This is a genomic window from Haloleucobacter albus (assembly GCF_052492075.1).
In genome coordinates this window covers 57439-107291 of the sequence record NZ_JBQWAS010000020.1, presented here as the reverse complement: position 1 = coordinate 107291, position 49853 = coordinate 57439, and the positions used below count along the sequence as shown (strand labels likewise).

General features: G+C 58.6%; 44 protein-coding genes and 3 pseudogenes (1 of these 47 running past the window's edge). 23 read left to right on the top strand and 24 right to left on the bottom strand.

Annotation, left to right across the window (positions count from 1 at the left end; translation table 11 throughout):
- On the bottom strand, window positions 1-128 hold a 128-nt coding region (locus tag ACT6QH_RS04555; RefSeq protein WP_444973630.1), incomplete at its 3' end, for a transposase.
- Between the two features lie 60 nt (window positions 129-188).
- Here ACT6QH_RS04555 and ACT6QH_RS04550 point away from each other — a divergent pair.
- Window positions 189-611, top strand: a pseudogene (locus ACT6QH_RS04550) (transposase); the annotation flags it as partial.
- Window positions 612-753: 142 nt separating this feature from the next.
- On the opposite strand, the gene ACT6QH_RS04545 reads toward ACT6QH_RS04550, so the two are convergent.
- Window positions 754-1866 carry a polysaccharide pyruvyl transferase family protein gene (locus ACT6QH_RS04545; protein ID WP_444973624.1) on the bottom strand — a complete coding sequence of 371 codons (1113 nt, stop codon included), beginning with the start codon at window positions 1864-1866 and terminating at the stop codon, window positions 754-756.
- A 357-nt stretch (window positions 1867-2223) separates the two neighbouring features.
- Between ACT6QH_RS04545 and ACT6QH_RS04540 the strand changes: the two are divergent.
- Window positions 2224-2482, top strand: a pseudogene (locus ACT6QH_RS04540) (IS3 family transposase); the annotation flags it as partial.
- Between the two features lie 457 nt (window positions 2483-2939).
- Window positions 2940-3362 (top strand): hypothetical protein, encoded by a 423-nt coding sequence (locus ACT6QH_RS04535; RefSeq protein ID WP_444973623.1) that lies wholly within the window; start codon window positions 2940-2942, stop codon window positions 3360-3362.
- A gap of 128 nt (window positions 3363-3490) precedes the next feature.
- On the opposite strand, the pseudogene ACT6QH_RS04530 reads toward ACT6QH_RS04535, so the two are convergent.
- The 4 genes and pseudogenes from ACT6QH_RS04530 to ACT6QH_RS04515 all read right to left on the bottom strand — a co-directional run bounded on the left by ACT6QH_RS04530 (window position 3491) and on the right by ACT6QH_RS04515 (window position 8005).
- Window positions 3491-4254, bottom strand: a pseudogene (locus ACT6QH_RS04530) (IS5 family transposase).
- A 373-nt stretch (window positions 4255-4627) separates the two neighbouring features.
- Entirely contained in the window at window positions 4628-4798 is a 171-nt protein-coding gene (locus tag ACT6QH_RS04525) for a hypothetical protein (protein ID WP_444973622.1), read from the bottom strand.
- A 188-nt stretch (window positions 4799-4986) separates the two neighbouring features.
- Window positions 4987-5340, bottom strand: a complete 354-nt coding sequence (locus ACT6QH_RS04520; protein ID WP_444973621.1) for a hypothetical protein — start codon at window positions 5338-5340, stop codon at window positions 4987-4989.
- 898 nt (window positions 5341-6238) lie between these two features.
- Complete coding sequence (locus tag ACT6QH_RS04515) at window positions 6239-8005, bottom strand: extracellular solute-binding protein (protein ID WP_444973620.1); 1767 nt, start codon at window positions 8003-8005, stop codon at window positions 6239-6241.
- A 317-nt stretch (window positions 8006-8322) separates the two neighbouring features.
- Here ACT6QH_RS04515 and ACT6QH_RS04510 point away from each other — a divergent pair, with 317 nt between their 5' ends.
- Window positions 8323-9024 carry an invasion associated locus B family protein gene (locus tag ACT6QH_RS04510; RefSeq protein ID WP_444973619.1) on the top strand — a complete coding sequence of 234 codons (702 nt, stop codon included), beginning with the start codon at window positions 8323-8325 and terminating at the stop codon, window positions 9022-9024.
- 147 nt (window positions 9025-9171) lie between these two features.
- On the opposite strand, the gene hspQ is transcribed toward ACT6QH_RS04510, so the two are convergent.
- The 3 genes from hspQ to ACT6QH_RS04495 all read right to left on the bottom strand — a co-directional run bounded on the left by hspQ (window position 9172) and on the right by ACT6QH_RS04495 (window position 12436).
- Window positions 9172-9540, bottom strand: a complete 369-nt coding sequence (gene hspQ / locus ACT6QH_RS04505) for a heat shock protein HspQ (RefSeq protein WP_444973618.1) — start codon at window positions 9538-9540, stop codon at window positions 9172-9174.
- 441 nt (window positions 9541-9981) lie between these two features.
- Window positions 9982-11022: an HpcH/HpaI aldolase/citrate lyase family protein gene (locus tag ACT6QH_RS04500; protein WP_444973617.1), complete on the bottom strand. Its 1041-nt coding sequence runs from the start codon at window positions 11020-11022 to the stop codon at window positions 9982-9984.
- Between the two features lie 208 nt (window positions 11023-11230).
- The gene (locus ACT6QH_RS04495) at window positions 11231-12436 is read right to left on the bottom strand and encodes a UbiH/UbiF family hydroxylase (RefSeq protein ID WP_444973616.1); all 1206 of its coding nucleotides are present in this window, start codon (window positions 12434-12436) and stop codon (window positions 11231-11233) included.
- Window positions 12437-12670: 234 nt separating this feature from the next.
- Here ACT6QH_RS04495 and ACT6QH_RS04490 point away from each other — a divergent pair, with 234 nt between their 5' ends.
- The 10 genes from ACT6QH_RS04490 (at window position 12671) to recO (ending at window position 22143) form a co-directional block, all read left to right on the top strand.
- Window positions 12671-13429 (top strand): TerC family protein, encoded by a 759-nt coding sequence (locus ACT6QH_RS04490; RefSeq protein WP_444973615.1) that lies wholly within the window; start codon window positions 12671-12673, stop codon window positions 13427-13429.
- A gap of 137 nt (window positions 13430-13566) precedes the next feature.
- Window positions 13567-14541 (top strand): quinone oxidoreductase family protein, encoded by a 975-nt coding sequence (locus ACT6QH_RS04485; protein ID WP_444973614.1) that lies wholly within the window; start codon window positions 13567-13569, stop codon window positions 14539-14541.
- A gap of 145 nt (window positions 14542-14686) precedes the next feature.
- Window positions 14687-16939 carry a RelA/SpoT family protein gene (locus tag ACT6QH_RS04480; RefSeq protein ID WP_444973613.1) on the top strand — a complete coding sequence of 751 codons (2253 nt, stop codon included), beginning with the start codon at window positions 14687-14689 and terminating at the stop codon, window positions 16937-16939.
- A gap of 40 nt (window positions 16940-16979) precedes the next feature.
- The gene (locus tag ACT6QH_RS04475; RefSeq protein ID WP_444973612.1) at window positions 16980-17753 is read left to right on the top strand and encodes a pyridoxine 5'-phosphate synthase; all 774 of its coding nucleotides are present in this window, start codon (window positions 16980-16982) and stop codon (window positions 17751-17753) included.
- Between the two features lie 4 nt (window positions 17754-17757).
- Window positions 17758-18159, top strand: coding sequence for a holo-ACP synthase (acpS, locus tag ACT6QH_RS04470; RefSeq protein ID WP_444973611.1), 402 nt, complete (start codon window positions 17758-17760; stop codon window positions 18157-18159).
- Window positions 18160-18186: 27 nt separating this feature from the next.
- Entirely contained in the window at window positions 18187-18570 is a 384-nt protein-coding gene (locus ACT6QH_RS04465) for a DUF1622 domain-containing protein (RefSeq protein WP_444973610.1), read from the top strand.
- A 156-nt stretch (window positions 18571-18726) separates the two neighbouring features.
- Window positions 18727-19482, top strand: coding sequence for a signal peptidase I (lepB, locus tag ACT6QH_RS04460; protein WP_444973609.1), 756 nt, complete (start codon window positions 18727-18729; stop codon window positions 19480-19482).
- Complete coding sequence (gene rnc, locus ACT6QH_RS04455; protein WP_444973608.1) at window positions 19452-20189, top strand: ribonuclease III; 738 nt, start codon at window positions 19452-19454, stop codon at window positions 20187-20189. Before lepB ends, rnc begins: the two co-directional genes overlap by 31 nt.
- Window positions 20186-21340 carry a GTPase Era gene (gene era, locus ACT6QH_RS04450; RefSeq protein WP_444973607.1) on the top strand — a complete coding sequence of 385 codons (1155 nt, stop codon included), beginning with the start codon at window positions 20186-20188 and terminating at the stop codon, window positions 21338-21340. The genes rnc and era overlap by 4 nt, the downstream gene beginning before the upstream one ends.
- A 35-nt stretch (window positions 21341-21375) precedes the next feature.
- Window positions 21376-22143, top strand: coding sequence for a DNA repair protein RecO (gene recO / locus ACT6QH_RS04445; RefSeq protein WP_444973606.1), 768 nt, complete (start codon window positions 21376-21378; stop codon window positions 22141-22143).
- A 3-nt stretch (window positions 22144-22146) separates the two neighbouring features.
- On the opposite strand, the gene ACT6QH_RS04440 is transcribed toward recO, so the two are convergent.
- On the bottom strand, window positions 22147-23157 hold the full coding sequence (locus tag ACT6QH_RS04440) for a hypothetical protein (RefSeq protein ID WP_444973605.1): 1011 nt from the start codon (window positions 23155-23157) through the stop codon (window positions 22147-22149).
- 69 nt (window positions 23158-23226) lie between these two features.
- Window positions 23227-23679 carry a preQ(1) synthase gene (gene queF, locus ACT6QH_RS04435; RefSeq protein WP_444973604.1) on the bottom strand — a complete coding sequence of 151 codons (453 nt, stop codon included), beginning with the start codon at window positions 23677-23679 and terminating at the stop codon, window positions 23227-23229.
- A gap of 315 nt (window positions 23680-23994) precedes the next feature.
- Here queF and eno point away from each other — a divergent pair, with 315 nt between their 5' ends.
- On the top strand, window positions 23995-25278 hold the full coding sequence (gene eno / locus ACT6QH_RS04430; RefSeq protein WP_444973603.1) for a phosphopyruvate hydratase: 1284 nt from the start codon (window positions 23995-23997) through the stop codon (window positions 25276-25278).
- Window positions 25279-25462: 184 nt separating this feature from the next.
- Here the strand turns inward: eno and ACT6QH_RS04425 are convergent, their stop codons facing one another.
- The 6 genes from ACT6QH_RS04425 to topA all read right to left on the bottom strand — a co-directional run bounded on the left by ACT6QH_RS04425 (window position 25463) and on the right by topA (window position 33222).
- Window positions 25463-26155 carry a MarC family protein gene (locus ACT6QH_RS04425; protein ID WP_444973602.1) on the bottom strand — a complete coding sequence of 231 codons (693 nt, stop codon included), beginning with the start codon at window positions 26153-26155 and terminating at the stop codon, window positions 25463-25465.
- Between the two features lie 162 nt (window positions 26156-26317).
- Window positions 26318-27112, bottom strand: coding sequence for an arginyltransferase (locus ACT6QH_RS04420; protein ID WP_444973601.1), 795 nt, complete (start codon window positions 27110-27112; stop codon window positions 26318-26320).
- 82 nt (window positions 27113-27194) lie between these two features.
- Window positions 27195-27725 carry an RDD family protein gene (locus ACT6QH_RS04415; protein WP_444973600.1) on the bottom strand — a complete coding sequence of 177 codons (531 nt, stop codon included), beginning with the start codon at window positions 27723-27725 and terminating at the stop codon, window positions 27195-27197.
- A 178-nt stretch (window positions 27726-27903) separates the two neighbouring features.
- Window positions 27904-29151 (bottom strand): threonine ammonia-lyase, encoded by a 1248-nt coding sequence (locus ACT6QH_RS04410; protein WP_444973599.1) that lies wholly within the window; start codon window positions 29149-29151, stop codon window positions 27904-27906.
- 37 nt (window positions 29152-29188) lie between these two features.
- On the bottom strand, window positions 29189-30214 hold the full coding sequence (hemB, locus tag ACT6QH_RS04405) for a porphobilinogen synthase (RefSeq protein ID WP_444973598.1): 1026 nt from the start codon (window positions 30212-30214) through the stop codon (window positions 29189-29191).
- 218 nt (window positions 30215-30432) lie between these two features.
- Window positions 30433-33222: a type I DNA topoisomerase gene (gene topA / locus ACT6QH_RS04400; protein WP_444973597.1), complete on the bottom strand. Its 2790-nt coding sequence runs from the start codon at window positions 33220-33222 to the stop codon at window positions 30433-30435.
- A gap of 350 nt (window positions 33223-33572) precedes the next feature.
- Between topA and ACT6QH_RS04395 the strand changes: the two genes are divergently transcribed.
- Window positions 33573-33788, top strand: a complete 216-nt coding sequence (locus ACT6QH_RS04395; RefSeq protein ID WP_444973596.1) for a hypothetical protein — start codon at window positions 33573-33575, stop codon at window positions 33786-33788.
- A 67-nt stretch (window positions 33789-33855) separates the two neighbouring features.
- On the opposite strand, the gene dprA is transcribed toward ACT6QH_RS04395, so the two are convergent.
- The 7 genes from dprA to ACT6QH_RS04360 all read right to left on the bottom strand — a co-directional run bounded on the left by dprA (window position 33856) and on the right by ACT6QH_RS04360 (window position 40729).
- Window positions 33856-34956, bottom strand: a complete 1101-nt coding sequence (dprA, locus tag ACT6QH_RS04390; protein WP_444973595.1) for a DNA-processing protein DprA — start codon at window positions 34954-34956, stop codon at window positions 33856-33858.
- A gap of 47 nt (window positions 34957-35003) precedes the next feature.
- Window positions 35004-35612: a glycerol-3-phosphate 1-O-acyltransferase PlsY gene (plsY, locus tag ACT6QH_RS04385; protein ID WP_444973594.1), complete on the bottom strand. Its 609-nt coding sequence runs from the start codon at window positions 35610-35612 to the stop codon at window positions 35004-35006.
- A 29-nt stretch (window positions 35613-35641) separates the two neighbouring features.
- Window positions 35642-36955, bottom strand: a complete 1314-nt coding sequence (locus ACT6QH_RS04380; RefSeq protein ID WP_444973593.1) for a dihydroorotase — start codon at window positions 36953-36955, stop codon at window positions 35642-35644.
- On the bottom strand, window positions 36948-37895 hold the full coding sequence (locus ACT6QH_RS04375; RefSeq protein ID WP_444973592.1) for an aspartate carbamoyltransferase catalytic subunit: 948 nt from the start codon (window positions 37893-37895) through the stop codon (window positions 36948-36950). The genes ACT6QH_RS04380 and ACT6QH_RS04375 overlap by 8 nt, the downstream gene beginning before the upstream one ends.
- A gap of 592 nt (window positions 37896-38487) precedes the next feature.
- Complete coding sequence (gene ruvX, locus ACT6QH_RS04370; protein ID WP_444973591.1) at window positions 38488-39006, bottom strand: Holliday junction resolvase RuvX; 519 nt, start codon at window positions 39004-39006, stop codon at window positions 38488-38490.
- Window positions 39007-39026: 20 nt separating this feature from the next.
- Entirely contained in the window at window positions 39027-39521 is a 495-nt protein-coding gene (locus ACT6QH_RS04365) for a CinA family protein (RefSeq protein ID WP_444973590.1), read from the bottom strand.
- A complete protein-coding gene (locus ACT6QH_RS04360; RefSeq protein WP_444973589.1) occupies window positions 39518-40729 on the bottom strand; it encodes a bifunctional 2-C-methyl-D-erythritol 4-phosphate cytidylyltransferase/2-C-methyl-D-erythritol 2,4-cyclodiphosphate synthase in 1212 nt (403 codons plus the stop codon). The genes ACT6QH_RS04365 and ACT6QH_RS04360 overlap by 4 nt, the downstream gene beginning before the upstream one ends.
- 294 nt (window positions 40730-41023) lie before the next feature.
- On the opposite strand from ACT6QH_RS04360, the gene dusB reads away from it, so the two are divergent.
- The 7 genes from dusB to trkA form a co-directional block, all read left to right on the top strand.
- The gene (dusB, locus tag ACT6QH_RS04355) at window positions 41024-41998 is read left to right on the top strand and encodes a tRNA dihydrouridine synthase DusB (protein ID WP_444973588.1); all 975 of its coding nucleotides are present in this window, start codon (window positions 41024-41026) and stop codon (window positions 41996-41998) included.
- Entirely contained in the window at window positions 41995-43224 is a 1230-nt protein-coding gene (locus ACT6QH_RS04350) for a two-component system sensor histidine kinase NtrB (protein ID WP_444973587.1), read from the top strand. The genes dusB and ACT6QH_RS04350 overlap by 4 nt, the downstream gene beginning before the upstream one ends.
- A gap of 9 nt (window positions 43225-43233) precedes the next feature.
- On the top strand, window positions 43234-44676 hold the full coding sequence (ntrC, locus tag ACT6QH_RS04345) for a nitrogen regulation protein NR(I) (protein ID WP_444973586.1): 1443 nt from the start codon (window positions 43234-43236) through the stop codon (window positions 44674-44676).
- Between the two features lie 278 nt (window positions 44677-44954).
- Window positions 44955-47192 (top strand): sensor histidine kinase NtrY-like, encoded by a 2238-nt coding sequence (locus ACT6QH_RS04340; RefSeq protein ID WP_444973585.1) that lies wholly within the window; start codon window positions 44955-44957, stop codon window positions 47190-47192.
- A gap of 2 nt (window positions 47193-47194) precedes the next feature.
- Window positions 47195-48565 (top strand): nitrogen assimilation response regulator NtrX, encoded by a 1371-nt coding sequence (gene ntrX, locus ACT6QH_RS04335; RefSeq protein WP_444973584.1) that lies wholly within the window; start codon window positions 47195-47197, stop codon window positions 48563-48565.
- 43 nt (window positions 48566-48608) lie between these two features.
- Window positions 48609-49154: a hypothetical protein gene (locus ACT6QH_RS04330; protein ID WP_444973583.1), complete on the top strand. Its 546-nt coding sequence runs from the start codon at window positions 48609-48611 to the stop codon at window positions 49152-49154.
- A gap of 156 nt (window positions 49155-49310) precedes the next feature.
- On the top strand, window positions 49311-49853 hold the 5' portion of the coding sequence (gene trkA / locus ACT6QH_RS04325; protein ID WP_444973582.1) for a Trk system potassium transporter TrkA. 834 nt of this gene lie beyond the right edge of the window; 543 of the gene's 1377 nt are visible here — the first part of the coding sequence; the start codon lies at window positions 49311-49313; the stop codon falls past the right edge of the window.

The following is a 49853-nucleotide window of genomic DNA, read 5'->3' as shown; positions in this document are numbered from 1 at the left end:
ACCCAGCGGCGCAGAACGCTTTCTCCAACGTCCAGATCACGACTGGCCTGGGCAACACCAACGCCACGTTCCGTGAGCAGCTTCACCGCCTCGGTTTTGAACTCACGGCTATAGGTCCGTCTTGTCATTTTCTGCTCTCCGGTTCCAGGACACGATCTTATCGAGGTGTCCACCAAACCGGCAGCAGCTCAGACCGCAAGGTGCTGGCCTGGCGCATCTCGAACACGCTCAAAGCCGACTTCTGCGTCGCGGCGCTGAACGAGGAGGTCCACCGCTTCGGCCCGCCCGAGATCATGAATACCGATCAGGGGTCGCAGTTCACGTCCTTCGCCTGGACCGACCGGATGAAACGGATCGGCACCCGGATCTCTATGGACGGCAAGGGCCGGTGTCTCGACAACATCTTCATCGAACAGCTCTGGCGGTCCCTGAAGTATGAGTGCGTCTACCTCCACGCTTGGGAAACCGGTTCGCAGGCCAAGGCCGGCGTTGGCCGATGGATCACCTTCTACAACCACCAGCGGCCCCACGCCACCCATGGCGGACAGCCGCCCGCCGTGGTCTACTTCAACCAGATCGAAACCGACCAGCAGGGGCAGAGAGTAGCTTAAATTATCCCGGAAACTGTCCAAGGATCGGGGAGTAGCTCAGTCAGTGAGTTCGTAGCGGCGGCGCGTCATTCAAGGCTCCCTCGTTTCCAAGCCTTGAATCACCCCCGCTGAAAATCGCCAAGAAAATTTATGAGTTTACGCCTTAAGACAAATATAATCCATCTTTATTCAATATTCCATAAATGGAATCTATGTTTCTCTGGCGTGCAGAGTCAAATTTATTGGCGTCAAATATTACATTGCTTAGAATTTCATTCAATGAATGATGTTTACTGATGCAATCAACAGGCAAATAAGGATAGCCCATCGTTTCCGCTAGCTCCTTTGTGCGGCTATCAAAGGCCACACACACTCCCAACTTTCCAGACTGAATTGCAGCGATTGCACCATGTATACGCATTCCAATTACCAAATCGTAGCGGCGCATACTATCTATCCATGTCCGTGCATCAGAATAGAAAACCGCATGCTCCATAAAATATTCATCAAATTTATCTTGATTTAGGTCAGGGCGCATAACGCTCCTAACCCAGTTAAAATATGACATGATATCTGGAATTACATTCTGATCATAGATCACACGCAATAAGCGAGGATCTGTCTGGAGAATCAGCTGATGTCTAAATGCCCCAATTTTCTGGGCTAAAATACGTTCTGCTTGACGCGTAGAACTTTCAAGGGTGCCTAACACATAACCAACAGTTGGGCTGCCCATTTCCTTGGCCGCATCTAACTGGGACTGAATTTGAGCACCTGTTAGCCGGGGATTGATCGTCTGCGAAGGGCAGCCTGTAACAATCGTATTGAATACCCCAAAATGCTCTAATACTTGTTGAGTGAAAGGACCCCTTAGGCCAATCAAGCTTGTTTTCTCAGATAAAATCTTAATATATCTAATGGTTCCGGGTTTGAGATCCAAACGCGGATCGCCGCCTATCTCAGCTTGAGCGCCCAATCCAATGCAAGTTACAGGCAAATCACAGCGATCAAGCAAATCAGCAAGCCAACTCATATCCCATGCTGCATTAACTTGGTTCGCGGCTGGAATAAGGATATGTTGCGCTTCATTTTTAATGCGATCGGCTGAAACATTGGTATCGAATGCCAGCTTAGGGTTTGCAATTAGATTCCAGAGAGCAAATTGGAATAGTGAATTTCCGGTATTCATCCCAATTCGAGCCAAAGCTCCATCGAATCCATATGCAGCAAATGAAGTGCCGCCATTGGTCCCTAAAACGGCAATTGTTGGAGCCATGACGTTATCTCCCGCTGAATTTATCAGCAGCCTTGTTATGAAGCCACTATCAAACTGTCAATATAGAATGGATTAAATCAGATATACCCACACCAAATCTGAATAAGGAGGTCACAATAGCGATATATAATAAAAATATTATTAAACTTTAAAATTTTATGTTATTTAATATAAAAAATTTACCAATAAAATATTTCTGCCTATTTAATTAAGTAAAATGATTTTTTGTATTATTTTTTATTCATTTAAAAATAAGTTTTCAAATATATATTAAGGTGATCTGGAGAATCTGCATACTGAGATAATTGGTTTTTCTGCCTGATGGCAGCCAAGAAGGCTGCGAGACAGGAGCAGAGAATGAGCAGACGACCTCGGCGCAACCACAGCCCGACATTCAAGGCGGAGCTGGCGCATGCAGTTGCTCGAAGGGGCGGCGCGTGTTCGGGTCGGAGAAGGCTTCGGACGAACCGGCCGTCGACGTGAAGACACTTCACGCCAAGATCGGTGAGTTGACGCTGGCGAATGATTTTTTGGAAGGCGTGCTCGGCAAGGCAGGTCTGTTGCCGAGCGCAAAGGGATGATCGACCGCTCGCATACTTTGCCCGTGAAGCGGCAGCAGCTCAGTGGGCGTACGCCCATCAAACCTACTTTGACAATCTGCCGCAGGCCGTGGCAGCGTGAATTGGCCGGGATTTGCGGGGCTCAGCTTGAACAACCAAACCGCAGACGATCCACTTATCAAACGTCAAAGGCTGTTCAGACAAACCGGGCCACTTCTCTTATCCTTCGCCAAGGTCGTGTTCGCGGTATAAAATTCAACCCAAGGTCGATTTGCCGGACAGACCTCCATAACTTGGCGCAGTCGATAACGACACAGCGTTATGGAGGTCGGGGTGACAGTCTTTTTCTGTAACATTGCGTGGATGGAGCATTACGCAGGCCGCTCAGACCGGGACCCGCCACTCGGAGGCGGTAGTTTCCCGGTTACAGAGGGGTATTGTGGGGAAGAGTGCAACTTCGTGCCGTGCGAGGACGGCTTCGTCTACGGGCACTTCGAGACCATACAGGGAGATATGGATCGTAATGTCCTGATCCAACGGATTGGTGCTGGTCGTCACGATGACTTTGTGGATGGTATTGACGTCATATGGACCGCACCGACGCTAGGTCATGACCCGAGAACAGTTGTGGGCTGGTATAGAAATGCGCGAGTCTATCGCAAGAGGCAGAAATTCTCTACACTCCCTCGTCCCGTATCCGAACCGCACCGTATTGGTCGGATGGATTCATATATGGTCCGTGCACGCAACGAGAATGTGTTCCTTCTGCCCGTCAAACAGCGGACACTGAATTTGGGACGCGGCCGTTCCGGGTGGAGCGGTCAGACCAGCTGGTGGTATGCAGAGGTGACGCCTAACCCTGAGGCCGCCGAGTTTGTTGAGATCGTGAAGGCCATGATGGATTCCGGTAAGGTACAACCCATCACCAGCTCCTGATAAGTCTCCTTTCGATTCCTCTTCAAGCGAGTATGGGGAGTAGCTCCCCGGAAATCGGACAGTGACGGAAGCTACGATTTGACGTCTGCTGGTCTCCATGAACGAGGAGATCGGACTAGGCGGTAGACTCATAAGCTCTGACACCAGATCCTGGCGGAGATGAGCTTGACGGCAGCGAGAAAGTTCTCCGGTCGCTTGTCGCATCGGGTTGCGATGCCTCTGAAGTGTTTGATCCTATTGAAGAACCGTTCGACGAGATTGCGCTGCCGATAGACCCGCCGGGAGAAAGCGAAGCTGCCCTTGCGATTGACCTTCGGCGGGATGTTGGCCCAGGCTTTCCGTTCGGCCGCCTTGGCGCGGATGGCATCGCTATCGTAGCCCTTGTCGGCCAGCAGGATGTCGCCTTCGCCGATGTTCTCGATCAGCGCTTCGGCCTGGGTGCAGTCAGCGACCTGACCGGCCGTCAGGCGGAGAGTGACGGGACGGCCTTCGGCGTCGACGAGCGCGTGGATCTTGCTCGTGAGCCCGTCGCGGGAACGTCCCATGCCGCCATCACCTGCGGCCCCTTTTTTCCCGTGGCCGCGTGCTGGTGGACACGGACACAGGTCGAGTCGATCATGACGATGTCTCCGTCATAAGCCTTTGATACAGCCTCGAGGAGACGATCCCAGACGCCGGCCTTTCGCCACCTGACGAAGCGGTTGTAGCTGGTGGTCGACGGACCGTAGCGTTCGGGGATCTCTGCCCAGGGCGAGCCCGTCCGGAAGCGCCAGAGGATCCCGTTCAGCACACGGCGATCGTCGACCCGGGGAACACCGCGCGGCTTGTTTCGCAAAAAGGGTTCAATGATCGACCACTCTTGGTCAGTGAGTTCGTAGCGGCGGTGCGTCATTCAAGGCTCTCTCGTTTCCAAGCCTTGAAATACCCCCGCTGAAAATCGCCAAGAAAATTTATGAGTTTATGCCCTAGGAAAATCAGCCTCCGGCAAACCCCGCGCGGTTCAGTGCGGCGCACCCCACCTCTTGCCCGTGAAGGGGCGGGAGAGGGCGAGTGGGGATGACTTTGTGAGGATTGCCGCTGAAGCCGGTGTTGTATGAGCCCTGAAAAATTACATGCCGAATGAATGCGCCAGAATGCACAATGGGTGAAATCATCCGCTTATTAAGGGGGCCGCAGGGGCTTCAGAAAAGTAGATCTTCGAAGTGATGCGCTGGAAAATCGAGGCCGCGTCAACACTCCGGCTCAGTCACGTGCCGGTTTGGAAATCAGCGTTCTGGAACACTGCGGGCTTCAACAACTGCCATGGCAATATTGAGGGTGCCAAGGCCAAATGCCATCGCACACCATAAATACATTCCGCGTTCAAGGCCCCAGCCTGCAAGGGCCAGAATGAAAAACGCGCAAATGGACAAGCTGATGACGTGCAGCCATTTCATGCCTGCCCCCTTTGATATGTAACCAAGGGGAAGTTTATGCTGTCATTTCGGTTTTCTCAAGCAAATGCGCGGCATTAACTTAATGAAATATTGAGAAGATAAGGCATTCGCCAAACATAAAAAGCCCGCCCCAAACGGGGCGGGCTCAACACTGGGGGACGCCGCTTTTATGAGCTGACGTCAAAATCTCACTTCTTTTCGGAATCGGCGCCGATAATGCCCTTCACAGTGCCGGTCACGCCGCCAACGGCGCCACCCACAACCGCGCCCACCGGGCCAGCCGCTTCATTGCCCTTCTTGGCACCTTCGGTCGCGCCATCGGTTGCGCCGGTCACGCCACCAACCACGCCGCCAGCAACGCCACCCACAGCGCCACCCACGGTGCCGCCCACGGCCTTGCCTACAGCGCCTGCGGGCTCACCAGCAGCTGCACCGCTGTTGGCACCCTGTTCGGCACCCTTGACGATGCCCTGCGCGGAAACGGCCACCGGGGCCATTGCGAGAGCGAGAAGCGCGGCACCTGCCATCATGGTCTTTTTCATGGCCGATCCTTTCCTCTTTCAAAACCCCTCATGCCCGCCCATCCAGGAGGCAATGGGGAGATTCAGCGCTATCCTTGCAGCGCCTCCGTACACATAGTGATACAGGGGCGGACTTGCTACCTCATATTATGAACTACACCCCAAAAGTGTAACTCATGCGCCATGAAAGAAGAGGCAAAAGCAAGTGCATTCAGGATGTTTCCTCTCTCACCCGGAGTTTGCTTCACAAATGACCTTGCGATTGTGATGGCTGCTTTGCTGGACGAGGAGAAATCGAGCCGGTTTCGATAGGAGCAGTTTCGACAAATGATGTGGTTCGGTTTGCCACAGCTTGGCGATCTTGAGGAGAAATGGAGGCAACAAGTTGTTCCGGGCCACTATATAGCGCCCCTATGGAGATTCCGGCTTTCTGCATATGCAGGCCAAGGAGAGCGCCTCCTCCGAGAACCATAACGGTGGCCGAGGTTGCCAGCGTCCGCCAGAAGGCGTTCCTGTCGAATGTTGTGACTTTCTGCTCCCTGCGCTCAGGGCGGGGCCCCATGCCAAAGCGTGGGCGAATGGCCTGCACCATGGGCGCTGCGTTGGAAAACCCTTCGGGAGCCCGTGAAATGCGCGCGCTTCCCCCAGCTGCATTGGCGGGATTGGTGGAGCGGAGGGGGGCCATGGCTCTTGCCTTCTACCTGAACGAACCGAAGCCAAACTATGTTCAGGCGGCGGTTGATGTTTGGTGAAGTCGATATCTCTCTTCGTGCAGCGAGAAGGGGCATATCAGGTTGAGAAACCAGGTAAGCTACTGAATCATATTGTTTCTCCACCTGTTTTTACAGGCGGCGGGATCAGCGGAAATCGACCGAATGGTTAGCCATCTGTAAAAGAGCAGTGGATGGCTGACACGGGCCTACTCGCCGGGCACGCGCCACCATGTCTCGCTCATCGTGCCATAGAGTGAGGGATGCTTCGGATGGGCAATCCGCTTCCAGCGGGCCAACCACTGTCCGGGCGTGTGGAACAAGGGGATGGCGTAAGCGCCAGAAATCAACGCCCGGTCCAGTGCCCGGGCTGCGGCGACGAAATGGCCCTCATCTTTTGCCTGAACAAGCGCCTTGATGGCTGCATCTGCCGCTGCGCTGCGCATGCCCATATAGTTGCGCGTTCCCGGCTGATCTGCGGCATCTGAACTGAAATAGAATGCCTGCTCATTGCCGGGAGAGAGAGATTGTTGCCAGGTGTTTGGCGCCATATCAAAATCGAAACTCTTCCGGCGCGCATTGAACTGCACACTATCAACATACCGCACCCGCGCTGAAATGCCGGCGCGGCTAAGCTGATTGGCATAGGCCAGTGCGAGGCGTTCTTGTTCTCGGGTCGCGACCATGATTTCAAAGACGAAGGGGTGGCCGCTTGTCGCATGGACCAGATGTTGGTCGCGCAATACCCAGCCGGCAGTTTCCAGCAATTGCAAGGCGGCCAGAAGCCGGGTGCGGTCACGACCTGAGCCATCGGAAATCGGCGGGTGGTATGTGCCTTCCAGAACATTGGGCACAATTTCCGCCTCAAAAGGCGCGAGCAGCTCCCGTTCCAGGGCATTGGCCGGTTGGTTTAGGGCAGACAGGTGGGAGCCCTGAAAGAAGCTGCCGGTGCGTGCATAGAGACCATAATAAAAATTACGGTTCAGCCATTCAAAATCGAACAGTTCGATAAGGGCCTGTCGCACGCGCATATCTGCGAAGAGCGGGCGTCTCGTATTGAAGACAAGAGCCGAATAGGGGCGGGGCGTGCCGATTGGAATGGTTTCCTGTACCACAGCACCGGCGCGTATGGCCGGAAAAACATAGCCCGTTTGCCAGCGTGTCGGATCTGTCTCAAAACGGGCATCAATGACGCCTTTCTTGAACGCCTCAAATTCGCTGTTGGCGTCGCGGAAATAGATGAAGTGCAGGGTATCGAAATTGTGCATCCCGCGGTTCACCGGGAGGTCACGTCCCCAATATTCTGGGTCGCGTTTCAGTGTGATGGATGCCCCCGCATCAATCTGATGAATGCGATAAGGGCCAGAGCCCAGAAGAGGAGTAAGTCCGCCTTCTTCAAACTCTTCTGGTGCCAGCCGGGAGGACAAAATGGGCATCAGACCCATAATCAACGCCAATTCAGGGTCTGGGCCGGAAAAGGTAAAGCGCACCGTGTGTGGGTCCGGCGCTTCAGCCGCGGCGACTTTCCCATAATAGAGGCGGTAGTTCGGGCGGCCCTTGGCCTTTAGAAGTTCAAAGGAAAACAACACATCTGCGCTGGTCAGCGCCGAGCCGTCAGAAAAGCGCGCCTTTGGGTGAAGGCTGAATTCCACGAAGCTGCGTGCACGATCTGTCGTGATGTTTCGTGCAATGAGGGGATACAGCGTGAAGGGCTCATCATAGGCCCGCACCATCAGGCTTTCATACACTTTGTTACGCAGGAAGCCGGGAGCTGCCCCCTTGATGATGAACGGGTTGAGGCTATCGAACGTGCCAAGTTCGGATGTGGTGAGCCGACCTCCCTTTGGCGCTTCAGGGTTGGCATAGGCAAAAGCCCTGAATTGCGATGGCATGGCAGGCTGGCCATACATGGCGATGGCGGGGGCCGTAATTCGTTCACCATACGCTTGAGCGACACCGGGGAGGGAAGCAATCATCGTTACGGCAAAAAAAGCCAGCGATTTGAGAGGTCGCATAAGGGCTGGTGCGTGGTGCGACATATCTCTCCTCCCGGCTTGTGGTATCCTGCGGATGCTCCGCCATAGACTTGTGATCTTATTCAAGCGAATCGTGTCTTTGTCGTGTATTGGCCTCATTCATCGGCCAGTTAGACCTTCAAGCGTAAGGCAGGGGTGATGGCATTGGCTTTTGCCGGCTTGTTGCCTTAATTGCCTCTGAAAGCCGAATTGAAAAAGGGCTGATGCTTCGCGCGCCAGGACATATGAGGACGACGAAGCGCACCACAGGAAAGGCCATGATGAACAAGACCCATTCCAACGCGAAGCTCAAGCTGGGGCTCGTCGCCACGCTTTTTACTGCAATGCTCGCGGGGCCGGCCTTTGCCCAGGCGCAGCCTGCTGCTGGTGACAAGGATAAGCAGGCCGAAGAGAAGGTGAACTTCTCCGCCTCGCCTTGGCAGAAGATTTGCCAGGAAAACCCGCAGAACAAGAAAAAGGTCTGCGTTATCAGCCAGATTCTCGGTGTCGAGAGCCAGGCCATCGCCAAGGTTGATATTGTTGAAATGGAAGGCGAGCCGAAAAAGCGCCTGAACGTTTCCGTGCCGCTGGGCATGCGGTTGCAGCCGGGCATGCGCATCACGCTCGACAAGGACCCGGTGGCCATTCCCTTTATCATCTGCCAGCCGATTCAGGGTGGCGGCGCGACCTGCGTTGGTGATGTGGAAGTGGACGCCAGCTTCATTGCCAAGCTGAAGAAGGCCAATGCGGTTTATCTGCAAATGGTGAATGGTCCGGGCCGCACGCTTTCTCTGCCCATCTCCAATGGTGATTTCAGCAAGGCCTATGATGGGCCGGGCGTGGACGCCAAGGTGGCCATGGAGCAGGAAAAGAAGCGCATGGAAGAAGCCATGGCTCAGCAGCAGAAGCTGGAAGAGCAGAACAAGGCTGCCCTGCTGAAGAAGGGTCAGGAGCTGGAAAAAGCAAATTCTGGCAAGTGATGAATTTGAACAGGTTGGCTCCTTCGGGACCAGCCTGTTTCATTGATGGAAAAGGGCGCGTCCCAGTGGGGGCGCGCCCTTTTATTGTGTCTGCCTGCCCTGAGACCCGGCAGAGTTACCTGCTTTCGCGCCGGGAGTGCCGATCCGTCAGTTCAACTGGCCGGGCGGCAAGCGCCAGCCTCCAGCCCCATCGGCAAGCAGAACTTCTGTCACCTTGGGGTGGCGCACAGCTTCCCCGGTGCTGTCCAGCTCCAGATTCTGTTCAGAGACATAGGCCACATATTCATGGTCCTCATTCTCTGCAAACAGATGATAGAAGGGCTGATCCTTGCGAGGACGGATATGTTCAGGAATGGATTGCCACCATTCTTCCGTGTTGCCGAACACCGGGTCCACATCAAACACCACGCCGCGGAAGGGAAAGTGCTTGTGCCGCACCACCTCTCCAATGCGGAACATGGCTTGCCGTATGATGGGCGCCTCGAAGTCTGCCGCTACACCGGGGGGAGGGGCCATGCCACCTGGCGCCTCATCAGAACTCGCGGCGGAATGGGAGCTGAATTTGTCGCTCATGGTCCGCTTTCTGTCATCCATCGCGCAGAGCCCGAGGAGCTTGCATGTGGAAATTGTGCATGGTGCAAAGCTAAATCATTTTTCGCCGGCGACAAAACGGGAAAATGAAACCGAATGGCCTTGTGTGGGAAACTCCCGTGAGGCTCGAGGCAATAGAAGCCATGGGGCAGGCTGGCGCCTCACAATGCAGCTATGTGCATTTGGCTTATAAGCCAAAGAGTTATGTGGCGCCGCAGTAAGCTGGTCTGCAACAACACTTGAGTATTTTATGTGCGGGATGAGATGTGCCTGTTCAGCTATCGGTAGTAGAAATAAAAAACCTCCCGGTGATCGGCCGGGAGGTTTCCTGAAATGGGCGGGGCCCGTTCAATTCAGCTGCTGACCTCAGAGGCCATACAGTTTCGCCATTTCCGGGTCTTTCGCCGCAACGATACGGGCGAGATCCACCATCACCTTGGCCTGTTTCCAGGTGGCGTCATCCTGCATTTTGCCATCAATCATCACGGCACCGGCGCCATCAGGCATGGCTTCCAGAATCTTGCGTGCAAAAGCCACTTCTTCAGGATCGGGAGAGAAGACGCGCTTGGCAATGTCGATCTGGGTGGGGTGGAGGGACCATGCACCGACGCAGCCCTGAAGGAAGGCATTGCGGAACTGGCTTTCGCAGGCGGCAAGGTCCGCAAAGTCACCGAAGGGGCCATAGAAGGGCTTGATGCCATTGGCCGCGCAGGCATCAACCATACGCGCGATGGTGTAGTGCCACAGATCCTGCTGGTAACCGATACGCGGTGCATCACCGTCGGGGTCTGCCAGCACCTTGTATTCCGGGTGGCCACCGCCGACGCGGGTGGTCTTCATGGCGCGCGAGGCGGCAAGGTCTGCCGGGCCCAGGCTCATGCCGTGCATGCGCGGGGAGGCGGCGGCGATCTCTTCCACATTCTTCACACCTTCCGCCGTTTCGAGAATGGCGTGGATGAGAATGGGCTTCTGAATGCCGTTACGCGCTTCAAGCTGGGCGAGAAGTTGATCCAGATAATGAATATCCCACGCGCCCTCGACCTTGGGCAGCATGATGACATCCAGCTTGTTGCCGATGGCGTTGACGATCTCGGTGATATCGTCAAGCACCCAGGGGCTGTTCAGGCAGTTGATGCGGGTCCAAAGGCCTGTGGAGCCGAAATCGGTCGCCTGCGCCATTTCGATGAAACCCTTGCGGGCCGCTTCCTTGGCGTCAGAAGGAATCGCGTCTTCAAGATTGCCGAGAACCACATCCACCTGCTTGGCGATGGAAGGCACCTTGGCGCGCATCTTTTCCAGATGCGGGGGCACAAAGTGAATCATGCGCTCCAGCTGCACCGGCAATTCGCGGTAAGGTTCCGGTGCTCCAATGGCGAGCGGCTTGAAGAACTGACGCGGAAGCTTCATCGTTAAACCCTCTTTCCGGGTGCGGGAAGGAAACCAGGCCGCAACGCCGGTGAAACTGGTGGCAATGCAGCATAGCTTTTCGTGCGACGCAACGCTTGCATCAAGGGCTTGGTACAAATGGTGCCTGCCAGAAGTTAGCCTTTTTCACTGCGGGCCCCACGGTACACAGAAAAGACCATAGCCTCAGCCCTTGAACTGGCGCAGCTTTTCAGGCCGCGTGATCGGCTGGCGTATTACCTGCTTTTCCTCCCACACCGGCCCGCATCAGGGCCCGGCGCAGCGGCCCGACACGATCCAGAAGATACATGCCGAATCCACGGGCCCCATGTACGGGCACCAGGCCAGTCAGCAGTGATCGGTTGAGCAAGTCGACCGCGCGCATGAGATTGTCGATATCGCTGCGCCGTGCCTTTTCATAGCGAGCCAGCAGCTCCGGTGCGCCTACATCCTGTCCATTGGCTGCGGCTCGCGCCACCAGATCAACCAGAGCTGCCGCATCGCGCAGGCCGAGATTGAGCCCCTGCGCGCCGATGGGGGGCATGATATGCGCGGCCTCCCCCAGCAGGGCGATGCGTGGGGCGACAAGAGAAACAGCCGTTTCGGCCGCAAGGGGAAAGCTGCCGCGCCCTTTGATGACCTTGAACTGCCCCAGAATGGAAGAGGCCCGGCGCTCCATTTCACGGGCCAGCGCCTCTTCATCCAGAGACATCAGATATTTGGCATCTTTCTCATCCACCACACAGACAATGCTGGAGCGATAGCCGCCGGGTAGCGGCACCAGTGTGAAGGGGCCTGTGGGGGTATGAAATTCGGTGGAAATATCCTCATGAGGGCGCGTATGGCTCACCGAGGTGGTGAAGGCGACCTGCGGATAGGCATGGCTGCGCAGGGAAATGCCGGCGGATTGCCGTACGAAGGAAGAGCGTCCGTCCGCCGCCGCCACCAGACGCGCCCGCACCGGCGCGCCTTCCGCAAGGCTCAGCGTCACCACATCCTCGCCAATCTCAAGCCCGGTGACAGAGGTGCGCAGCAATGTGAGATTGGGCTTTTCCTGCGCAATCTCCAGCAGGCCGTTGCGCAGAACATCATTTTCCAGATTGTAACCAAAGGCATCCAGACCGATTTCAGCCGAGCGGAAGGTGACTTCCGGTGCGCGGAACAGGCGACGCGAAGCATCTGCAATGCGCATGTCGCGCAGAGGGGCGGCGTTTTTCTCCAGCTGATCCCATACGCCGAATGCTTCCAGAATGCGGACGGAGCCATCCAGAAGTGCGGTTGTCCGGTGATCCGCCACGCGCTCCGGCCCAGTGATGAGAGCGGTGGAAATGCCACGCGACAGCAGGCCGAGAGCCGTCGCCAGACCTGCCGGCCCTGCGCCGATAACGGCCACATCGTGCATTTTCTGAGCGGGCATCTTTTCCTCCATCATGCCGGACAGGCTGGAACCGGGGGCGAAGTCTAGCGCAAGCCGGCCTCGGGCGCGCGTGGTGTGTTGCCCCAGCCCTCCACCTTCCTACCGGGCTGCCTAACCTATTGCCGCGTATCAATCCATCCTCTCGCATTGAGGGCCCGACCTCTTGCCATGCTCCCCATGGAGCAGGAGAAAGGGCAGCATGATGCAATCCGCCGGGCCGGCAGGGAGTGGCATATGCTGGAAATAATGACCTCGCCAGAAGCATGGGCGGCGCTGGTGACGCTCACCGTCATGGAAATCGTGCTGGGTATTGATAATGTGGTGTTCATCTCGCTGGTGGTGCAGCGTTTGCCCAAGCATCAGGCGCTGCGCGCGCGACAAATAGGGCTTTCCTTAGCCCTCGTGCTTCGCATCGGTTTGCTGGCTGCGCTGAGCTGGCTGATCGGGATGCATCAGACGCTGTTCTCTGCTTTCGGGCTCGATGTTTCGTGGCGCGATATCATTCTGGCTTGCGGCGGTCTCTTTCTCATCGCCAAGGCAACTCACGAAATGCATGTGACCATGGAGGAGGACGAGGCAGAAGAAGCCAGCCTTGCCAGCCACGCCCGGCGAGCCTTCGGACTGGTGGTTGGCCAAGTGGTGATCTTGGATCTGGTCTTTTCCATTGATTCCATCCTTACAGCCATCGGCATGGCGCAACATGTGGAAGTGATGATTGCCGCCGTCATCATCGCGGTAGGCATCATGTTTCTGGCCTCAGGGCCTCTCAGCGCCTTCATTGCCACGCACCCCACCACCAAAATGCTGGCTCTGGCCTTTTTGCTGCTCATAGGCGTTACGCTGGTGGCGGAAGCCTTCGGAGTCGTCATCCCCAAAGGCTACATTTATGCGGCTATGGCCTTTTCGGTGGGGGTGGAAATCCTGAATGTGAGAGCTGCGGGCAAGCGCCGGCAACGCGCCATATTCAAGCGGTCTGAAAGCCGCCCGCAATAGAGCCGTGCATGACTTGTCATGCTGCGCGCCCTATCATGATGTCGGGAGGTATCGTCATCCGCGCCAGTCCGCGCATATAGACGATGCACCTGCTTGAGAAACAGGGCGCGCAGCCCGAAAGGAAAAGGGCAGGGGTTATGGTTCATGCCATTCAAGTGCATACGCCGGGTGGGCCGGATGTGTTGCAGTGGGAAGAGGTGACGGTGCCGCCACCGGGCCCCGGTGAAGTGCAGGTGCGTCACACAGCCATTGGCGTCAATTTTATTGATGTGTATTTCCGCAACGGCCTTTACAAGGCTGGAACGTCGCCCTTTGTGCCGGGGAATGAGGGTGCGGGTATCGTCACGGCGGTGGGGCCGGGCGTGGAAGGCTTTCATGAGGGCGACAGGGTCGCCTATGGCGCGGCTCTGGGCTCTTACAGCGAGATACGCAACGCGCCTGCTGCCCAACTTGTACATCTGCCGGATGCGATTGATGACCGCACCGCCGCGGCCATGATGCTGAAGGGTCTCACTGCGCGCTATCTGGTGCGCCGCACACATCAGATCAAGCCGGGCGAAGTCATTCTGCTGCATGCTGCGGCCGGCGGTGTCGGGCAGATTCTCACCCAATGGGCCAAGCATCTGGGTGCGACCGTCATCGGTACGGTTGGCTCGCCGGAGAAAGCCGAAATGGCCCGCGCCAATGGGGCGGACCATGTCATTCTCTATCGTGAAGAGAATTTCGTGCAGCGCGTGAAAGAGATCACCTCCGGCAAGCTGTGCGATGTGGTGTATGACGGCATCGGCCAGGCGACCTATCCGGCCTCTCTGGACTGCCTTCGACCGCTGGGCCTGTTTGTGAGCTTCGGTAACGCCTCCGGGCCAATCCGTGATTTTGACCTTCTGACCCTGTCACAGAAGGGTTCCCTGTTCGCGACACGCCCGACCCTGAACACATTCGTTTCCAAGCGTGAAGAGCTTGTTGGCGGTGCCAATGAACTTTTCGAGGCCGTGCTGTCCGGTGCAGTGAAAATCCCCGTGCATCAGGTTTTCGCGCTCAAGGATGCTCGCCGGGCGCATGAGGAGCTGGAGGGCAGGGCGACTTCTGGTTCCACTCTTCTGATGCCATGAGAAGGGCCGGCCGCATGGTTTTGTCCACTGCAAGGGGCATTGCGGCCGGAGCATCTTGCACAAGCTGCTCTTACATATGATATTTCAGAAACATTGAAGGATGGGGCAAGCATGCCCCACCGTGCTGCGACGGATCGTTCCCGGCATGATGCGCCAATACGAACTCGTCGAGCGCGTTCGACGGTATAATCCCAACACCGACGAGGCGCTGCTCGACCGCGCCTATGTTTACGCCATGATGGCGCACGGTAATCAGGTCCGTGCGTCGGGCGACCCCTATTTTTCGCATCCGCTGGAAGTCGCGGCTATCCTCACGGATTTGCAGATGGATGACGCCACCATCGTGGCCGCGCTGCTGCATGACACAATTGAGGATACGGACGCGACGCAGGCCGAGATTGAGCGTCTGTTCGGTGCGCAGATCGCCACGCTGGTGGAGGGGCTGACCAAGATCAAGAAGCTTGATCTGGTCTCCAAACAGGCCAAGCAGGCGGAAAATCTGCGCAAGCTTCTTCTGGCCATCGCCGATGATGTGCGCGTGTTGCTGGTGAAGCTGGCGGACCGGCTGCACAATATGCGCACCCTGAAATGGGTGCCGCCGGAAAAGCGCAGCCGCATTGCTCAGGAAACACTGGATATCTACTCCCCGCTTGCCGCCCGTATGGGTATGCAGGACATGCGCGAGGAGCTGGAGGATCTCTCCTTCCGCCAGCTTTCACCGGATGCGTATGAATCCATCGTCGGGCGGGTGGCGGCGTTGCGCCAGTATAATGGCCCGCTGGTGGAGGATATTGAGCGCGAGCTTTCCGAGGAACTGACCTTGCGGGGCATCAAGGCTGAGGTGAAGGGGCGCGAGAAGCGGCCCTATTCCATCTGGCGCAAGATGGAACGCAAGGCCATCGGCTTTGAGCAGCTCTCGGATATTTACGGCTTCCGGCTCATCGTTGGCAGTGTGGATGAATGTTATCGCGCGCTGGGTGTGGTGCACACCAAGTGGCCCATCGTGCCGGGGCGCTTCAAGGACTATATCTCCACCCCGAAGCCGAACGATTATCGCTCCCTGCATACGACGGTGATCGGTCCTCGTCGGCAGCGCGTGGAACTTCAGATCCGCACCCGCGACATGGACGAGATCGCCGAATATGGTATCGCCGCCCATGCCCTTTACAAGGATGCCTCAGGCGCACCGGGAGAGATGCTCTCCAGCGAGAGCCGGGCCTATGCCTGGCTGCGCAAGACCATCGAAAATCTCTCCCAGGGCCTCTCGCCGGAGGAGTTTCTGGAACATACCAAGCTGGAGCTGTTTCAGGATCAGGTCTTCTGCTTCACGCCCAAGGGCCGGCTCATTTCCCTGCCGCGCAAGGCGACGCCTATTGATTTTGCCTATGCCGTGCATACCGATATCGGCAATACGGCTGTTGGCTGCAAGATCAACGGCTCCATCGCGCCATTGGTGTCGGAACTGAAGAATGGCGATGAAGTGGAGATCATCACCTCCAAGGCCCAGACGCCTCCGGGTGCGTGGGAGAGCATTGCTGTCACCGGCAAGGCGCGGGCGGCTGTGCGCCGGGCCACGCGGGCGGCTGTGCGTGCGCAATATGCCGGCCTTGGCCGGAAGATCACGGAACGCGCTTTCGCCAGGGCTGCCAAACCCTTCTCTGAAGAGGTGATGGCCCGCGCCACGCCGCGTCTGGCCCGTCCCACACCGGATGATGTGTTTGCGGCCATCGGGCGCGGCGAGATCAAGACGGATGACGTGATCCGCGCCGCTTATCCCGAATGGCTTCCGCCGCGGCCGGAAGACAGAACCGGCGGCCGTGCCCCCAAGGGGGAAGGCTGGTTCGAGCTCAAGCGTGGCCAGAACCTGAAATTCAAGGTTCCTGAAAGCTCCGCTGACAATGCAGGGGTTGAAGGGACGGAAGGTGAAAAACCAGATGTGAAGGTTGGGGCCATTCCCATCCGGGGCATCAACAGTGATTTGCCGGTCCGCTTTGCGCCTGATGGCGGTGCTGTGCCGGGAGACCGGATCGTGGGCATTCTCACACCAGGCGAGGGCATCACCATTTACCCCATCCAGTCGCATGCGTTGCAGAGTTTCGAGGATGCGCCGGAACGTTGGCTGGATGTACGGTGGGATCTGGATGAACTCTCCGATGTGCGATTCCCGGCCCGTATTGTCGTGACCGCCCGCAACGAGCCAGGCTCTCTGGCTCAGGTGGCGAGTGCTGTTGGCGGGCATGGTGGTAATATTGACGGGCTCATCATGCGCTCGCGCTCGGCTGATTTCACCGAGATGGAGATTGATCTGGAGGTGTTCGATCTGCGCCATCTCAACGCCATCATGACAGATCTGAAGGCGCGGGAAGTGGTCTCCAGTGTCGAACGGGTGAATGGCTGATACAGTCCGGCCCCTGAGTGGCCGGTTTCGGGAGAGAGCTATGGGTGGCGTCACGCCAGTCCGTCTGGGTGTCAATATTGACCATGTGGCCACGGTGCGAAATGCCCGCGGGGGGCAACTGCCCGATCCTGTGCGGGCAGCGCTTCTGGCGCAGGCTGCCGGAGCCGATGGTATTACCGCCCATTTGCGGGAGGACCGTCGCCATATTCGCGATGCGGATATGGCGCGGCTGAAAGCAGAAATCGGCATTCCGCTCAATTTTGAAATGGCGGCGACCGATGAGATGGTGTCCATCGCAATCCATACCCGTCCTCATGCCTGCTGTCTGGTGCCTGAAAAGCGCGAGGAACGCACGACGGAGGGAGGGCTGGATGTGGTAGGCCAGAAAGCGGATCTGTCGCCTCGAATTGCAGCCCTGAAGGCCGCCGATATTCGCGTGTCCCTCTTCATCGCCGCTGAAGCGGAGCAGATCGCAGCTGCCAGTGAACTGGGTGCGGCGGTGGTGGAACTGCACACCGGCGCATGGTGCGATGCGTTGGCTGAAGGACGCGATACAGAGGCTGAGGCTGAATTTGCCCGCCTTGCCGCAGGCGCACAACAGGCGGCAACACTAGGCCTTGAGGTTCATGGCGGCCATGGTCTGGATTATGCCACGGCTGAGCGCATGGCCGCACTGCCGCAGATAGCCGAACTGAATATCGGCCACTTCCTTATTGGTGAAGCAATTTTCCTGGGGCTTGAAGGCGCGATCGGTACGATGCGTAAGGCCATTATCCGGGGTGAGGCGCAGCGGCCGGATAGCCGGGCAGGGTGAGGGAATGATTATCGGCATTGGCTCGGATTTCAGCGATACACGGCGCATTGCGCGTTCCATTGAGCGCTATGGCGAACGCTTTCTGGAGCGGGTCTTCACCCCGGAGGAGCGTGCCAAGGCCGACGCACGTGCCCGTCGGGTAGAAACTTACACCAAGCGTTTCGCTGCAAAGGAAGCCTGCTCAAAGGCGCTGGGCACGGGCATAAGCCATGGTGTGTTCTGGCGAGACATGGGGGTGGTGAACCTGCCTTCCGGCGCGCCGACCCTGCATCTTACGGGAGGAGCGGCCGTGCGCCTTGCGCAGATGGTACCCGAAGGCTTCGAGCCTGTGATCCACCTGTCGCTGACAGATGAGGGGTCATTGTGCGCGGCTCATGTCATCATCTCAGCCATTCCCCGTTGCTGAGGGCCGCTACCTGGAAAGGGGGCTGTTGTGGAGTCATTGCTGAACGAGGCCCTGCATTGGGTCACTCGCGCCATCGAGGTGGCCGGCACAGTCGTGATTGTTGCAGGTATTCTGCGTGCCTTCATGGCCTATATGCGCGATGTGCGTGGCGGGCGCTCTGCGGAAGAGGCTTTCAAATCCTGCCGCTCCACTCTGGGCATGGGCATTCTTCTGGGATTGGAACTTCTGGTGGCGGCGGATATTATCAATACTGTCGCCATTGAGCCGACTTTGAACAGCCTTGCTGTTCTCGCTGGAATCGTGCTGATCCGAACTTTCCTCTCCTTCTCGCTGGAAGTGGAGATAGACGGGCGCTGGCCGTGGCAAAAGCCCCGCGGAGAAGAGGGAAAAAAGCTGGAAGAGCGCGTCTGAAGCTCTCTTTCCCACATCTTGACGGCTTGCGCGTTGCCGCCGGCCGGTTAAGTCTCTATTAGGGAGCACACGATGCCGAGGCTGGCCATATGGGCGGGCCTCAGTTTTGGCGCAGTTCAACACATGCTGTGCCATTCACATGATTCCGAGCCCTGAATGACCTCAACCAGTGATTCGAAGAAGAAGGATGGCGGTTTCCTTGAAACCGCTCAGGTGATCTTCCAGGCGCTGCTGATCGCTCTGGTGATCCGCACCTTCCTGTTTCAGCCTTTCAACATTCCTTCCGGTTCCATGAAGGATACGCTGTTGATCGGCGATTATCTCTTCGTCTCCAAATATAGCTATGGCTATTCCCGCTTCTCGTTCCCCTTCTCGCCAGATCTGTTCTCTGGCCGTGTTTTCGGTTCCCAGCCGACTCGGGGCGATGTTGTGGTGTTCAAGCTGCCGCGCGATCATGACGTGGATTACATCAAGCGCGTCATTGGTCTTCCGGGTGACAAGATCCAGATGATTGATGGCTGGCTGCACATCAATGGCCAGCCGGTGCAGCGCGAGCGTCTCTCCGATATCGAGCAGGATGACGGTACTGGCCGTCTGGTGCCTGTGAAGCGCTGGCGGGAAACCTTGCCCAATGGCGTTTCCTACACCATCCTCGATATGGTGGATAACGGCTTTTATGATAACACTCCGGTCTATGAAGTGCCGCTTGGCCATTACTTCATGATGGGTGATAACCGGGATAATTCGGCAGACAGCCGCGTGCTGAGCCAGGTTGGCTATGTGCCGTTTGAAAATCTCATTGGCAAGGCGCAGGTAATCTTCTTCTCCATCAAGGAGGGAGGCGCGGCTTGGCAGATTTGGAACTGGCCCTGGATGGTGAGATGGGATCGCTTGTTCACCACGGTAAACTGAAGGTGCGCGGGTCAGACCTCTCCGCGGTTGAAGCGCGCCTTGGCTATCGCTTTTCGGATCAGGCGCAGCTTGATCTTGCGCTATCGCATATCAGTGCGGTCAAGGGGGCATCTCCGCGCCTGCGCTCCTATCAGCGTCTGGAATTCCTGGGCGATCATGTGCTGGGGGCCGTGGTCTCCCACATGCTGTATGAGGCATTTCCCGGCGCGGAGGAGGGTGAACTTTCCCGTCGTCTGGCTGAGCTGGTGCGCGAGGAAGCCTGCGCTGAAGTAGCAGATGACATGGAGCTTGGCCCGCATATTCGCCTCGGGCCGGGTGAGGCGCAGGCCGGAACCAACAAGCGCCGGGCCATTCTGGCGGATGTGGCCGAATCCGTGGTTGCTGCTGTTTTTCTGGATGGCGGCTATGCGGCCGCGAATGATTTGGTCGAACGCTTCTGGCGCGCCCGGCTGGAGGCACCGCGTCGCCCCTTGCGGGATGCAAAGACGGTTCTTCAGGAATGGGCTCAGGCGCGAGGTTTGCCGCCGCCTGTCTATCGGGAAGTTTCGCGCAGCGGGCCAGACCATGCCCCGAATTTTGTGATGGCGGTTGACCTGCCCGGCCAGGTTTCTGCCGAGGCGCAGGGCTCTTCCAAACAGGCAGCCCAGAAAGCGGCTGCCGCAGCCTTTCTGCTGAGGGAAGGCGTGTGGAACGGAAACGAAGCATGAGCAAGAAGCGACAGGACGAAACCGCCGCGCCTGATTTGGCCGCGACGCCGGATGCCGGCGCTTCCCCGGCCACAATGCCTCAGGATGCAGACATTCCGGCAGAGGTGGAGGCTGGCGCAGACGAACAGCTTGATAATGAGTTCTTCGACGGCGAGCTGGAAGATGACCTCGACGCCATCTTTGACGATGAGCTGGACGAGGACGATATTGAGGGTGGCGAGACCACTGAAGGGACGACCGCCGCAGTTGAGGGGCCCACGCGTTGTGGCTTCGTCGCACTGTTGGGCGCCCCCAATGCTGGTAAGTCCACGCTGACGAATGCGCTGGTGGGTACCAAGGTTTCCATCGTCTCCCACAAGGTGCAGACGACCCGCGCCATCATGCGTGGCATTGTGATGGATGGGCCTTCACAGGTTATTCTTGTGGACACGCCCGGCATCTTCGCGCCACGTCGTCGGCTGGAACGGGCCATGGTGACAACCGCATGGACCCATGCGGCGGACGCTGACATTCTGGCGCTATTGGTGGATGCCAAGCGTGGGCTTGATCCGGATATCGAAGCCCTGCTGAGGCCCTTGGCTGATATTCGCCGGCCCCGCGCGCTCATTCTCACCAAGATTGACCTGATCCGACGCGATACGCTGCTGGCGCTCTCGGCGCAGTTGAATGAACGCCTGCCTTTTGACAAGGTCTTCATGATCTCTGCGCTCACGGGCGATGGCGTGGAGGATGTGCGCCGCTGGTTCTCGCAAAATGTGCAGGAAGGGCCGTGGCTGTACCCGGAAGATCAGGTTTCGGATGCCCCCATGCGCACTCTCGCGGCGGAAATCACCCGCGAGAAGATGTTTCTGCGTTTGCATGATGAGTTACCCTACCGTTCAACCGTGGAAACGGAGAGCTGGAAGGAGTTGCGCAATGGTGCTGTTCGCATTGAGCAGACCATTTATGTAGAGCGCGAAAGCCAGCGCAAGATTGTGCTTGGCAAGGGCGGGCAGGCCATCAAGGCCATCTCCTCCGAGGCCCGTGCCGAGCTCTCCGAAATTATTGAGGCTCCGGTCCATCTTTTCCTGTTTGTGAAAGTGCGCGAGAACTGGGCGAATGATCCGGCGCGTTATCGCGAGATGGGGCTGGAGTTCCCCCGCGGAGGCTGAGGGCTTGAGCCCTCGCCTAGATAGGGCCGGGTATCGTGGAATGGAGCGATGAAGGCATCGTGATTGGCGTGCGACGCCATGGGGAAAGCAGCGCCATTGTGGAGCTGCTCACCCGTCGGCGTGGTCGTCATCTGGGCATGGTGCGGGGCGGTGGCTCACGCCGTCTCGCGCCCTTGCTTCAACCTGGCAACACAGTGAATGCCGTGTGGCGCGCCCGGTTGGAAGAGCATATGGGCAATTACACGCTGGAGCCTTTGCTTCTGCGCGTTGAGATGCTGATGATTCAGCCCCATGCCACTTATGGCATCACCCATATGAGCCAGCTTCTGCGCCTGTTGCCGGAGCGTGATCCTCAATCCCGGCTTTATGCTACTTACACCGCTATTTTGAATGCATTCGGAGATGTTCGGGCTGCGGGTATTCTGCTTGCCCGTTTTGAGTTGGCTCTGTTGCGGGAACTGGGCTTTGGGCTGGAGCTTGAACGGTGTGCCGCGACCGGACAATGCGAAGACCTGATCTATGTTTCGCCGCGCAGTGGGCGCGCCGTTTCCCGCGCGGCTGGTGCGCCTTATGCGGAAAGGCTGTTTGGCCTTCCACCTTTTTTGGTCCACGCTTCAAGCCCATGTTCAGAGCTAGATGTGGAAGAGGCTTTTCGGCTGACAGGCTTTTTTCTGCAAAACAGGGTTCTGGAACCACGAGGCCTACATTTTTCAGAGGCGCGCAGCGGATTCATTGCGGCGTGGCGCAGGGCGAATGCGGTTGAAACATCCTGCAATTCGGTTGCGAGCACTCTGGCCAGCTGATGTCTAGTTGGGAGGCAGAAGCTCTGCTCGCTTGCGATCATAACGCCACATGGCGCCAGGCATCAGCCGAAACCCGCCAATATCCCGCACCACACCATTTTCACTGGCATGATCGAAATGGCCCTTCAATGCGGCCATGCCTGCGCGGGTCAGGGCAATTTCAGCGCCGGCATAGGCACGATAAGCTGTTTCGGCCGAACTGCCATCTCCCCGGACAAAGGAAAGGCTGCTGCAATCGCTGCTGCGAAAGGGCAGACCGGAGACAAGAGGTTCATGGGTGAAAGCGAGTTCATCCAGCCGCAGAAAAAAGGGCAGGTCGGCCAGAAATTGCGCTTCATCCATGGAGTTTACGGCCGCAAAAACACGGGCGACCTTTTCGGGGCCCTCAGCCAACTGTTCCAGTATCCGCTCTTCCGTCAGTGACAGGCCGCTATGAGGCGCAGGCAGCTCTGCCAAGAGGCGTTGCAAGGCCGCGGAAAGATGGGGCAATGCGCTACGGGGCTGGCGGGAGAATGTGGCAAGGCTGGTGGGCGTGGGGGCGGTAAATGCCTCCCAGGCTTCTCTCGCCGTTTCCATCTGTACCTGCGTGACGGGCTTGCGCCGGGTTTTCAGGGTTTTTAGTTCCTCATCGCTCATCAGGCCGAGATAATGATCGGCCTGCACTAGATAGAGGCCCATTCTCTCCGGCTCATGCGAGAAGAAATGGAGAATCTGGATGAGCTGGAGTTGATCGTAAAGATCATGCTCAAACCATAACTCCACTTCGTCATAAGCCGGGTGAACTTCCAGAATAGCATCGCGGCGGGCAAAATCGACCCGCAACTCATCTTGGGGTAGCCCAAGCGCTTCTGCGAGAAAGCTGGCGCGCACGTTAGAGACATCAGCCAGTGCCTGACCGGGGGGCACCGGGCCATCATGCAGCATATCCCGCCACGGCAGGATTTGCCCCCCGATATGCGCGCTCTTCAGGCGGTCAACTGCGACATCTCCGTTGGTGATGATCAGCTTGGGCATGTTCCTGTCTCCACCCGGTTTCACGCTCGCGCATGGCAGGCTGGGCAGAGGGTTCGGCAATGAAGCCCTTCACCCGCGGCCGCGATAGGGGGCCACACCCGTCTCTGGCAGCCAGACACCTGAAGGCAGCGTACCAGTTTGCCAGAAAACGTCGATGGGGATTCCCCCGCGTGGATACCAATATCCGGCAATCCGCAAGAAGCGCGGCTCCAGGCATTCCAGCAGCCGCTTGCCAATCGCCACCGTACAATCCTCATGGAAAGCGCCGTGGTTGCGAAAACTGGCGAGATAGAGCTTGAGCGATTTGGATTCGACCAGAAACTGATCTGGCACATAATCCATCACCAGATGGGCGAAATCCGGCTGGCCTGTCACCGGGCAAAGCGAGGTGAATTCCGGGCAGGTGAAACGCGCCACATAATCCACATCCGGGTGAGGGTTGGGCACCCGGTCCAGCACAGCTTCCTCGGGAGAGGAAGGCATGGGCGTGCTGGCACCAAGCTGAAGTGGCTGGTCAATCATGGGGGCATCCTGTTCGTGGGCAGTCTGTTCAGGCGGATATGAAACCTATTGCGCGGAAAACAGCAATAAGCGGCATGAAGGCGCGGTCTCCTGTGAAGGGGGCACGGCATTATCCTGCACAATCAATGAAGAGCGGGATGCCATGCTTTTGCGTTTCAAAGCATGGGCAAAATGGACTAAAAGCGGCTGGTCTCAACCTCGTTCGCAGAAATTCGGAGAACGGGGCGGGGAAATGAAACTGCGTTGGGGTAGGAGTGCGGAGAAAGCATCGCCCTCCCATATCCGGCGCAATCATGAGATGAGGAAAGAACCGTTATGACCGCCATCGTCGACATCATCGGCCGCGAGATTCTGGATAGCCGCGGCAACCCGACGGTCGAAGTGGATGTGGTGCTGGAAGATGGCTCTTTTGGCCGTGCAGCGGTTCCTTCGGGAGCTTCGACCGGCGCGCATGAGGCCGTTGAACTGCGCGACAATGACGCCGAGCGCTATCTCGGCAAGGGCGTAATCCGCGCTGTGGATGCGGTGAATGACGAAATTTTCGATGCCATTGGCGGCTTTGATGCCGAAGATCAGGTGGCCATCGACGAGGCTCTGATTGCGCTGGATGGCACCAGCAACAAGGCGCGTCTTGGTGCCAATGCCATTCTGGGCGTTTCCATGGCTGTAGCCAAGGCTGCCGCCAGCGCTGCCGGCTTGCCGCTGTATCGCTATGTGGGCGGCGTGAATGCCCGCGTTCTGCCGGTGCCGATGATGAATATTGTCAATGGCGGCGCACATGCTGACAACCCCATCGACTTTCAGGAATTCATGATCCTGCCGGCGGGTGCGGAGAGCTTCTCAGAGGGCCTGCGCTGGGGTGCCGAGATTTTCCACACGCTCAAGAAGTCTCTGCATGCGGCTGGCCACAATACCAATGTGGGCGATGAGGGCGGCTTCGCCCCCAACCTGCCTTCCGCAGACGCCGCGCTGGATTTCGTGATGACTGCCATTGAAAAGGCGGGCTTCAAGCCGGGCGAAGATGTGTATCTGGGGCTGGATTGCGCCTCCACCGAGTTCTTCAAGAACGGTGCTTATGTCTATGAGGGCGAGGGCAAGACCCGCGACATTGACGCGCAGGTGAAATATCTGGCTGATCTCGTGGCGCGCTATCCCATCGTCACCATTGAAGATGGTATGGCGGAAGATGACTGGGCCGGCTGGAAGCTGCTGACGGACACCATTGGCGACAAGTGCCAGTTGGTGGGTGACGATCTGTTCGTGACCAATGTGGAGCGTCTCTCCCGCGGCATTCGCGAAGGCGTGGGTAACGCCATTCTCGTGAAGGTGAACCAGATCGGCTCTCTGAGCGAAACGCTGGACGCCGTGGAAATGGCTCACAAGGCTGGTTATCGCGCTGTGATGTCTCATCGCTCTGGCGAGACCGAGGACGCCACCATTGCTGACCTGGCTGTGGCCACCAATTGCGGGCAGATCAAGACTGGCTCTTTGGCCCGTGCGGACCGCACTGCCAAGTACAATCAGCTGCTGCGCATTGAGCAGGAGCTGGGCGATCAGGCCCGATATGCTGGCAAGGCCGCGCTGAAGGCCCTTGCCTGAGCCATATTTTAAGCTGCCTTGTAGCTTGATGGATAAAGAAAACGCCCGGCTTCATGTCGGGCGTTTTTATGTGCTGGGGCTGCCAGAACTACGAGCAGATCCAAAGACACGCATTCTGCATCTTACAGGGTGCAGGTAGGTGAGGCCCCTTCAGGGCCAGACATAAAAGCCGCTCTGGCAGCCTTCAAATGTTGCGGGCGGCAAACACTTCACCCAAAAGCACCTGTAGACCAGACCACAACATCTGCAAGCCGATGGCGAGCAGAATGAAAGCGAACAGACGCACCAGCACATCCGTTCCGCGCCGACCCAGCACGCGCTCAATGGTACCCGCCTCGCGATAGGCGAAATAAATGGTCAGAGCGATCGCAACCAACGCACTGAGAGCTGCAATGGCTTCGACCATCACCTGCATCAGGCTATCTGGTGTGATCGGGGTATGTCCTGCGGAAATGGCGATTGCTGTCGCAATCACCCCAGGCCCCACGGTGAGCGGCAAGGTCAGCGGGTAGAAGGCATTCTCAAGGGCTGTTTCTTCATTGAGAGCAACCGCTTCAGAGTGCTTATTGGATTGGACGCCTTGATGCAGCAGGCTCCAGCCGATTGAGGCGACAACCAGACCGCCAGCCATGTGCAGAACTGGAAGAGAAACGCCAAAAAAGGTGAGAATGCGCGCACCAAACAACATGGCGCAAACCAGCAAAATAAAGCCATAGAGGGCTATTTTGCGAGCGAGATGTCTGCGTGTCGTGGGTGAGCAATGGCGCACGAACGACAGAAAAATGGGCGCACCCCCCAGCGGGTTAATGATGGGGAAGAGGGAGGCGTAGACGATAAGAAAAATATTCAGAAAGCTGCTGAAGACTTCAAACGTCATGTGGAAGCTCATGCGCTATCGGAAGCTTGCCGCTTCATATGGAGGGGTGTTTGGAATGTCGTGAAGGGGCAATGCCGGCATCTGCCCGGACTGTTCGCTACCAAGTGAACTTCTCAGCAGCGCACAGCAAGCCTATCCATGGCAATCAGGGCAGATTTTTGTTCAATCTTCCTTGTCCAGGCGCTCCCACCCCTGCGGGGTCAGGCGTTCCTGAGGCAGAAAGCGGCGCTTGTAATCCATCTTGTGGGAGCCTTTGACCCAATAGCCGAGATAGACATAGGGCAGGTTCAGCGCACGGGCTTTCTCAATATGGTCAAGGATGAGAAATGTCCCAAGAGAGCGGTGTTGCGCATTGGGATTGAAGAAAGAATACACCATGGACAAGCCGTCTGACAAAATATCCGTCAGCGCGACAGCAATCAGGTCACCGCGCCCCTTGCGTGATGAAACTTGAGAAGGGGCCTGGCTGGTGATGGCTTGTTGGCCTTCAGGGGAGGCCGCGCGCTTGCGATATTCAATCAGATAGGTTTTCACATGCGTGTCTTCCACCATCTGGGCGTAATCCAGCGCGCTCATATCAGCCATGCCGCCTGAACCGTGGCGGCTGTTCACATAGGCCTGAAACAAGGCGTACTGCTCGGATGACGGGGTCGGTGGTAGCAGAGCGCTGACCAGATCCTCGTTATGCTTGCGCACGCGCCGGAAGCTACGGCCTTCCTCAAAGTCGTTCACACACACGCGCACAGATACGCAGGCCCGGCACCCCTCACATGCCGGGCGATAGGCGATAGACTGGCTGCGCCGAAACCCACCTTGGCTCAGCACATCATTCAGCATGGCGGCGCGTTCACCAACGAGGTGGGTAAACACCTTCCGCTCCTCCCGCCCAGACAGGTATGGGCAGGGGGCGGGTGCCGTCAGGTAGAATTGGGGTGTGTCGCGCGGGTGTTCAGTCACTTCAGTCTAGCCTCAAACTTCCCCACCATCGCCGCAAGTTCAGGTTGCGTCAAAGGGGAAGTGACATAGGGCGTGAAAATCATCAGTTACGCAGCAGGGCTGCCCGATTTTCCGAATTAACCATAACAGTGCCCAGCAAATAATCGTGCAGCAAGCGGCGCCTGTTATTGAAGAGTGGCAACAGAAGCACAAGAGGCGTGAGAGCGCTGACGGAAACCCAGAAGCACACGGCATGTACAGCGCCGAGCAATGAATAACAGGGAGCACCATACCAGGTGCGCAGCTCAATATTCATCATCCGCATGCCGATGGTTGCGGAAGCGGGCGACCCAAGGGTGATCGCGCTATAAAGAATGGCCCATATGATAAGAGCCGGACCCAGCAGGGAAAAAAGCATCCATCCCAAGCTGAGAGTGAGAATGCCAAAGAGAAAGATGAAAATCGCCAGCCCGAAAATAGGACCGAGAATCAGCACCACATCCAGCAAGAAGGCGACGATTCTCCGTGAGAGTACGCCATCGAAATATTCCGGCTGCGTGACAGGATCATAGGCGTGCGCATAGACTGGACCGCTCTGCGCACCGCCATATGTGTTCCCTGAACCGTCGTTCATGTTATGTGCCAAACTTCATCCTCCGATAGGGTGGGAGGCGGACAAATGAAGCGACATCACGGTTTGAAGTCGCTATTTCTCCTGAAAAGGTAAGAAACCTGAGAGGTGACGCAAGGGCTCTGCCCCGTAAAGTGAAGGTTCCGGCAGCGGGCCAAATAGGGTGTCGACGCGAAACGCCTTACCAATCAACGGTTCCTGCACCAAGGCGCTGAACTGGCAGCCCCATTTCCTCAAGAGCCTTCTGGATAACATCCGCGTGAAGTTTATCGCGGGTTTCCAGCGTCAGATCCAGACGCGCGCCCTTGGCCGGCACATCCAGGAAGGTGCGGCTGTGGTGCACATCCAGAATATTCCCCCCGAGCTGGCCGATAAGCGTGGAAATGCGCCCCAACATGCCGGGCCTGTCCATGAGGGTGAGGCGGAAGGAAACGATACGGCACTCACGTTCCAGCTCCCGCAGCAGGATGCCGGCCAGAACACGCTCATCAATATTACCGCCGGAAACGACAAGGCCGACAGTCTTGCCCTTGAAGCGTTCCGGCTCAGTCAAAAGGGCGGCAAGGCCCGCAGCCCCGGCCCCCTCAGCCAAGGTCTTCTGGTGCATCAGCAGCGCATTGACAGAACGCTCCAGAGCGGATTCCTCGGCGAGAATAATGCTTGGAACGAGACGCCGTATGACGCGCTCAGTATTGCCGCCGGCTGTTGGCACGGCAATGCCTTCCGCCAAAGTGGGGCCCCCACAGGGGCGGGGCTGGCCGGTGAGCGCGCTCCACATGGCCGGGTAGAGTGCCGCTTCTACACCGATGATTTCCGTTTCCGGGGAATGGCCCGCAAAAGTTACGGCCATGCCGGAGATGAGGCCGCCGCCGCCAATAGGCACCACCACCATATCGAAACGGGGGCCATCCTCGATCATTTCCAGTGCGATGGACCCTTGGCCGGCGATTACATCCGGGTCGTCATAGGGGTGCACGAAAACGCGTCCGTCCACCTTGGCGATACGCTCCGCCTCGCGGAAGGCGTCCGATACGGTATCCCCATAAAGAATGACGCTCGCACCATGCGCCTCCGTCGCCATCACCTTCACCTGTGGGGTGGTTTCCGGCATGACGATGGTGGTGGAAATACCCAGTCGTCGCCCATGATAGGCGACAGCCTGGGCATGGTTTCCGGCAGACATGGCGACCACACCGCGCTGGGCCTCATCCGGGGCCAAGCGGGAGAGCTTCACCAAAGCACCGCGCTCCTTGAAAGAGGCAGTGACCTGGAAGTTCTCATATTTCACCCACACATCCGCCCCTGTCAGTCGTGACAAGCGTGGCGCGGGCAGGGTGGGGGTGCGCAGAATGGACCCGGCAAGCAGAGCGCGCGCCCCTTCCACATCGGCAAGGGTGACGGGCAGATCTTCAAGCGCGGTGTCTGTCATGTCGGGTCTTTCTACGGGAAGTGAGGCGGTGGCGCGGTCAGCGCCCTGCGGCCATCATTTCAGCCACGCGGGGGGCGAAATAGGTGAGAATGCCGTCTGCCCCCGCTCGTTTGAAGGCCATCAGGCTTTCCAGCATAATGCGCTCACCATCGACCCAGCCATTGCGGGCGGCACCCTCAAGCATCGCATATTCCCCAGAGACTTGATAGGCGAAGGTCGGCAGGCCAAATGCCTCTTTCACCCGCCAGACAATATCCAGATAAGGCAGGCCGGGCTTGATCATCAGCATGTCCGCACCTTCATTCACATCCAGCTCGGCTTCGCGCAGGGCCTCAAGGCCATTGGCGGGGTCCATCTGGTAGGTGCGTTTGTCGCCGGTCAGTGTCTTGGCTGTACCAATGGCATCGCGGAAGGGACCATAGAAAGCGGAGGCATATTTCGCGGCGTAGGACATGATCTGCACATCCTGATAGCCGGCTTCATCCAGCCCTTCGCGAATCGCGCCGATACGGCCATCCATCATGTCAGAAGGTGCAATCACATCGGCCCCGGATTGCGCCTGCACGACAGACTGACGTACCAGCACTTCCACCGTTTCATCATTCAGTATCCGCCCTTCTTCCATCAGGCCGTCATGGCCATGGCTGGTATAGGGGTCCAGGGCGACGTCGGTGATGAGGCCAAGTTCCGGCACTTCCGCCTTGATGGCGCGCAGGGCCTTGCAGATGAGATTGTCTTCGTTCAGGGCCTCATTGCCCATCTCGTCGCGCAATCCGGCATCGACATAGGGAAAGAGGGCCAACGCGGGAATGCCCAGCTTTGCGGCGTTTTCAGCGGCTCGCACCAGTTGGTCCACTGTATGGCGCTCCACTCCAGGCATGGAGGGAATGGCTTCGCGCTTGTTCTCTCCGGCCATGACGAAGACGGGCCAGATCAGATCATCCTGTGTCAGCGTGTTTTCGCGCACCAATCTGCGGGTCCAGTCGCTCTTGCGGTTCCGGCGCGGGCGATGAACCAGATCGAGAGACGTGGGGGAGGGGCGGGCGGAGGTGGTGTGCGGCATGACAAACTCGAATCACTGAGGCTGGCAGAGCCTGCCGGCCCATGCAGGAGAGAGCTTTTCTTATAGCGTGCCTTGCCCCGTGATGAGACGAAAATCTCGCCTCAATTCGTTTCTTTCAATCGAAATAACTCGAAAAATCAATGTACTGAGTTACCCTTGGGGCAGGGCTGCGGGGCTGATACAAAAAGGGCCGCAATTAAATGCGGCCCTTTCAGAACTCATTCCTCCCATGGCGGCGCATCGTCTGTCGCCGCGGGCTCCTGAGGTGCGGCTTTGGCCGGCGCCTTGCGGGTCGCCGCACGTTTGCGGGGGGCTGGCTTTTTCACCTCGGCCTCATCGCCACTTTCTTCCACAGGCGCACCTTCCTCCGCGACCTTTGCACGAGTGGCCTTCTTGGGGGCGGCCTTGGCCTTGGTTGTTTTTGTGGCGGCGGTCTTCTTCGTCGTGGTTTTGGTGGTGGTCTTGGTTGTCGCCTTCGTCGTCTTGCGCCCCTTGGCCGGAGATGCTGCCGCCTTGGCGTCAATCAACTGAACGGCCTCCTCAAGCGTGATAGCTTCGGGATCAACCGTTTTCGGCAAAGTGGCGTTGATCTTTCCATGGTTGGCATAGGGGCCGAAGCGCCCCGCCCGTACTGTCACGGAACCACCCAGAGTGGGGTGTTCTCCCAGTTCACGCCCAGCCGGTGCACCGCGCCCGCCGCGACCCTTACTGGCCTTTTCGGCAATCAACGCGACAGCGCGATTGAGGCCGAGGGTGAGCACATCATCCCCCTCCTCAAGATTGGCATAGATGCGACCATGCTGGACATAAGGCCCGTAGCGCCCGATGCCCGCCAGAATCGGCGCGCCGTCATCCGGATGAGCGCCAACTTCTCGCGGCAGAGCCAGCAGCTTGAGCGCCGTTTCAAGGTCCACATCCGCCGGCGCCAGCCCCTTGGGCAGAGAAGAGCGCTTGGGCTTCTCCTTGTCCTTGGCCTCTCCAAGCTGGAGATACGCGCCAAAACGGCCCACGCGGACGGTAACCTCTTCACCCGTTTCCGGGTCTTTCCCCAGTGGGCGGTTCCCATCTCCCTCCGGCTTTCCATCTCCGCCGGAAAGCGGTTGGGTGTAACGGCATTCGGGATAATTGGAACAGCCGATAAACGCACCATAGCGGCTCATCTTGAGAGAGAGCCGGCCGGCTCCGCAGGTGGGGCACAGGCGTGGATCAGAGCCGTCTTCCTTGGGAGGGAAGATGTGGGCTGTCAGCAACTCATCCAGCGCATCCAGAACCTCGGAAACGCGCAGTTCCTTGGTGGCATCAATCGCGGCGTGGAAATCCTGCCAGAAGTCCCGCAGCACCTGCTTCCAGTCAATTTCGGCGGCGGAAATCTTGTCGAGCTTCTCTTCAAGATCCGCCGTGAAATCATACTGCACATAGCGCTGGAAAAAGCTTTCAAGGAAGGCCACCACCAGCCGGCCCTTATCCTCCGGCATGAGGCGCTTCTTCTCCAGCTTCACATATTCGCGGTCCCGCAGCACAGCCAGAACGGCCGCATAGGTAGAGGGCCGGCCAATGCCCAGCTCTTCCATCCGCTTGACCAGAGACGCTTCGGAGAAGCGGGGCGGTGGTTCGGTGAAATGCTGGGTGGTTGTGATCTCGCGCTTGTCGAGGGGCTCGTCCGCGCTCATGGCGGGGAGGCGGCGGCCTTCCTCATCCTCATCCTCGTCATCCTTCCCCTCGCGATAGAGGGTCAGAAAGCCATCAAATTTCACCACTGTGCCTGTGGCTGTCAGGTCCAGCGTCCGCTCGCCAGCCTTGGCTTCGATATCAGCTGTCGTGCGTTCCAGCAGAGCTGATTCCATCTGGCTCGCGACCGTCCGGGTCCAGATCAGTTCATAAAGGCGCGCCTGTTCTGCATCCAGATAGCGGGCCATCTCGCGCGGGTGGCGGGCTGGGTCCGTGGGGCGAATGGCTTCATGCGCTTCCTGCGCATTCTTGGCCTTCACGGTATATTTGCGCGGCACACCGGGCAGGTAGCGCGGTCCGAACTTGCTGGAAATGGCATTGCGCGTGGCCGCAATGGCTTCAGGAGCCATATCCACACCATCGGTACGCATATAGGTGATGAGACCTTGCGTCTCACCGCCCAGATCCACGCCCTCATACAGGCGCTGAGCTATCTGCATGGTGCGGGCAGGGGCCAGCCCCAGCTTTCTGCTGGCTTCCTGTTGCAGGGTAGAGGTGGTGAAGGGTGGCTGGGGGTGGCGCTTGACCGGCTTGGCCTCCACCCCCCGCACGCGGAAGCTGGCAGTTTCCAGCGCAGCCCGGAAGCCTGCGGCCTCTTCACCGCTGCCCACGCTTAGACGGGTGATCTTTTTGCCATCAGCGCCGACAAGGCGGGTTTCGAATTCATCGCTGCGAGGCGTGGCCAGACGCGCAGCGATGGACCAGTATTCGCGCGCAACAAATGTCTCGATCTCCCGCTCGCGATCGCAGACAAGGCGCAGGGCAACGGATTGTACCCGCCCTGCGGAGCGCGCGCCGGGCAATTTGCGCCACAGCACAGGCGAGAGATTGAAGCCGACCAGATAATCCAGAGCGCGTCGGGCGAGATAGGCATCCACAAGCGCTACATCAATGGCGCGCGGAGCCTTCATGGCATCCAGAATGGCCTGTTTGGTGATGGCGTTGAACACCACCCGCTCGACCTTCTGGCCCTTCAACGCCTTCTTCTGCCGCAACACCTCCAGCACATGCCAGGAGATGGCTTCTCCTTCGCGATCCGGGTCAGTGGCGAGAATAAGGGTATCGGCCGCCTTTACGGCCGTGGCAATTTCATTGAGCCGCTTCTGAGCCTTGGGGTCGACCTCCCACAACATGTGGAAATCCGCATTCGGATCAACCGAACCATCCTTGGACGGCAAGTCCCGCACATGGCCGTAGGAGGCGATCACCTCATAGCCGGGGCCCAGATATTTATTGATCGTCTTTGCCTTAGCGGGCGATTCGACGATGACGACCTGCATGACGACCCAGTCTCTTGCATAACCGCCCATTCATTCGGAGCGGCCCGATTGATTAAGGCACTGGAGCGTTGCTTATGCCTGGCCTTGCGGCGCGGGAACATAGACAGCCATCCCAATGGCCCCGTGTCACCCCATAAGGCGTAACAGCACCCCAGATTCCCAAACAGAAGGGAGCACGCTGCCCCAGTGAAGCGGGCGCACCATGAGCAGGTGTGGGCCACCTGTCAAATTTCATCTTTCCACGAATTAATCGAGATGTTTTGATATATGCAACCGTAAGTATGTTTTGATATGCACATCAACCGACAATTGTTAGGATGTTACGCAACCTACCTTGGGAGAGGATCGGTTTGATGAACAAACCCACAGATCACGCCTTGCCAGATGATCCCGTCATGTTTGCGGCATATGTTGCCTCAATCAGCGGTGAACTTGCACGCATTTCACGGGAAAATGGCCTGTCGACTCTGGCTTACATTCTTGAGATGGCACGGCTGGAAGCACGCAATATCACCTTGACTGAACAGGATGCCAGCGCAGAGCAGCAAACAGCGCAGACCAATTGATGGAGAGAGCGGGGGCTCCTCCATCAAGAATGATTCTAATGTAGATTCATGCCAAGGGCTACTCAGTTCAACGAAGCGCGATAAGGCCCGTGCCGGGCCGATCAATCCGGCCAGCCAGCTCAAGTTCAAGCAATGCGGCCTGTATTTCAGGGGCGCCAAAACCTGACAGCCTCACCAGATCGTCGATCGAAACAGGGGCTGGGCCCAGAAGCATTGAGAGCCGAGAGCGCACATCATCATCTGGATTCGGAACAGGTGGGAAAAGCGCGGGCGCAGCTGACGCATCCGCAATGGATGGCACGTGCCCGTCGGCCATTGGCGACAGGACATCCAGAATGTCCTGAGCACAGCTAACAAGAGTCGCCCCTTGTCGGATCAGGCTGTTTGTTCCTTCCGCACGCGGATCAAGTGGTGAGCCGGGCACTGAAAAAACCTCGCGCCCTTGCTCATTCGCCAAACGCGCTGTGATGAGAGAGCCGGAGCGCAGAGCGGCTTCGACCACCACCACGCCATAAGACATGCCCGACACCAGTCTGTTCCGACGTGGAAAATCTCTGGCGCGCGCTTCCCAGTTGAGGGGCATTTCGGAGACCACAGCGCCTTCTTCGGCTATCCGCTCCATCAACGCCAGATTCTGGGGCGGGTAGGGGCGCGCCAAGCCTCCAGCCAGCACAGCAACAGTTGATGTGCCGAGGCTGGCTTCATGTGCAATGGTGTCTATGCCGCGAGCAAGGCCGGAAGCAATTGTCCAGCCGGCAAGGCCCAGATCACGGGCTAGACGACTGGCAATCGTGCGCCCAGCCGCAGAGGCATTTCGCGCGCCGACAATCGCGACCATATGGTTCCGCAAAATATCCGGGCGGCCTCGGACCGCAAGAAGCGGTGGCGCATCATCCAACATGCGTAGGGCTTTCGGATATTCCGCCTCCCCCAGCGCAACCAGACGGCCGCCCAACGCTTCCAGCGCTGCAATCTCATCCTCTGCTTCTGAGACCGAAGGGTTGCGAGGCGGGAGTAACCTGCCACCCCTGTGCGCCAGGGCTGGCAATGCCTCAAGGGCTGCGGCCGCCCCTCCAAACTGGTTCAGAAGCGCGCGAAATGTGCGAGGGCCGACATTCTCAGTTCGAATCAGACGCAGCCAATCCCGCCTTTGGGCGGGAGAAAGCATTGAATCTATGGGAAAAACGGCTGAGACGGGCTGCATTTTCAGGACAATCAGCCCTTCGCACCAATTTTGCCCTCAGTGCCATTCAGCAGGCGGGCAATATTCTGGTGATGTTTCAGCCAGAGCAGCACGGTGAGAGCCGCCAGAAGCCCGGCGATATGGAGGTCACCCAGCAGCCAGAGCGTAACAACCGTGGCAACCGAGGCTACCAAGGCTGCGAGAGACGAATAACGCGTGGTGAAGGCCACCAAAAGCCAAGCTATGGCAAAGGCGGCAGCACCTTGCCAAGCTAGGCCCAGCGTGATGCCCAGAAAAGTGGCTACGCCCTTGCCACCACGGAAGCGCAGCCAGACCGGGAAAATATGCCCAACGAAAGCACCAAAGCCGGCAGCCAGCGCAGCCGAATAACCCAGAAAGTGAGATGCGAGCAGAACAGCAGCTGTGCCCTTCAGGGCATCGCCCAGCAGGGTCAGCGCCGCCAGATCCTTCCGCCCGGTGCGCAGCACATTGGTGGCGCCGATATTGCCAGATCCAATCCCGCGAATATCGGCGGTGCCGGCAGAGCGAGTCAGAAGCAGCCCGAAGGGGATCGAGCCCAGCAGATAACCCAGAATCAGGGCGAGGGGATGCCCCATCGCTTGCGGCAGATCAGCGAGCATGAGAGGCCCTCTGCGCCGGCTGGGTGAACTCAAGCGTATTCATAGACAACATTCCCCGCAACAATGGTGCGCAGAACCCGCCCCATGAGACGAGCGCCATCAAACGGAGTGTTGCGGGAGCGGGACTTAAGCGAGGCCGGATCCAGCACAAAGGGCATATCCGGATCAAGAACCATGACATCCGCAGGCGCACCAGGACGCAATGTTCCAGCATCCAGGCCCAGAAGCTGAGCCGGACGGGTGGAGAGGGTCGCCAGCATGGTGCCAAGATCCACTGCGCCGGCATGCACGAGGCGCAGGGCCGCTGGAAGAAGGGTTTCAATGCCGGCTGCACCAGGCTCCGCCTCGGAGAAGGGCAGGCGTTTGCCTTCCACATCCTGCGGGGTGTGATCGGAAACCACCACGTCGATCAGGCCCGATCCAATGGCGCGGATCAGGGCCTGCCGATCATCTTCGGTCCTCAACGGCGGGCGCAGCTTGAAATAGGTGCGGTAGCCGGCAATATCCAGCTCATTGAAACACAGATGGTTGATTGAGGCCGAAGCCGTGATAGGTAGCCCAGCCTCTTTCGCCCGCGCCAGAACCTCCAGCGATTCGATGCAGGTGAGGGCGGCGGCGTGATAACGCCCGCGAGCATCGCCCACAAGGCGGACATCCCGTTCCAGAATGATGGTTTCAGCTGATTTGGGTACACCGGAGAGCCCCAGACGGGAAGCGAACTCGCCTTGGTTCATATCCCCGCCGGAGAGGGTTGAATCCTCTGTATGGTGCACGATCAGCGCATCAAAATCACGGGCATAGGTCAAAGCACGGCGCAGAACACGCGCGTTCATCACCGAGCGATGACCATCCGTGAAGGCGACCGCTCCTGCCGCCTTCAGCAGACCCATTTCCGTCATTTCCTCACCCTTGCGGGCCTTGGTGATGGCGGCCATGGGGTGAATATGCACCACGGCAGTATCCCGCGCACGGCGCAGGATGAAGTCCACGATGGCGGGTTCATCCACCATTGGGGCTGTATCCGGCTGGCAGACGAGGGTCGTTACCCCTCCTGCTGCCGCAGCATGGCTGGCGCTGGCCAGTGTCTCCAGATGCTCGAAACCGGGCTCACCCACAAAGGCGCGCATGTCGACCAGGCCGGGCGCGACGACGGCACCCTTGCAGTCAACCAGCTCGGCCCCATCGGGAATGCCGGCGCTGGCAATACCGGCTGCGGCATCTTTCACGACACCTTCGGCCAGAAAGACATCGCCGCGAAAATCCGCCCCACGGGAAGGGTCGATCACACGGGCATTGGCGAGCAGGAGCGGGCGCGGCTCCACAGAAGGGCGGGCATCACGCATTGGGCAACTTCCGGGCAAGGGTATCGAGCACGGCCATGCGCACGGCCACACCCATTTCCACCTGCTCGCGAATAAGCGAGCGCGGACCATCGGCAATGTTGGAACTGATTTCCACACCGCGATTCATGGGGCCGGGATGCATCACCAGCACATCCGGGCTGGCGCGCCGCAGCTTGGCTTCATCCAGCCCGTAATAATGAAAATATTCCCGCACAGAGGGTATGAAGGAGCCACTCATGCGTTCCCTCTGAAGGCGCAGCATCATCACGATATCCGCGCCATCCAGTCCCTGCTCCATGGAGTGGAACACCTCCACGCCGAAATTCTCGATGCCGGCGGGCAGAAGGGTCGATGGCGCGACAAGACGCACGCGGGCCCCCATCTTCGCGAGTAGCAGCATGTTGGAACGGGCCACGCGCGAGTGAAGAACATCCCCGCAAATGGCGACGACCAGATTTTCGAGCTGCCCTTTGTTTCGGCGAATGGTCAGCGCATCCAGAAGCGCCTGCGTGGGATGCTCGTGGGAGCCATCCCCGGCATTGACCACGCAGCAATCCACCTTGCGGGCCAGCAGCGCCACCGCACCGGATGACTGATGGCGCACCACCAGAATATCCGGATGCATGGCGTTGAGCGTGATGGCGGTATCCACCAGCGTCTCACCCTTCTTCACGGAAGATGAGCCGACGGACATGTTCATCACATCCGCCCCAAGCCGTTTCCCCGCTATTTCGAACGAGGATTGGGTGCGGGTGGAATTCTCGAAAAAGAGGTTGATCTGGGTGCGCCCGCGCAGCGTGGCGCGCTTCTTCTCAACCTGCCTGTTGAGTTCAACGAACTCTTCGGCAAGGTCGAGCAGACCCGTGATCTCACCGGCGGAAAGGGCCTGAATACCGAGAAGATCCCGGCCCGAGAGTGTGAATGCTGGAGCAGATGGCATGGCAGAGCGAGGCATATCCCCAGTGTGGCTCTGCGACAAGCCGCATGAGCCTGTTACAGGCCGGAATTCGTTCAGGTTGGATGTCTGCAAAAGTGCTGCGCAGCATCATGCCTTATTTTTGCTGGGTCGGATGCTGATATTTTCGTTATGGAGCAAATTTCAAAACCAGTGGAGAAAGGCCGATGCGGGGACTGAAGGCAGGATTGCGGAACACCGCTATGTTCCTCGTACTTTTCACGGGCTTTGCTTCTCCGGCTGTAGCCCAGGATGAGCCGGGAAGCACCTCTCAGAGCTGGTCCCGCACTTATGGAATCGGCGCTTGTGTGAACTGTGCCGGTGGTACCGGTATTGTCACGGGAGAAAAGGCCGGGCGCGAAGTGCTGGGCATTACGTCTGGTATCATGGGTGCTCTGAGCGCCCCCTTCATGCCCCAAGCTGAGGCGCCCCCTCCTGAGGTTTTTACCCAGAATCCGCCAGCGGGGAAAAATTGCTGGGTTGATCCCGGTGCAGGTCAAAAAGGCTATTGGGCGAGCTGTCCCACAATCCGGCACTGATGCTCTTTCATTACGAGCGAAAAAGCCAGCCACTCGAATCAAAAGGTGTCTTCTGATTCATCGCCATCAGGGCCGGCCTGATGCGCCAGAAAATCAATCGCCCCCTCCAGAATGAAGGCTGCGGCGTGCTGATCCACCACCGCTGCCCGTTTGGCGCGGCTGACATCGGCGGAAATCAGCGCCCGCTCTACCGCGACGGTTGAAAGGCGCTCATCCCAGAGCGCGATCGGGAGTGTGGTGAGCTTGGAGAAATTGCGCGCGAAAGTGCGGCTGGCCTGTGCCCGAGGCCCTTCCGAGCCGTCCATGTTCAGCGGCAGGCCCAAAACAAAACCGACAGCCCGCCGCTCTTCGGCAAGCACCAGAAGCCGCTGGGCATCCGCCGTGAATTTGGTGCGCCTCACGGTCTCCACAACAGTCGCCAGTCGCCGGTCTGGATCACAACTGGCGACGCCGATGGTTTTCGTGCCGAGATCCAGCCCCAGAAGCGCGCCGCGTGCCGGCAGGGCGGAGGCCAGTTCGGCCAATGGACCGACAAGAGCGGCGACGGGGCTATTCATGGGTTTTTCCTGGCTATCGTTCATACGCGTGCGGCTTCATCCAGCATGTCGAGCGCAACCAAAATTGCGGCCCGACGTACTTCATCGCGCCCCAACTCACCAAAGCACATTTTGCGATGGCTGATGTGCCCGTTTTTCAGGGCGCAGGCGAAATGCACAAGGCCAACAGGCTTTCCGGCAGAGCCTCCGCCTGGCCCGGCAATTCCGGTGATGGAAACGGCGACGTCCACGCCAGCCGCTTTGCAGGCCCCCCTGGCCATGGCCCGCGCGGTTTCCTCGCTCACCGCACCATGCGCCGCCAGCACGGTTTCAGGCACGTCCAGCATACTCATTTTGGCAGCATTGGAGTAGGTGACAAAACCCCGGTCGACGACATCCGAAGAACCCGGCAAAGCCGTCAGGGCACCGGCGACAAGGCCACCCGTACAGGATTCTGCTGTTGCCAGTGTCCAGCCGCAGGCGCGAAACGCCTTCAGAACCACATCGGCGCGGCCATAAATCTGCGCATCAATCATGCGTCACCTTCGGAAAAAGGCAGGCGAATGGTCGCGCTGGCCATGGCTGCAATGCCTTCCCGGCGGCCGGTGAAGCCCAGCTTTTCGCTTGTCGTGGCTTTCACGCTGATGCGGGCAGCCGGAATATCGCAAATGGCGGAGATGGATGCGCGCATGGCTTCACGATGCGGGCCGATTTTGGGGGCTTCGCAGATCAGCGTCAGATCGAGATGCGCAATGCGCCCGCCCAGCGACCGCACCTTGTCAACTGCATGGCGCAGGAAGCGATCCGATGACGTGCCCTTCCATTGCGGGTCCGATGGCGGAAAATGCGAGCCGATATCCCCGTCACATAACGCCCCCAGCAGGGCATCAGTCAGGGCGTGCAGGCCGACATCCGCATCTGAATGGCCGGAGAGGCCGGCGCTGTGGGTTATGGTGACGCCCCCCAGAATGACATGATCCCCCGGAGCAAAGGCGTGGACATCAAAGCCTGTTCCGGTGCGCACATCGCCAAGGCTGGCCCAGGAGGGAGTACTCTTCTGCTGAGCAACAGGGGCTGCCATACGGGCCTTCTCCATATCTTCCACGGATGTAAGCTTCATATTCGCAGCCTCACCCTCAAAGGTGAAAACGGGCTGTCCGGCCCATTCCATCACTGCGGCATCATCCGTAAGGTTGCGAATGCCGGCCTGTGCCGCAGCCTCATGGGCGGAGTGCAACAAATTGTAACGGAAGGATTGCGGCGTCTGAACGGTGCGCAGGGCATCTCTCTGGAGTGTGGCGACGACTTGGCCTTCGGCATCCACCTGCTTGATGGTATCTGTAACCGACAGCACGGGAATAGCCGCCCCATGTTCCCCGGCAGCCTTTATGGCCCGCGCCAACAGGGCAGGGGTGGCGAAGGGGCGGGCGGCGTCGTGCACCAGTACCAGCTCAGGCGCGTGTCCGGCCAGAACCTTCAGGCCGGCATGAACGGATTCCTGCCGTGTTGCGCCACCTTCCACGGGAGTGAGTATTTTCTCCAGGCCGATTGCGGCTTGCGCAAACAGATCCGCGTCATTCAGGTGGATAACGGGCAGAATGGCCGTGATGCCCGGCATGTTGGCGAACAGGCGCAATGTGTGGCGCAAGATCGGCTCACCAGCCATCTGGTGATATTGCTTGGGCAATCCGCCGCCTGCACGGGTGCCACGGCCCGCAGCGACAATGATGGCGACACAGCTCATAACGCCTCATTCCTGTTAGAGTGCGTGTTGAAGCCTTTTGTGTTCCTCAGTGCAAGAGGTTGGTTTTCGGCAAGAGGCAAACTGAGACGATTGTCATTTTGCGCAGCCTGCGCCGCAATTTGTGATGACACGGGCCTGTTTTGAATGGCAATGCACTTGCATCATCCTTGAGTGTGTCTAGAATTAAGGCACAAACGGAGTGGCCCACTTTCTGTGCAGATATTCCAGTCTTCTCAGCCCCCCGCCCTGCGGATCGGCCCGCACACCCTGCCAAACGCCGTGGTTCTGGCCCCGATGGCAGGCATTACTGATGCGCCAGTGCGGCGCATGGCGGTGCGCTATGGGGCTGGGCTGGTGGTTTCCGAGATGATCGCCAGCGCGGCCCTGATGGAAGATCATCCAGAAATGATGTTGAAGGCCGAAGGGCAGGGTGTGCCTCTTCATGTGGTGCAGATTGCCGGGAATGATCCCTACTGGATGGGAGAGGCCGCCCGGCGGGCCGAGGCGGCAGGCGCCCATATTATTGATATCAATATGGGCTGCCCAGCCAAGCGGGTGACAACAGGAGCTGCCGGCTCCGCCCTGCTGCGCAATTTTCCTCTGGCTCGCGAGATTATTCAGGCCGTACGCGCAGCCGTGCAGGTGCCTGTTACGGTGAAGACCCGGCTGGGGTGGGATGAAAACAGCCCGACAGCCATTGATCTGGCACGTATGGCTGAGACAGAGGGGCTCTCACTGGTTACAATTCACGGGCGCACACGTTGCCAGTTCTACAAGGGGCAGGCGGATTGGGCGGCCATCCGTCCTGTGGTTGAGGCCGTGAAGATTCCAGTGCTGGCGAATGGCGATCTGACACGCGTGGAAGATACCCCGGCCATGCTTGCCGCCTCTGGTGCGGCAGGCGTCATGATCGGGCGCGGTGCGCAGGGGCGGCCCTGGTTTCCGGGGCAGGCTGCGGCTTTTCTGGCGAGCGGGCAGGCGATCCCTGCTCCGCCTCTGGCCGAACAGCGCGATGTTCTTCTGGAATTATATGAGGCTTGGCTTTCCCTTTATGGCTCAGCCCTTGGTGTGCGGCAGGCGCGCAAGCATATAGGCTGGGCTCTGGAAGCGGCCTCTGAAACAGTTTTTGCTCCATCGCAGGATGATGCGGCGGGCAAGGCATGGTCCCGCAACTGGCGTCAGCGTTTGCTGACTTGTGAAGACGCCGGGGCCGTGAAAGCGGGCATTACAGATGCCTTTGACGAACTCATGTGGAGGGCGGCGGCATGACGGCAGGGTCCGGCAAGGCCGACAGCAATAGCAAGACCGACATGCAGGGCCGACACGGCCTTGAGAACAACATGACCGGGCTGCCCCCACCAGACAGAAAGCCCCTTTCAGCTTCAGCACTGACACAGGCTTCTCCCGGCCTGAGCGCCGCCATTCTGGATGCCGTACCTCACCCTCTTTTCACAATTGGGGAGAACGGGCATGTGGTGGAGGCCAATGTTGCTGCGGAATCCTTCTTTCAGGTCAGCGCCCCGCTTTTGCGCCGGCGTCCCTTCTCGGATTTCGTACCCTTTGGCACACCGCTGCTGGAACTGATCGACCAGGTGCGTGAGCGCGGAGCGCCCGTGAATGAGTATCGTGTGGATCTGGGCACCCCGCGCAATGGCGGTGAGCGGATCGTGGATATTCACGTCGCGCCGGTGGCTTATCGTGCTGGCCATGTGGTGGTGATGTTGCAGGAGCGCACCATTGCCGACAAGATGGACCGGCAACTCACCCATCGCGGAGCCGCGCGGTCTGTCACCACATTGGCGGCCATGCTGGCGCATGAGATCAAGAACCCGCTTTCCGGCATTCGCGGTGCGGCGCAATTGCTCGAACAGTCCGTCGATGATCAGGACCGGGCTCTCACCCGCCTGATCTGCGATGAGGCAGACCGCATCGTGAAGCTGGTGGACCGCATGGAAGTGTTCTCCGATGAGCGCCCGGTAGAGCGCGAGCCGGTGAACATTCATGCTGTTCTGGAGCATGTGCGCACACTTGCGGCATCGGGATTCGGGCGAAATATCCGTTTCGTGGAGGATTACGATCCTTCACTGCCCCCGGTTTATGCAAACCGCGACCAACTTGTGCAGGCTTTCCTCAATCTGGTTAAAAATGCGGCAGAAGCCGTTGACGGAATGCCGGATGGAGAGATCCAACTCACCACGGCTTTCCGTCCCGGTGTGCGTCTGACCATTCCTGGTGCATCCAGCCGTGTGAGCCTGCCGCTTGAGTTTTGCGTGCGTGATAACGGTCGCGGCGTGCCGGATGATCTCATCCCGCACCTGTTTGATCCCTTCGTGACCACCAAACCCACCGGAAGTGGCCTGGGTCTTGCTTTGGTTGCCAAGATCATTGGTGACCATGGCGGCCTCGTTGAGTGCGAAAGCCAACCCCGCCGCACCACATTCCGCGTGCTTCTGCCCATGTATCCGGGCGGTGGCGCACGTCCCGAATCCAGATGAGGTTCCCATATGCCAAGCGGAAGCATACTGGTTGCAGATGATGATGCCGCGATCCGCACGGTGCTCAACCAGGCTCTCTCACGAGCCGGTTATGAGGTGCGCACCTGCGGCAATGCTGCCACTCTCTGGCGATGGGCCAGCCAGGGAGATGGCGACCTGATTATCACCGATGTGGTGATGCCCGATGAAAACGCCTTCGATTTGCTGCCCCGCATCAAGAAGGCAAGGCCGGATCTCCCGGTCATTGTCATGAGTGCACAAAATACATTCATGACCGCCATCCGGGCCTCAGAGCGTGGCGCTTATGAGTATCTGCCCAAGCCCTTCGATCTGAAGGAGCTGATTTCCATCGTCGGCCGCGCTCTGGCTGAACCCCGCAAATCCTATAATGGCGCTCTGGGCGGGGAAGATCAGGAGAACATCCCGCTGGTGGGCCGCTCGGCCGCCATGCAGGAGATCTATCGTCTGCTGGCCCGCCTGATGCAGACCGATCTCACGGTGATGATCGTGGGCGAGAGTGGTACCGGCAAGGAACTGGTGGCGCGAGCCCTGCACGATTATGGCAAACGTCGCAGTGGTCCTTTCGTCGCCATCAATATGGCGGCCATTCCGCGAGACCTCATCGAGAGCGAGCTGTTTGGTCACGAGAAAGGCTCGTTCACAGGGGCCACGGCGCGCAATCCCGGCCGGTTTGAGCAAGCAGAAGGTGGCACGCTGTTTCTGGATGAAATCGGCGATATGCCGATGGAGGCCCAGACGCGCCTGCTGCGCGTCCTCCAGCAGGGTGAATACACCACTGTTGGCGGTCGTACTCCCATCAAGACTGACGTGCGGATCATTGCCGCTACCAACAAGGATTTGCGCACGCTGATTCAGCAGGGCCTTTTCCGTGAGGATCTGTTCTTTCGGCTGAATGTGGTGCCCCTGCGGCTGCCCCCCCTGCGGGAGCGTGCGGAGGATGTGCCAGATCTGATGCGTCACTTCTTCCGCATGGTGGAGCGGGAAGGGTTGCCCGCCAAGCAGATTGATGCCGCTGCTCTTGAAAAGCTGAAGCACTATCGCTGGCCCGGCAATGTGCGCGAGCTGGAAAATCTTGTGCGCCGGCTGGCTGCGCTTTATCCGCAGGATGTCATCACGCCAGCCATCATTGATGCCGAACTGGTGGAGTCCAAGCCGGGCGTCGCCGGTGAGGAAAGCCAGGCGGAGACGACGCTGGCGGGTTCTGTTGAACGGCACCTCAACAGTTATTTCGCCGGGTTTGGAGATGATCTTCCACCTCCGGGGCTTTACCACCGCATTTTGAAGGATGTGGAATATCCCCTGTTATCAGCCGCTTTGGCGGCGACGCGGGGAAACCAGATCAAGGCGGCAGAACTGCTGGGGTTGAACCGGAACACCCTGCGCAAGAAGATTCGTGATCTGGATATCCAGGTGATCCGCACCAATCGTTGATTTTCCTGAGGTTGCGAGGATTAAGCCCGCCCGGTCATTGGCACAGACGCCTTTGACCGGGCGGGCTTTGGCGTTGAACAACTGTAAAATGCATGCAGAGGTTCTATCGCACCTCCAGAGGTGCTTGAATGTCGTTTTTTTGCTCTTCCAGAGACAATGCTGGGTGCAAATCGGCTTCAGGCTGGCGCATGTCACATTTTTGCACCAGTGTCGTTTCAAAGCGCTCTGACCAGCGGCACATGCGCCGCGCCGATACCGGGAGAAGGGCCATCACAAGCATGATGAACGCGCCAGCCGAAGATGGCCCACCGCTGCTTCAGCGCAAGCGCAGCCTGTTTGCCCGCTTGTTCGTGCCAGTCATCATGGTGCTGTCGCTGGCCTCGGCCGTCGCCACATTCCTCATTCTCATGGGGCTCACCTCCATTGTGCCAACCCCTGAGGTGGTCATCATCTCGCTGACGGCCTGTGGCGTCGCAGGGCTGGTCTTGCTGATTGTTATCGCATTCGAATTGTGGCGAATGCTGCGGGCCCGCATGAGGGGCAGGGCCGGGGCCCGGCTTCTGGTGCGTATCGTGGGGCTGTTTGCGATCGTTGCAGTCGTTCCGGCTCTGGTTGTGGCCATTGTCGCCAGCCTGACACTGGATCGCAGTCTGGACCGCTGGTTCTCCAGTCGCACACAGGCTATTGTGGTGACTGCGGGCTCCGTGGCGCAAGCCTATGTGCGCGAGCATGCGCTTTCCATTCGCGGTGACGTTCTGGCCATGGCCAACGACATGTCGCGACTGAAAGCCCTGTACAAGTCTGATCCTGAAAAGTTCCGCGAGATTCTCACCGCTCAGGCAGCGTTGCGCAATGTGCCGGGCGCCCAGATCATCCGCCGTGACCGTTCCGTTGTTGAGCGCGCCAATCTGCGTACGGAGCGGGAATATCTGGTACCCATCAACATCGCCATCAATGAAGCCACCGAAGAGCAGCCCATCATCTATCTGCCTTCGGATGCCGATTTCGTCAGTGCCGTCGTACCCCTGAAGGAATTTGACGATCTCTTCCTCTATGTGGCCCGGCCCATTGATCCGCGCGTCATTGGCTATCTCAAGATCACCAGCGATACGTTGCGGGATTTTCAGGCGTTGGAAGAGCGGCGTTTCAATGTGCAGCTCGCCTTTGCCATCATGTATGCCCTCATCACGCTTATCGTGCTGCTTTCAGCCATGTGGGTGGCCATCAATTTCTCGCGCTGGCTGGTGGCGCCCATTCGTCGCCTGATGTGGGCGGCGGACAGGGTGGCCGCGGGCAATCTGGATGTGCAGGTGCCCGTCAACCGGGCCGAGGGGGATCTCGCCTCGCTGGGAGCCACCTTCAACAACATGACGGCTGAGCTGAAGACCCAGCGCAACGATATTGTCCGCGCCCGAGACCAGATTGACAGCCGCCGCCGCTTCACAGAGGCCGTTCTTGCCGGTGTGGGGGCGGGAGTAATTGGCTTGGACGCGGATGAGCGGGTCACCATAGCCAATCGTTCTGCCGAACGTCTTCTGGGTTTGAGCGAAGTTGAGGCTCTTGGCCGTAAATTGGCCGAAGTTGCGCCGGAAACCGCCGCCATTCTTGCTGAAGCAGAGAGTGCGGGAGAGCGGATTGTGCAGGGGCATATCACCGTGCAACGCAATGGGCGCGAGCGCATTCTCGCCGTGCGTGTCACCACCGAACAATCTGCCGAGGGGGACCATGGCTGGGTGGTGACGATGGACGACATCACAGCCCTTGTGAATGCGCAGCGTACAGCCGCATGGGCGGATGTGGCCCGTCGCATCGCCCATGAAATCAAGAATCCACTGACCCCCATCCAGCTTTCGGCCGAGAGGCTGAAGCGCAAATATGGAAGGCATATCGAGCGTGACCGGGATGTGTTCGACCAGTGCACGGATACCATCATCCGTCAGGTCGGTGACATTGGCCGCATGGTGGATGAATTTTCATCCTTTGCCCGCATGCCCAAGCCGGTCGTGGATTCGCAGGATATGGCAGAGACCCTTCGCCAGACCGTGTTCCTCATGCGGGTGGGCAATCCCTCCGTTGAGTTTGACATGGAGCTGCCGCAGGCCATGCCGGCCCGCTTTGACCGGCGCCTTGTTTCTCAGGCGCTGACCAATCTTCTCAAGAATGCCTGTGAGGCCATTGAGGCCGTGCCGGAAGCGGAGCGCGGGCAGGGGCGCATCCGCATCAAGGCGGAACAGGTGGGAGAAAATCTCATTATCGACATCATCGACAACGGCATGGGGCTGCCGCAGGACAAGCGCAGCAGGCTGCTGGAGCCTTATGTCACCACGCGTGAAAAAGGGACGGGGCTTGGCCTCGCCATCGTCGGAAAAATCATGGAAGAGCACGGCGGTTCCATCCAGTTGAATGATTCACCCGATGGGCGGGGCGCATGGGTGCATCTGCGCCTGCGCGTGGACGGGCGACCCTCAGAACAAGCATCGGCCACGGCCGCAACCAGCGAAACCGGGAGGGCCTGAGCATGCCGATGGACATTCTGATCGTCGATGATGAGGCCGATATTGGCGAACTGGTCGCGGGTATTCTGGAGGATGAGGGCTACAGTGCCCGCACCGCCCGTGATGCGGATGGCGCGCTGGCCGCTATCGCCAACCGTCGGCCGAACATGATCTTTCTGGATATCTGGCTGCAAGGCAGCCGGCTGGATGGTCTTGAGCTGCTCAATGAGATCAAGGCCCAGTATGCCGATATTCCGGTGGTGATGATCTCCGGTCATGGCAATATTGAAACGGCCGTCGCGGCCATCAAGCGTGGCGCCTATGACTTCATAGAAAAGCCGTTCAATGCCGATCGTCTGGTGATGGTGGCCGAGCGGGCTCTGGAAACCCTGCGTCTGAAGCAGGAGTTGAAGGAGCTGAAACAGCTTGCGCCCAATGCTCGCATGATGGTCGGCCGCTCCAGCACCATCCAGCAGCTGCGCAATACGATTGAGCGGGTTTCTCCCACCAACAGCCGCATTCTCATTGTGGGCCCCTCCGGCGCAGGCAAGGAACTGACAGCCCGCATGATCCATGCCGGCTCTGGTCGTGCGCAGGGGCCATTCGTGGTGCTCAATGCCGCAGCTATCACGCCGGAGCGGCTGGAAGTGGAGCTGTTCGGCGTCGCGGAAGGTGAGGATGGCGAGGGCAAGCGTGGCGCCCTGGAAGAAGCCCATGGCGGCACTCTCTTCCTCGATGAAATCGCCGATATGCCCCGTGAAACGCAGAGCCGGGTTCTGCGTGTTCTGGTGGAGCAGACCTTCTCGCGGGTTGGCTCAAATGAGCGCATCAGTGTGGATGTGCGCATCATCTCTTCCAGCGCCCGAAATCTGGAAGAGGAGATTGCGCGGGGCATGTTCCGGGAGGATCTCTACCATCGCCTCTCGGTGGTGCCTATCCGCGTGCCGCCTCTGGCGGAGCGTCGGGAGGATATTCCCGATCTGGTTGATTTCTTCGTCGATACCATTTCGCAAACCACCGGCATGCCTCGCCGCCCCATTGGTGAAGACGCCATGGCAGTGCTTCAATCCCATGACTGGCCGGGTAATGTCCGCCAGTTGCGCAACAATGTGGAACGCCTGCTGATTCTGGCGGGTGGAGACCCGGAAGGCACCATCACCGCCTCCATGCTGCCGCCGGATGTCGGCGCGCTTGTGCCCAGCCTGCCCAATGGCAATGGGGGAGAGCATCTCATGGGTCTGCCTCTGCGTGAGGCCCGTGAAGTGTTTGAGCGGGAGTATCTGGCGGCGCAGATCAATCGCTTCGGGGGCAACATCTCCCGGACGGCCGAGTTCGTTGGCATGGAGCGTTCCGCGCTACATCGCAAGCTGAAGGCGCTTGGAGTCGGCGGCTGAGCCATCCATGGCGTTTGAAAGGGCGGGGGCCCGGTGAGGGGACATGCAAAAGGCTCTGAAGATTGCTGTACTCGGCTGTTTCCTCTCGCCCTTTCCTGCTGTGGCCGAAACTGGACTGAGGCGTGAGCCATCAGCCGTTCCGGCCCAGCCTGTCCTTCAAGAGAAGGCCGCACCGCCTTCCATACAAGTTGTCGGGCGTAAATCGATTTATTCCAGAGAAGAGATTGCGCGCGCCATTGCAGCGTTTCGCGCCTATTGCCAGCCCCTTGGCGGCGACGCCTGGAATGAGTTGACCAATATCACCGCACGCATCACCCCGGAGTTCGCCCCGGAGCGTCAGGCGAAGGGATGGAAGACATCCATTCATCTTGCAGTGACACTTCCGCGCGAGACCAATCTTATTCCCGCAGATAATCGCAAGCTGGGAAAACTGGGCGGGCGCACGCTGTATTTTTTCATGGGTGGCGCTTCCGGTCCGGGTGTATTTGTGAACCAGCGCGAAGCGCGCTTTTTGTGTGGAATGGATGATTATCAAACCGGAGCGACGGGTTTCATCCCTATTCTGGAGCTGGATTTTCTCAATCGCTGACGCTTGAGACCCACTCTTTCCCCAAGCTGCGCAGGTCGGACTCGTCAATTTTGCAAAGGCAGCATAGCCTGCCGCTTGAGATGCCGGCCCAATGGCCGGCCTGATATGGGCGCAAAGCGGCACGGGCCGGGCATTTGCGGGCTGCAAGGGGGCTTCATGCGAGTCGTTATCTGCGGGGCGGGGCAGGTCGGATTCGGCATCGCCGAGCGTCTCGCCGCCGAGCAGAATGATGTTTCCATCATTGATTCAGATGCACGTCAGATTCAGATGGTGACAGAACAGCTGGATGTGCGCGGCATTGTTGGCTGGGGGGCTCATCCAGATGTGCTGGCCCGCGCGGGTATTGATCAGGCGGACATGATTATCGCCGTCACCTTGCATGACGAGGTGAATATGGTTGCCTGCCAAGTGGCGCATGCCTTGTTCAATGTGCCCACAAAGGTGGCCCGCATTCGTGCCCAGACCTATCTCGCGCCGGAATGGAGTGACCTTTTCTCGCGGGATCACCTGCCGATTGATGTGGTGATTTCACCTGAAATCGAAGTCGGTGAAATGGTTTTGCGTCGGCTCTCTCTGCCCGGCGCCATTGATACTGTGAGCTTCGCGGATGGCGCCATTGTGGCTGCCGGCGTGGTGTGTCGTGAAGATTGCCCCATTGTCGATACACCGCTGAACCAGCTCACCCAGCTCTTCCCCGAG

Coding starts and splice junctions, on each gene's coding strand:
- ACT6QH_RS04545 (WP_444973624.1), bottom strand. CDS start 1,866: ATGGCTCCAACAATTGCCGTTTTAGGGACCAATGGCGGCACTTCATTT.
- ACT6QH_RS04535 (WP_444973623.1), top strand. CDS start 2,940: ATGGATCGTAATGTCCTGATCCAACGGATTGGTGCTGGTCGTCACGAT.
- ACT6QH_RS04525 (WP_444973622.1), bottom strand. CDS start 4,798: ATGAAATGGCTGCACGTCATCAGCTTGTCCATTTGCGCGTTTTTCATT.
- ACT6QH_RS04520 (WP_444973621.1), bottom strand. CDS start 5,340: ATGAAAAAGACCATGATGGCAGGTGCCGCGCTTCTCGCTCTCGCAATG.
- ACT6QH_RS04515 (WP_444973620.1), bottom strand. CDS start 8,005: ATGATTGCTTCCCTCCCCGGTGTCGCTCAAGCGTATGGTGAACGAATT.
- ACT6QH_RS04510 (WP_444973619.1), top strand. CDS start 8,323: ATGATGAACAAGACCCATTCCAACGCGAAGCTCAAGCTGGGGCTCGTC.
- hspQ (WP_444973618.1), bottom strand. CDS start 9,540: ATGGCCCCTCCCCCCGGTGTAGCGGCAGACTTCGAGGCGCCCATCATA.
- ACT6QH_RS04500 (WP_444973617.1), bottom strand. CDS start 11,022: ATGAAGCTTCCGCGTCAGTTCTTCAAGCCGCTCGCCATTGGAGCACCG.
- ACT6QH_RS04495 (WP_444973616.1), bottom strand. CDS start 12,436: ATGCCCGCTCAGAAAATGCACGATGTGGCCGTTATCGGCGCAGGGCCG.
- ACT6QH_RS04490 (WP_444973615.1), top strand. CDS start 12,671: ATGCTGGAAATAATGACCTCGCCAGAAGCATGGGCGGCGCTGGTGACG.
- ACT6QH_RS04485 (WP_444973614.1), top strand. CDS start 13,567: ATGGTTCATGCCATTCAAGTGCATACGCCGGGTGGGCCGGATGTGTTG.
- ACT6QH_RS04480 (WP_444973613.1), top strand. CDS start 14,687: ATGATGCGCCAATACGAACTCGTCGAGCGCGTTCGACGGTATAATCCC.
- ACT6QH_RS04475 (WP_444973612.1), top strand. CDS start 16,980: ATGGGTGGCGTCACGCCAGTCCGTCTGGGTGTCAATATTGACCATGTG.
- acpS (WP_444973611.1), top strand. CDS start 17,758: ATGATTATCGGCATTGGCTCGGATTTCAGCGATACACGGCGCATTGCG.
- lepB (WP_444973609.1), top strand. CDS start 18,727: ATGACCTCAACCAGTGATTCGAAGAAGAAGGATGGCGGTTTCCTTGAA.
- rnc (WP_444973608.1), top strand. CDS start 19,452: ATGGGATCGCTTGTTCACCACGGTAAACTGAAGGTGCGCGGGTCAGAC.
- era (WP_444973607.1), top strand. CDS start 20,186: ATGAGCAAGAAGCGACAGGACGAAACCGCCGCGCCTGATTTGGCCGCG.
- ACT6QH_RS04440 (WP_444973605.1), bottom strand. CDS start 23,157: ATGCCCAAGCTGATCATCACCAACGGAGATGTCGCAGTTGACCGCCTG.
- queF (WP_444973604.1), bottom strand. CDS start 23,679: ATGATTGACCAGCCACTTCAGCTTGGTGCCAGCACGCCCATGCCTTCC.
- eno (WP_444973603.1), top strand. CDS start 23,995: ATGACCGCCATCGTCGACATCATCGGCCGCGAGATTCTGGATAGCCGC.
- ACT6QH_RS04425 (WP_444973602.1), bottom strand. CDS start 26,155: ATGACGTTTGAAGTCTTCAGCAGCTTTCTGAATATTTTTCTTATCGTC.
- ACT6QH_RS04415 (WP_444973600.1), bottom strand. CDS start 27,725: ATGAACGACGGTTCAGGGAACACATATGGCGGTGCGCAGAGCGGTCCA.
- ACT6QH_RS04410 (WP_444973599.1), bottom strand. CDS start 29,151: ATGACAGACACCGCGCTTGAAGATCTGCCCGTCACCCTTGCCGATGTG.
- hemB (WP_444973598.1), bottom strand. CDS start 30,214: ATGCCGCACACCACCTCCGCCCGCCCCTCCCCCACGTCTCTCGATCTG.
- topA (WP_444973597.1), bottom strand. CDS start 33,222: ATGCAGGTCGTCATCGTCGAATCGCCCGCTAAGGCAAAGACGATCAAT.
- dprA (WP_444973595.1), bottom strand. CDS start 34,956: ATGCTTTCTCCCGCCCAAAGGCGGGATTGGCTGCGTCTGATTCGAACT.
- plsY (WP_444973594.1), bottom strand. CDS start 35,612: ATGCTCGCTGATCTGCCGCAAGCGATGGGGCATCCCCTCGCCCTGATT.
- ACT6QH_RS04380 (WP_444973593.1), bottom strand. CDS start 36,955: ATGCGTGATGCCCGCCCTTCTGTGGAGCCGCGCCCGCTCCTGCTCGCC.
- ACT6QH_RS04375 (WP_444973592.1), bottom strand. CDS start 37,895: ATGCCATCTGCTCCAGCATTCACACTCTCGGGCCGGGATCTTCTCGGT.
- ruvX (WP_444973591.1), bottom strand. CDS start 39,006: ATGAATAGCCCCGTCGCCGCTCTTGTCGGTCCATTGGCCGAACTGGCC.
- ACT6QH_RS04365 (WP_444973590.1), bottom strand. CDS start 39,521: ATGATTGATGCGCAGATTTATGGCCGCGCCGATGTGGTTCTGAAGGCG.
- ACT6QH_RS04360 (WP_444973589.1), bottom strand. CDS start 40,729: ATGAGCTGTGTCGCCATCATTGTCGCTGCGGGCCGTGGCACCCGTGCA.
- dusB (WP_444973588.1), top strand. CDS start 41,024: ATGGCAGGCATTACTGATGCGCCAGTGCGGCGCATGGCGGTGCGCTAT.
- ACT6QH_RS04350 (WP_444973587.1), top strand. CDS start 41,995: ATGACGGCAGGGTCCGGCAAGGCCGACAGCAATAGCAAGACCGACATG.
- ntrC (WP_444973586.1), top strand. CDS start 43,234: ATGCCAAGCGGAAGCATACTGGTTGCAGATGATGATGCCGCGATCCGC.
- ACT6QH_RS04340 (WP_444973585.1), top strand. CDS start 44,955: ATGATGAACGCGCCAGCCGAAGATGGCCCACCGCTGCTTCAGCGCAAG.
- ntrX (WP_444973584.1), top strand. CDS start 47,195: ATGCCGATGGACATTCTGATCGTCGATGATGAGGCCGATATTGGCGAA.
- ACT6QH_RS04330 (WP_444973583.1), top strand. CDS start 48,609: ATGCAAAAGGCTCTGAAGATTGCTGTACTCGGCTGTTTCCTCTCGCCC.